The organism is Delftia sp. K82 (genome assembly GCF_002193035.1).
Taxonomy (GTDB): Bacteria; Pseudomonadota; Gammaproteobacteria; order Burkholderiales; family Burkholderiaceae_C; genus Comamonas; species Comamonas acidovorans.
On the sequence record NZ_MYFL01000004.1, the window covers coordinates 586,429 to 643,001 of the forward strand.

At 67.9% G+C, this 56,573-nt stretch carries 50 protein-coding genes (1 of these 50 running past the window's edge); 31 read left to right on the forward strand and 19 right to left on the reverse strand.

From position 1 onward, the window contains the following. Together KDK82_RS26105 and KDK82_RS26110 are read left to right on the forward strand one after the other, a co-directional pair. Window positions 1-1,364, forward strand: a 1,364-nt coding sequence (locus KDK82_RS26105; RefSeq protein WP_306417405.1) for a choice-of-anchor U domain-containing protein, incomplete at its 5' end; no start/stop codon positions are given. A 345-nt stretch (window positions 1,365-1,709) separates the two neighbouring features. Continuing rightward, window positions 1,710-4,328, forward strand: a complete 2,619-nt coding sequence (locus KDK82_RS26110; RefSeq protein ID WP_088166621.1) for a sulfite reductase flavoprotein subunit alpha — start codon at window positions 1,710-1,712, stop codon at window positions 4,326-4,328. A gap of 170 nt (window positions 4,329-4,498) precedes the next feature. Here the strand turns inward: KDK82_RS26110 and KDK82_RS26115 are convergent, their stop codons facing one another. The 5 genes from KDK82_RS26115 to KDK82_RS26135 all read right to left on the reverse strand — a co-directional run bounded on the left by KDK82_RS26115 (window position 4,499) and on the right by KDK82_RS26135 (window position 9,696). After that, entirely contained in the window at window positions 4,499-5,659 is a 1,161-nt protein-coding gene (locus KDK82_RS26115) for a peroxidase-related enzyme (protein WP_088166622.1), read from the reverse strand. Between the two features lie 7 nt (window positions 5,660-5,666). Beyond that, complete coding sequence (locus KDK82_RS26120) at window positions 5,667-7,148, reverse strand: SidA/IucD/PvdA family monooxygenase (protein WP_063327671.1); 1,482 nt, start codon at window positions 7,146-7,148, stop codon at window positions 5,667-5,669. Window positions 7,149-7,213: 65 nt separating this feature from the next. After that, window positions 7,214-8,221 (reverse strand): tripartite tricarboxylate transporter substrate binding protein, encoded by a 1,008-nt coding sequence (locus KDK82_RS26125; protein ID WP_088166623.1) that lies wholly within the window; start codon window positions 8,219-8,221, stop codon window positions 7,214-7,216. A 162-nt stretch (window positions 8,222-8,383) separates the two neighbouring features. Next, window positions 8,384-8,773 (reverse strand): YXWGXW repeat-containing protein, encoded by a 390-nt coding sequence (locus tag KDK82_RS26130; RefSeq protein ID WP_012202466.1) that lies wholly within the window; start codon window positions 8,771-8,773, stop codon window positions 8,384-8,386. A gap of 182 nt (window positions 8,774-8,955) precedes the next feature. Then, the gene (locus KDK82_RS26135; protein ID WP_012202467.1) at window positions 8,956-9,696 is read right to left on the reverse strand and encodes a helix-turn-helix transcriptional regulator; all 741 of its coding nucleotides are present in this window, start codon (window positions 9,694-9,696) and stop codon (window positions 8,956-8,958) included. A gap of 114 nt (window positions 9,697-9,810) precedes the next feature. Between KDK82_RS26135 and KDK82_RS26140 the strand changes: the two genes are divergently transcribed. Next, window positions 9,811-10,635 carry a hypothetical protein gene (locus KDK82_RS26140; RefSeq protein WP_088166624.1) on the forward strand — a complete coding sequence of 275 codons (825 nt, stop codon included), beginning with the start codon at window positions 9,811-9,813 and terminating at the stop codon, window positions 10,633-10,635. An 11-nt stretch (window positions 10,636-10,646) separates the two neighbouring features. Beyond that, complete coding sequence (locus KDK82_RS26145) at window positions 10,647-12,611, forward strand: MFS transporter (protein ID WP_088166625.1); 1,965 nt, start codon at window positions 10,647-10,649, stop codon at window positions 12,609-12,611. On the opposite strand, the gene KDK82_RS26150 is transcribed toward KDK82_RS26145, so the two are convergent. Continuing rightward, complete coding sequence (locus tag KDK82_RS26150) at window positions 12,608-13,792, reverse strand: trans-acting enoyl reductase family protein (protein WP_088166626.1); 1,185 nt, start codon at window positions 13,790-13,792, stop codon at window positions 12,608-12,610. The two genes, KDK82_RS26145 and KDK82_RS26150, sit on opposite strands and share 4 nt — an antisense overlap. A 310-nt stretch (window positions 13,793-14,102) precedes the next feature. Between KDK82_RS26150 and KDK82_RS26155 the strand changes: the two genes are divergently transcribed. The 7 genes from KDK82_RS26155 (at window position 14,103) to KDK82_RS26185 (ending at window position 20,663) form a co-directional block, all read left to right on the forward strand. Further along, a complete protein-coding gene (locus KDK82_RS26155; RefSeq protein WP_012202471.1) occupies window positions 14,103-14,576 on the forward strand; it encodes a YiaA/YiaB family inner membrane protein in 474 nt (157 codons plus the stop codon). Between the two features lie 37 nt (window positions 14,577-14,613). After that, window positions 14,614-15,084 (forward strand): hypothetical protein, encoded by a 471-nt coding sequence (locus KDK82_RS26160; protein ID WP_012202472.1) that lies wholly within the window; start codon window positions 14,614-14,616, stop codon window positions 15,082-15,084. An 8-nt stretch (window positions 15,085-15,092) separates the two neighbouring features. Next, complete coding sequence (locus KDK82_RS26165) at window positions 15,093-15,911, forward strand: DUF2145 domain-containing protein (RefSeq protein ID WP_179217982.1); 819 nt, start codon at window positions 15,093-15,095, stop codon at window positions 15,909-15,911. 67 nt (window positions 15,912-15,978) lie between these two features. Next, window positions 15,979-17,112 (forward strand): zinc ribbon domain-containing protein, encoded by a 1,134-nt coding sequence (locus KDK82_RS26170; RefSeq protein WP_088166628.1) that lies wholly within the window; start codon window positions 15,979-15,981, stop codon window positions 17,110-17,112. 157 nt (window positions 17,113-17,269) lie between these two features. Next, window positions 17,270-18,484: a GGDEF domain-containing protein gene (locus KDK82_RS26175; RefSeq protein ID WP_034399116.1), complete on the forward strand. Its 1,215-nt coding sequence runs from the start codon at window positions 17,270-17,272 to the stop codon at window positions 18,482-18,484. A 160-nt stretch (window positions 18,485-18,644) separates the two neighbouring features. After that, complete coding sequence (locus tag KDK82_RS26180; RefSeq protein WP_230590958.1) at window positions 18,645-19,772, forward strand: diguanylate cyclase; 1,128 nt, start codon at window positions 18,645-18,647, stop codon at window positions 19,770-19,772. Between the two features lie 120 nt (window positions 19,773-19,892). Continuing rightward, window positions 19,893-20,663 carry a hypothetical protein gene (locus KDK82_RS26185; protein WP_088166630.1) on the forward strand — a complete coding sequence of 257 codons (771 nt, stop codon included), beginning with the start codon at window positions 19,893-19,895 and terminating at the stop codon, window positions 20,661-20,663. A gap of 36 nt (window positions 20,664-20,699) precedes the next feature. Here KDK82_RS26185 and KDK82_RS26190 read toward each other — a convergent pair whose 3' ends face one another. Both KDK82_RS26190 and KDK82_RS26195 read right to left on the reverse strand, forming a co-directional pair. Then, a complete protein-coding gene (locus KDK82_RS26190; protein WP_088166631.1) occupies window positions 20,700-21,698 on the reverse strand; it encodes a tripartite tricarboxylate transporter substrate binding protein in 999 nt (332 codons plus the stop codon). Further along, entirely contained in the window at window positions 21,695-22,825 is a 1,131-nt protein-coding gene (locus KDK82_RS26195) for an aryl-sulfate sulfotransferase (RefSeq protein ID WP_088166632.1), read from the reverse strand. Before KDK82_RS26195 ends, KDK82_RS26190 begins: the two co-directional genes overlap by 4 nt. Window positions 22,826-22,936: 111 nt before the next feature. Here KDK82_RS26195 and KDK82_RS26200 point away from each other — a divergent pair, with 111 nt between their 5' ends. Then, a complete protein-coding gene (locus KDK82_RS26200) occupies window positions 22,937-23,887 on the forward strand; it encodes a LysR family transcriptional regulator (protein ID WP_012202480.1) in 951 nt (316 codons plus the stop codon). Window positions 23,888-23,932: 45 nt separating this feature from the next. Here the strand turns inward: KDK82_RS26200 and tgt are convergent, their stop codons facing one another. Further along, entirely contained in the window at window positions 23,933-25,105 is a 1,173-nt protein-coding gene (gene tgt, locus KDK82_RS26205; RefSeq protein WP_012202481.1) for a tRNA guanosine(34) transglycosylase Tgt, read from the reverse strand. Window positions 25,106-25,240: 135 nt separating this feature from the next. Here tgt and KDK82_RS26210 point away from each other — a divergent pair, with 135 nt between their 5' ends. After that, window positions 25,241-25,711 (forward strand): universal stress protein, encoded by a 471-nt coding sequence (locus tag KDK82_RS26210; protein WP_034397960.1) that lies wholly within the window; start codon window positions 25,241-25,243, stop codon window positions 25,709-25,711. Between the two features lie 23 nt (window positions 25,712-25,734). On the opposite strand, the gene KDK82_RS26215 is transcribed toward KDK82_RS26210, so the two are convergent. The 4 genes from KDK82_RS26215 to KDK82_RS26230 all read right to left on the reverse strand — a co-directional run bounded on the left by KDK82_RS26215 (window position 25,735) and on the right by KDK82_RS26230 (window position 30,250). After that, on the reverse strand, window positions 25,735-26,196 hold the full coding sequence (locus KDK82_RS26215; RefSeq protein WP_016454505.1) for a hypothetical protein: 462 nt from the start codon (window positions 26,194-26,196) through the stop codon (window positions 25,735-25,737). Window positions 26,197-26,364: 168 nt separating this feature from the next. Further along, the gene (locus KDK82_RS26220; RefSeq protein ID WP_012202484.1) at window positions 26,365-27,585 is read right to left on the reverse strand and encodes a phospholipase A; all 1,221 of its coding nucleotides are present in this window, start codon (window positions 27,583-27,585) and stop codon (window positions 26,365-26,367) included. An 89-nt stretch (window positions 27,586-27,674) separates the two neighbouring features. Next, window positions 27,675-28,163: a hypothetical protein gene (locus KDK82_RS26225; RefSeq protein ID WP_088166633.1), complete on the reverse strand. Its 489-nt coding sequence runs from the start codon at window positions 28,161-28,163 to the stop codon at window positions 27,675-27,677. A 17-nt stretch (window positions 28,164-28,180) separates the two neighbouring features. Then, on the reverse strand, window positions 28,181-30,250 hold the full coding sequence (locus KDK82_RS26230; protein ID WP_013800309.1) for an ATP-dependent helicase: 2,070 nt from the start codon (window positions 30,248-30,250) through the stop codon (window positions 28,181-28,183). A 281-nt stretch (window positions 30,251-30,531) separates the two neighbouring features. Here KDK82_RS26230 and KDK82_RS26235 point away from each other — a divergent pair, with 281 nt between their 5' ends. The 9 genes from KDK82_RS26235 to KDK82_RS26275 all read left to right on the forward strand — a co-directional run bounded on the left by KDK82_RS26235 (window position 30,532) and on the right by KDK82_RS26275 (window position 37,785). Then, on the forward strand, window positions 30,532-31,278 hold the full coding sequence (locus tag KDK82_RS26235; protein ID WP_088166634.1) for a hypothetical protein: 747 nt from the start codon (window positions 30,532-30,534) through the stop codon (window positions 31,276-31,278). Further along, window positions 31,275-31,838 (forward strand): ATP/GTP-binding protein, encoded by a 564-nt coding sequence (locus tag KDK82_RS26240; RefSeq protein ID WP_013800311.1) that lies wholly within the window; start codon window positions 31,275-31,277, stop codon window positions 31,836-31,838. The genes KDK82_RS26235 and KDK82_RS26240 overlap by 4 nt, the downstream gene beginning before the upstream one ends. Then, complete coding sequence (locus KDK82_RS26245) at window positions 31,835-32,236, forward strand: roadblock/LC7 domain-containing protein (protein WP_088166635.1); 402 nt, start codon at window positions 31,835-31,837, stop codon at window positions 32,234-32,236. Before KDK82_RS26240 ends, KDK82_RS26245 begins: the two co-directional genes overlap by 4 nt. Window positions 32,237-32,335: 99 nt before the next feature. Then, complete coding sequence (locus tag KDK82_RS26250; RefSeq protein WP_012202490.1) at window positions 32,336-32,695, forward strand: hypothetical protein; 360 nt, start codon at window positions 32,336-32,338, stop codon at window positions 32,693-32,695. Window positions 32,696-32,824: 129 nt separating this feature from the next. Continuing rightward, window positions 32,825-33,775: an AEC family transporter gene (locus KDK82_RS26255; protein ID WP_012202491.1), complete on the forward strand. Its 951-nt coding sequence runs from the start codon at window positions 32,825-32,827 to the stop codon at window positions 33,773-33,775. A 101-nt stretch (window positions 33,776-33,876) separates the two neighbouring features. Then, window positions 33,877-35,496 carry a glycosyltransferase family 39 protein gene (locus tag KDK82_RS26260; RefSeq protein WP_088166636.1) on the forward strand — a complete coding sequence of 540 codons (1,620 nt, stop codon included), beginning with the start codon at window positions 33,877-33,879 and terminating at the stop codon, window positions 35,494-35,496. Further along, window positions 35,493-36,497: a glycosyltransferase family 2 protein gene (locus tag KDK82_RS26265; protein WP_012202493.1), complete on the forward strand. Its 1,005-nt coding sequence runs from the start codon at window positions 35,493-35,495 to the stop codon at window positions 36,495-36,497. The genes KDK82_RS26260 and KDK82_RS26265 overlap by 4 nt, the downstream gene beginning before the upstream one ends. 2 nt (window positions 36,498-36,499) lie before the next feature. Then, on the forward strand, window positions 36,500-36,922 hold the full coding sequence (locus KDK82_RS26270; protein WP_088166637.1) for a GtrA family protein: 423 nt from the start codon (window positions 36,500-36,502) through the stop codon (window positions 36,920-36,922). After that, entirely contained in the window at window positions 36,919-37,785 is an 867-nt protein-coding gene (locus KDK82_RS26275; RefSeq protein ID WP_043824320.1) for a ChbG/HpnK family deacetylase, read from the forward strand. The genes KDK82_RS26270 and KDK82_RS26275 overlap by 4 nt, the downstream gene beginning before the upstream one ends. A gap of 183 nt (window positions 37,786-37,968) precedes the next feature. Here the strand turns inward: KDK82_RS26275 and KDK82_RS26280 are convergent, their stop codons facing one another. From KDK82_RS26280 to hemE, 3 genes are all read right to left on the reverse strand, one after another. Next, entirely contained in the window at window positions 37,969-39,105 is a 1,137-nt protein-coding gene (locus tag KDK82_RS26280; RefSeq protein ID WP_088166705.1) for an asparaginase, read from the reverse strand. Window positions 39,106-39,328: 223 nt separating this feature from the next. Then, window positions 39,329-41,551, reverse strand: coding sequence for a primosomal protein N' (gene priA, locus KDK82_RS26285; protein WP_088166638.1), 2,223 nt, complete (start codon window positions 41,549-41,551; stop codon window positions 39,329-39,331). 524 nt (window positions 41,552-42,075) lie between these two features. Continuing rightward, window positions 42,076-43,188 (reverse strand): uroporphyrinogen decarboxylase, encoded by a 1,113-nt coding sequence (hemE, locus tag KDK82_RS26290; RefSeq protein WP_088166639.1) that lies wholly within the window; start codon window positions 43,186-43,188, stop codon window positions 42,076-42,078. A 177-nt stretch (window positions 43,189-43,365) separates the two neighbouring features. Here hemE and KDK82_RS26295 point away from each other — a divergent pair, with 177 nt between their 5' ends. From KDK82_RS26295 to KDK82_RS26335, 9 genes are all read left to right on the forward strand, one after another. Further along, a complete protein-coding gene (locus tag KDK82_RS26295) occupies window positions 43,366-44,355 on the forward strand; it encodes a tripartite tricarboxylate transporter substrate-binding protein (protein ID WP_088166640.1) in 990 nt (329 codons plus the stop codon). Between the two features lie 254 nt (window positions 44,356-44,609). After that, a complete protein-coding gene (locus tag KDK82_RS26300; protein WP_046238612.1) occupies window positions 44,610-45,392 on the forward strand; it encodes an enoyl-CoA hydratase-related protein in 783 nt (260 codons plus the stop codon). 11 nt (window positions 45,393-45,403) lie between these two features. After that, window positions 45,404-45,871 (forward strand): hydroxyphenylacetyl-CoA thioesterase PaaI, encoded by a 468-nt coding sequence (gene paaI, locus KDK82_RS26305; RefSeq protein WP_034397981.1) that lies wholly within the window; start codon window positions 45,404-45,406, stop codon window positions 45,869-45,871. An 11-nt stretch (window positions 45,872-45,882) separates the two neighbouring features. Next, window positions 45,883-47,187, forward strand: a complete 1,305-nt coding sequence (paaK, locus tag KDK82_RS26310; RefSeq protein WP_088166641.1) for a phenylacetate--CoA ligase PaaK — start codon at window positions 45,883-45,885, stop codon at window positions 47,185-47,187. Window positions 47,188-47,204: 17 nt separating this feature from the next. Then, a complete protein-coding gene (locus KDK82_RS26315) occupies window positions 47,205-47,864 on the forward strand; it encodes a TetR/AcrR family transcriptional regulator (RefSeq protein WP_088166642.1) in 660 nt (219 codons plus the stop codon). A gap of 35 nt (window positions 47,865-47,899) precedes the next feature. Further along, on the forward strand, window positions 47,900-49,051 hold the full coding sequence (locus tag KDK82_RS26320; RefSeq protein WP_012202504.1) for an ABC transporter substrate-binding protein: 1,152 nt from the start codon (window positions 47,900-47,902) through the stop codon (window positions 49,049-49,051). An 83-nt stretch (window positions 49,052-49,134) separates the two neighbouring features. Continuing rightward, entirely contained in the window at window positions 49,135-50,163 is a 1,029-nt protein-coding gene (locus KDK82_RS26325) for a branched-chain amino acid ABC transporter permease (RefSeq protein WP_012202505.1), read from the forward strand. After that, window positions 50,160-52,052: an ATP-binding cassette domain-containing protein gene (locus tag KDK82_RS26330; RefSeq protein WP_088166643.1), complete on the forward strand. Its 1,893-nt coding sequence runs from the start codon at window positions 50,160-50,162 to the stop codon at window positions 52,050-52,052. The genes KDK82_RS26325 and KDK82_RS26330 overlap by 4 nt, the downstream gene beginning before the upstream one ends. Beyond that, on the forward strand, window positions 52,049-52,789 hold the full coding sequence (locus KDK82_RS26335) for an ABC transporter ATP-binding protein (protein WP_088166644.1): 741 nt from the start codon (window positions 52,049-52,051) through the stop codon (window positions 52,787-52,789). The genes KDK82_RS26330 and KDK82_RS26335 overlap by 4 nt, the downstream gene beginning before the upstream one ends. Before the next feature lie 18 nt (window positions 52,790-52,807). On the opposite strand, the gene KDK82_RS26340 is transcribed toward KDK82_RS26335, so the two are convergent. The 3 genes in view from KDK82_RS26340 to KDK82_RS26350 are tightly spaced (at most 2 nt apart) and all read right to left on the reverse strand, a layout consistent with a single transcriptional unit that may run on beyond the window. After that, complete coding sequence (locus tag KDK82_RS26340; RefSeq protein ID WP_088166645.1) at window positions 52,808-54,199, reverse strand: TolC family protein; 1,392 nt, start codon at window positions 54,197-54,199, stop codon at window positions 52,808-52,810. A 2-nt stretch (window positions 54,200-54,201) separates the two neighbouring features. Further along, a complete protein-coding gene (locus tag KDK82_RS26345; protein ID WP_088166646.1) occupies window positions 54,202-56,346 on the reverse strand; it encodes a peptidase domain-containing ABC transporter in 2,145 nt (714 codons plus the stop codon). Between the two features lie 2 nt (window positions 56,347-56,348). Further along, a protein-coding gene (locus KDK82_RS26350) for an HlyD family secretion protein (RefSeq protein WP_088166647.1) crosses the window boundary here: on the reverse strand, window positions 56,349-56,573 show its final stretch. The gene runs 1,044 nt beyond the window's last position; 225 of the gene's 1,269 nt are visible here — the last part of the coding sequence; the start codon falls outside the window, past its right edge; its stop codon occupies window positions 56,349-56,351.

Here is a 56,573-nt window from a genome sequence, read left to right on the forward strand (position 1 = left end):
CGACGGCGGTGGGTTCGAGCACGAACACGGCCTCCTACGATCCGTCGGGCGGCATCAGCCCGGTCAATCCGACGGCTGGTTGCACGACAGACTGCGCTTCCACGCCGGCGACTCCGGTCACGCCTGGCACGCCTGCGCTGTCTGTCACCAAGGCCAATCCCGGCAGCCTGGCTGTGGGCACGCCCTTCAACTACGCGTTCTCCGTGTCCAACGCTGCCAGTGCCTTCGGCCCCGCCACCAGCGTGACCATCAAGGACCTTGTGCCGGCAGGCATCAGCATCACGGGTGTGCCGACTGGTGCAAACGTGGCCAGCGCGACCTGCACGCCCAACACCTTCCCGTTTGCGGGTAACGGCAGCTCCGTGCTGACGTGTACGGTGAACTTCACTGCGGCAGTGGCGGCCGGTGGCAACACCAGCTTCAACCTGCCGGCTGTGCCGACGGCGGTGGGTTCGAGCACCAACACGGCTTCCTACGATCCGTCGGGCGGCATCAACCCTGTCAATCCGACGGCCGGTTGCACTGTGAACTGTGCATCGACACCAGCAACGCCGGTCACTCCCAGCACGCAGGTGCCGGTGGCTCCGACGCTGACGGTTTCGCCGACCACGGTGGGAGGCTATCCGCAGATATCCGGCACCGGCACGCCGGGCTACACGATCACGGTGAAGGATGGCTCGACGACACTGTGTACGGCAATCGTCGCGGCCGATCAGACGTGGAGCTGCACGCCAGGCGGCGGCTTGCCGACGCCGGGTCTGCACACGATCAGCGCGACCCAGACCAACCCCGGCAATGGCAACACCGGACCTGCCACAACGACTTCGCTCAACGTGCTCGGAACGACCTTCACGGGTCCGACAGCCACCGGGGCAGGCAATGCCACGGCGACCTTGAGCGGTGGTGGCGCGGGCTGCGGGTTCGATGTGTCGCAGTCGTCCTTCGTCGCGGCTGCGGCGGGTGCGCCGGGCCAGTTGAGCTTCCCGTACGGCAATGTGCACTTCGTGGCCCGCGGCTGTACGCCCAGCAGCTCGATCACGGTCAGCGTCACCTGGCCGGGGCCGGTGACCGGCATGGCGTACTGGAAGTTCGGTCCAGCGTCCGCAGGGGCGGCGGACTCCTGGTATCAGCCTCCGGGTGCGGTGGTGTCGGGCAATACGACCTCGGTGGTGGTCACCGATGGTGGCCAGGGTGATGACGATCGCGCAGCCAATGGCGTGATCGTGGATCCCAGCGGTCCGGCGCGTGTGGGTGCGGCACCGGATGCCACGCCGATCCCTGCGCTCGAACCTCGCATGCTCGCCATGGCCATGCTGCTGATGCTGGCTGCAGGCCTGTGGAATCTGCGCCGCAGACGCGGTTGACACACTGCTGAAGAGGAGCTGAACCATCGCCTGCCGAACCTGTTTCGGCAGGCGATTTCCATTGGGCGCAGGCACTGCATCCCGGCGGCTCAAGCCTGCCCGTAACCCCAGGCCGTCTTGCGGGCCTATCGCGCGTGCAACACGCCGTAAATGAGAACAATTTAGAATTTCTCGCTGATTGGCGCCTTCCGTCGACAAGTCCCGGCCAACGCCGCCCGGGGCCGATGCACAGGTGCTGCGCACTTTCATCTCTGCCCGCCTGCCTTCCATGCACCGTTCTGTCCTGATGTTCCGTTGCGCACCGCAATGGATTTCCGACCGACGCCGCCTGCTCGCCTGCTCCCCATGACTTTCAAGAAAATCTGGTTCCAGTTGCACTGGTTCGTCGGCATTACGGCCGGTACGGTGCTCATCGTCATCGGGCTGTCGGGCGCGGTGTTCTCGTTCCACGAGGAGATCCTGGGCTGGTTGAATCCCGGCACTGCCTCCGTGCCCGCACGCGATGCCGCGCCGCTGGCGCCGCCGCAGATTGCGCAGGCGCTGCGCGAGGCCGGCGAGCAGCGCGTGGTCCAGCGCATCACCGTCTTTGCCGAGCCCGGCCGCTCGGCCCAGGTGGCCTTCAAGCCGCCGGCCGGCCAGCGCCGGGGCCAGACGGTCTTTGTCGATCCCTACACGGGCGCGCAGCTGCCTGAGCAGCACGGCACGGAGTTTTTCGAATGGGTGGAGCGCCTGCACCGCTGGCTGCTGCTGTCGCGCGATGACGGCAAGCCCATCACGGGCACGCTGGCCGGCCTGTTGCTGATGCTGTCGCTGTCGGGGCTGTACCTGCGCTGGCCGCGCCGGCCGCTGTCATGGCGCACCTGGCTGACCTTCGACCCGGCGCTCAAGGGCCGCTCCTTTCTCTGGGGCCTGCACTCGGTGGCGGGCACCTGGGCCCTGGTGGCCTATGTGGTGTTCACCTGCACCGGCATGTATTGGGCCTTTGGCGTGGTGCGCAGCACGGTGGATGGCTGGGCCGGCGTGCCGCCGCGTGTGGCCGCTCCCGCGGCGCCGTCCTCGAAACCCGGTGGCGGCCGGCCTGAGCCGGCTGGCGTGCAGCAGCCCATCGACATCGCGCCCGGCTGGGCCGCCTTCGAGCGCATCGCCCATGGCTGGCAGTTCGCCCAACTGCGCCTGCCCGAGCGCGCGGGCCAGCCCCTGCAGATCAGCTGGCTGGATGCCGAGGCCGCCCATGAACGCGCGCGCAACCAGATGGCCCTGCTGCCCGACGGCGCCGTGCAGCGCGACGAGCGCTATGCCGACCTGCCCACGGGCCGCCGCGCCGTGGGCGCCATCTACCCGCTGCACATGGGCACCTATTTCGGCATGCCGGGGCGCATCTTCATGACGCTGGCCTCGCTGATCATGCCCCTGTTCGCCATCACGGGCTGGATGCTCTACCTGGACCGTCGGCGCAAGGCGCGCGCCCTGGCCAAGGAGCGCCAGGCGCTGATGACGGACCCGCCACCGTCCGCCCCTGCGGGCCAGGACACCGTGCTGGTCGCCTTCGCCAGCCAGGCCGGCCGCGCCGAGCGCCTGGCCGTGGCCACCGTGGCCGCGCTGCGCGGCGCAGGCATGGCGGCCAGCCTGCAATCCGTGGCGGCGCTGGATTCCGAGCAGCTGCGCCACCACCGGCGCGTGCTCTTCGTGGCCAGCACTTTCGGCGAAGGTGATCCGCCCGATGCCGCGCGCCGCTTTGCGCGCCTGCTGGGCGCGGCCTCGGGCTCGGCCCTGCCGCACCTGCAATACGGCCTGCTGGCGTTGGGCGACCGGCAGTACGCAGCCTTCTGCGGCTTTGGTCATGCGCTGGACCACCAGCTGCGCCGCCTGGGCGCGCAGCCCGTGTTTCCGCTGATCGAGATGGATGGCGAGCAACCTCAGGCCTGGAATGCCTGGCAGCAGGCGCTGGCTGGACATTTCGGGGCCATGCCGCCTGCATCGGATGCGCTGCCTGCGTCCGCTGCAGGCCCGCTGGCCGATGCCACGGCCTTTGCCGCATGGCCGCTGCAGGCGCGCAGCCTGTGCAATGCGGGCAGCCAGGGCGCCGGTCTCTACGTGCTGGAACTGTCGCCGCCCGAAGGTGTGGCTCCGCTGTGGCAGGCTGGTGCGCTGGCCGAGGTGCTGCCACGCCATGGCGCAGCCACCGTGCAGGCCTGGCTGGCCGCCCAGGAATGTGACGGTTCGGTCCCCGTGCAATGGCGCCAGCAGACCTGCACGCTGGGTGAGGCGCTGGCCGCCAGCGTGCTGCCGGCCCCGGGCGACATCGCCCCCGGCACCGCGCCCCAGGCCGTGGCCGATGCGCTGCGGCCCCTGCTGCCGCGCAGCTACTCGGTCGCCTCGCTGCCGCAGGACGGCCATGTGCGGCTGCTGGTGCGCCAGGCCCGCCATGACGGCGGCCTGGGCGTGGCGTCGGGTTGGCTGACGGCGCATGCGGCCCAGGGCACCTCCGTGGCCATGAGACTGGTGGAAAACCGCGCCTTCGAGCCGCGTGAAGAGGCAGGTGCCGAGCCCGATGCTCCGGCCATCTTCATCGGCAACGGCTCAGGCTATGCCGGCCTGCGCGGCCACCTGCTGGCGCGCATGCACGCAGGCCGCCACCGCAACTGGCTGCTGTTCGGCGAACGCCAGCGGGCCCATGACGGGTACTGCGAGGCCGAGGTCTCCGGCTGGCTGGCCGCGGGCAAGCTGCAGCGCGCCGACTTCATCTACTCCCGTGACCAGGCCCGGCGCCGCTACGTGCAGGACGCCCTGCGCGAAGCCGCCGAACCCCTGCGCGACTGGATCGCCGACGGCGCCGTGCTCTACGTCTGCGGCAGCGCCGACGGCATGGCCGCAGGCGTCGATGCCGCGCTGGCCGACATCCTGGGCGCTACCGCCGTCGAAGACCTGATCGTCGAAGGCCGTTACCGCAGGGATGTGTACTGAGGTGAAGCGCCGCGTCTTAATGCACAGCGCATGAAACTGGCGCGGCCCAAGTCAGGGACACCGAGGAAGGGCCTACGCCGGCCGCGCCGCCCCGCCCCGAGGGTGTCGTCCCCCTCCCTTGCGAAGCAAGTAGAGAGGCGCCGTGCCACGGGGGAAGGCGCGTAAGCGCCTCAGGGGGTGATGTACTTTTCCTGCCCGAGATTGAGCATCAACCGGTTCGCCCAGCCGAACAGCGCGGCCGAATGCAGCATGTCCAGGATTTCCTGGTCGGTGAGGCCGGCATCGCGCAGCGGCTGCAGCTGGGCTGCGCCAAAGCTGCCCGGCGCGCGCGTCAGCGCCAGCGAGGACTGGATGATGGCGCGTTCGCGCGCATTGGTGCCGGCCGTGTCCGGGTCGTCGAACATCTGGGCCATGACATCGTTGCGCTTGGCCAGCTGCTCGAAGCGCTGGGCGTGGACCGATGCGCAGTACACGCAGCCGTTGGAGCGCGAGACGGCCGTGGCCGCCACCTCGCGCTCGGCGCGCGACAGGCCGCCCGGTGCATACATGATGGCGTTGAAGGCCTGCGAGCGCTCCGACAGCACGCGCGGCTGGCGGGCCAGCAGCAGGTAGAAGTCCGAAGTGCGCGCCTTGGGGTGGCTCAGGTCCAGCACGGCCTGCTGCTCGGCCGTGGCTGTGGCGGGGTCGAGCACGGGCAGCCAGGACGTCCAGTCCAGCGTTTCGCTGGTGTAGCCGTTGCGGCGCAGCGGCTCGCCCGGTGGCGGCAGGTTGGCGGGGTGCACGAAGGGTGCGGAGGCGGCTTCGGCAGCCGGTGCGCTGGCCTGGCCGCCCAGCGCGTCCATGGCCTGCACGCCCGCGAACAGGCGCAATTGGTAGGCGATGAAACCCACCAGCTGGGCCACCAGCACGGTGTCGTCGATGGACAGGCCGGACTCGGGCATGGCCAGCAGGGCGGCGCGGTCGCTTTCGGCGGGGTGCAGGGCCAGGGTGCGCACAAAGTGCAGGGCCGCATCCAGGCGGGCGTTGCCGGTCTGGGCGCCGGGCTGGGCCAGCACGGTGCGCAGCGCGGGCGTCAGGGCATCGCCCAGGGATTCGGCACGCTGGCGGTATTCATCGGCCAGGGCCTGCACGCCGCTGACGCGGCATTGCTCGCTGGCCAGCACCAGGCGCTCGGCGCGCGACAGGCTGTCGGCCAGGCCGTCGCCCAGCAGCAGGTCCTCGCAGGCCTGGGTGGCAATGGCCACCTTGTCGCGCTGGTGGCGCGTGGCGAAAACGGGGGACTGGTCGGTCAGGCCGGCCAGGCGGTCGATGGTGTCGTTGACGGTGGTCATGGGTATCTCAGGTCTTGTCTGCCAGGGCCCGCACGCGGGCTTCGGGGTCGGCGGGCGTCCATTCGCTGCCGTCGAGCTCGGGCTCGGAATAGGACTGCAGCTGGGCGTAGTGGTGTTCCAGGTCCTCGCGGTAGAACAGCGAGGCCAGGCCCTGGGCCAGCTTGCGCGCGCCGTCGCTGATGGCGGGGATATCGCCCGACACCGTGCCGTGCGACAGCGCAGCCGGATAGCAAAAGCAGTGCACATGGTCCAGGCCGGGCAGGGCGCCGGGCGTCTTTTCCTGGAACTCGAACAGCGGGCCCAGGTCGGGCGAGTCCGACAGTTCCTGGTCCTCGGCACCCGCCTCGGGCACGAAGCGGTCGCTCCAGATGCGCACATGGGGCGCCAGGTCGGCGAACTCGGGGCGCTGGCGCCAGTCGATGGCAAAGCCGGTGGAGACGATCAGGAAGTCCAGCACGAACACGCCGCGCGGCGTGTCCACGCGCAGCCGGTCTCCGTCCTGCTCCACCTTCTGCACGGCGCAGCCCAGGTTGAAGTGGGCGTTGGCATGACGCGAGACGCGCAGCGTGCTGCCGTGCGGAGGTGGCACCTGCTGCACGTTGATGTAGTGGCGTATGCGCCATTTCCAGGCGTCGGGCAGCAGGAACTGGCCGTGCGTGAGGCCGGGCGTGCCCGAGCCCTTGGATTTGTTGATGCGTGGCAGGTCGCTGCGGCGCACCAGCAGGTCCACACTGGCGGCGCCGTTCTCCAGCGCGGTGGCCGCGCTGTCCATGGCCGACGAGCCCGCGCCCACCACGCCCACGTGCAGGCCGGCCAGGCGGCGGTAGTCGAGCACGTCGGAGGAGTGCGCCCAGCGGCTGCGGTCCACGCCCTGCATGAAGGCGGGGATCTGCGGGCCGCCCAGGCCGTCGCGGCCCGTGGCCAGCACCACGCGGCGCGCCAGCCAGGTGCGCGAGGCGCCATCGGCCGTCACATCGACCTCGACCGTGCCGTCGGCCTGCGGGCGGATGGCGGTGACCTGGTGGCCGTTGCGCACGTCGCAGCGCATCACGCGGCGGTACCAGCGCAGGTAGTCCATCCACTGCAGGCGCGGGATCTTGTCCAGCGCGGCCCAGGCTTCGCGGCCCCATTGGGCGATGAACCAGGCGCGGAAGGTCAGCGAGGGCAGGCCCAGCGCGGGGCCGGTCAGCTCCTTGGGCGAGCGCAGGGTTTCCATGCGCGCCGTCGTGGCCCAGGGGCCTTCGAAGTCCAGCGGGGCCTTGTCCAGCAAAACGGCCGCGATGCCCAGCTGGGACAGCGCGGCCGACAGGGCCAGGCCGGCCTGGCCGGCGCCGATGACCAGAACATCGTGCACGGGCTGGCCGTCGCGGGTGGAGGGAGGAATCCAGGCCTTGGCAGGCCAGCCCAGGGCGACGAGGTCGTCGCGCAGGCGTTCTTCAAGGGCAGCCAGGCCCGCAGGGGCCGGGGCTGCCGGTTCGGTCAGGGACATAGACTCACCAGGAACTCACGAGGAAAGGCGCGCCAGCGGGGCAGGGCCTGCGGGCGCGCGCGGCATCAATCGATGCTGATTTTCGCGTCTTTGACCACCTGCGCCCACTTCAGGCGGTCGTTGTGCACGGTTTTCTTGAACTGCTCGGGCGTCTCGATGCGGATGGCATTGCCCTGGGACTCGAAGCGCGCACGCACCTCGGGCAGCTCCAGCACCTCGCGCACGGCCTGGCTGAGCTTGGCCACGATGGCCGGGTCCGTGCCCTTGGGTGCGAAGATGCCGAACCAGATCGAGCTGTCGAAGCCCTTGGTGCCCGTCAGGCCGCTGGAGGCGATGGTGGGCACTTCCTTGATGACTTCCACGGGCTTGGCCGTGGTCACGCCCAGCAGGCGCACCTTGCCGCTCTTGTAGTGGGGCAGCACGGTCTGGACCTGGTTCATGATGCAGCAGGTCTCGCCGCGCAGCACCGAGGTGATGGCCTCGGGGCCGCCCTTGTAGGGCACGTGGACCATGTTCAGGCCCAGGCGCGCATTGAACTCGGCAAAGGCCATGTGCGTGCCCGCGCCGTTGCCCGTGGAGGCGTAGTTGTACTTGCCGGGGTTGGCCTTGATCTCGTCCACGAACTCCTTGAGGTTCTTGACGTTGATCACGCTGGGATTGATGGTCAGCACGTTGGACACATCGATCAGCGGCGCCACCGGCACGAAGTCGGTTTCCACATCGAAGGGCAGCTTCTTGTACAGCGCGGCATTGCTGCCGTGCGTGGCGGCCGTGCCGAAGGCCAGCGTGTAGCCGTCCGGCTTGGCGCGCGCCACGATCTCGCTGGCGATGTTGCCGGCCGCTCCCGACTTGTAGTCAATGATCAGGGGCTGGCCCAGGCGCTGGGACAGCGGCTCCTGCACGCCGCGCGCGATCACGTCCACGCCCGAGCCTGCCGGGAAGCCCAGGATCATGGTCACGGGCTGGTGCGGCCACGAAGCCGCCGAATCGGCTGCCACCGCTGCGGTGGAGCCGAAGACGGCCAGGGCCGCGGCGGCGGCGGGAATCCAGGAGCGGAAAAACGAGGGGCGCATGGTGTGCAGGGAAATCCGGTGAATCAATTCCCATATTTTCCTGAGAACTTAATGAGCCACTTTTATATGCATATGTTGGTATGAAGCCAGTGTGGGCATGGCCGCAGCGCTCAGCAAAAAGCCCGCCGATGGGGCGGGCTTCATGCCGGGCGCAAGCGCCCATCAATGGCGGTAGGGGTTGTTGGGGCGGCGGTCATGGCGGTCCGGCACGCCGTCGCGGTCACGGTCCCAGCGGCCGGGTGCGTAGCCCCAGCGGCCACCGTGCTGCGACCACACGGGCTGGCGGTACACATAGCCGGGACGCGCCTTGACCCAGTGGCCGGCTACCCAGGCATGGCGGTGGCCCTGCGGGCGCCAGTAGCCGGGTGCCCAGACGTAGCCGCGGCGCGGTGCAGGAACCGCCTCGTAGCGCATGGGAGGCGGCGCGCCGAACTGGACCGAGATGGCGGCGCCCGGCGCCGCATAGGTCACGTTGGCCTGGGCCTGCGCGGTGCCGGCCCATCCGGCCAGGGCCAGGGTGGCGGCAATCAGCGGTGTGCGAAGGGAAATCATGGCGGCTCCTTGTCCTTGGTTCATCGGGCTGGAGTCCTGGTGAAAGGAATCCATGACTGCATGGTGCAGGTCCATCGTCAATCCCGGGTTGCCGCGCCGCGAAGTCTTGCAATCTTGTGTATCGCCTTGGTGAAGCCTTGTTGCCAGGCGCTGCAGCGCGGGCTGCCGTCCTGCAGCCGCCGTCAGACAGTGCCTCTTCGAAGCGCCGTGAACGCCGTGAATTCCCAGCTGCGCATGGCCAGCACCAGGGTGTAGCCCTCGCGCTGGCCCGGCGGCAGGCGCTGGTCCTGCAGGTGCTGCTGGGAAAAGTCATGGGCCAGCCGCTGTATGCGTTCCACGAAGCTGGGCGCCAGATGGCGGCCGATGGAGCCGTGCACCATCAGCATGCCCTCACCGGGCTGGTCGAAGCCGCCGCCGAAGTAGTCGAGCACGGCGTTCTCGCGGAAGTACTCCATCACCGGCCCGCGTGCGCGCCAGCGGAAGGTCTTGGCCAGGCGCAGCCGGTAGCGGTTGCCGGGGCGCAGTTCGATGATGCCGATGCGGTCCAGCTGGGCCAGGTAGCGGATGCCTTCGGCCTCGGTCATGCGGTAGGTGGCCACGATCTGCTCCAGCGTCCACTGGCTGAGCACGCAGATGGCCATCAGCAGCAGCTTGCGGTCGGCGACCACGGCGTTCTCCTGCTCGGGCGTCATCTCCTGCAGCAGCGGTTGGCTGTCGGCCACGCGGCGCGCCAGGTCGGCGAAATCCAGGCTCAGCGCGCGGCAGATGGCATCGATGCGCGACAGCGGCATGTCGCCCTTGGCCAGCATGCGCTTGACGCTGGACTCGGCCATGCCCAGTGCGCGCGCCAGGTCGGCATAGGTCATCTGGGCGGCCTTGAGTTCCTTCTTGAGGGCGATGACGAGGTCGGCAGTGGTGCTCATGGGTAGCGATTATCGATACCCGAGGTGCTGGTTTGCGCGGCGGGTGTAGAAAAACGATGCTGGAAGGGTCGATGGCTCGCCACACTCCGCCTCACTTTTCACGAGGAGCAACACATGCCATCCGTATCGATTTCACCTGCCGCCGCCCTGCGCGCGCTGTACTGGGGCGCTGCCCTGCTGCTGCTGGCCGCCTGGCTTGGCCCCGCCGTGCCGCAGCCGCAGGACTTTCACGCGTTTGCCGACCAGCGTGCCTGGGGGGCGCTGCCCCATGCGCTGGATGTGCTCAGCAACCTGGGCTTTGCCTGGGCCGCCGTGACGGGGGCGCGCCTGCTGCTGGACCGGCGTAGCCAAGCGCTGGCGCCGGCCCTGCGCTGGCTGGCCGCGCTGTTCTTCACGGGGCTGGCGTGTTCGGCCATAGGCTCGTCCGTCTACCACTGGGCACCCCACGATGCCACCCTGGCCGGCGACCGGCTGGGCATGTCCATGGCCTTTGCCGGCATGCTGGGGCTGGCACTGCAATCGCGCATTGCCGACCGCGTGGCCGTGCGCGCCGCAGTGGCCATGCTGGTCGCCGCCGTGGCCTCGGTGCTGGTCTGGCTGCATGGCGGCAACCTGCTGCCCTGGGCGCTGGTGCAGGGCGGCGGCATGCTGGCGGTGCTGGGCCTGGCCTGCGTGGCGCTGCGCCATGGCGCGCTGGCGCTGCGCCTGGGCGTGGTGATCGCCTGGTATGGCGCGGCCAAGCTGCTGGAGTGGGGCGATGCGGCCGTCTTCGAGGCCACGGCCGGGCTGGTGTCCGGCCACAGCCTCAAGCATGTGGTGGCGGCGGCCGCCGCCCTGCCCGTGATCGCCGCGCTGCGTGCGGCCGGCACGGCGCGCATGACCAGTACGGGCACAATGTGCGCCGATGCGTGCGGCCACGGCGGCGCCACCAACCGTTGAGGGAAGACAAGATGTTCCAGCAAGAGACCGGCAGCCCGTCTGCCCCCACCGCAACGGCCGGCGCCGTGCCATCGGCCGCGCACGAGCACCCCAACCAGTTCGCCCTGCTGGGCCAGCGGCGCTTTGCGCCGTTCTTCTGGACGCAGTTCTCGGGGGCGGCCAACGACAACCTGTTCAAGTTCGCGCTCACCGTGATGGTGACTTACCAGCTCAGCGTCTCCTGGCTGCCTTCGGCCATGGCGGGGCTGGTGATCGGGGCGCTGTTCATCCTGCCGTTCCTGCTGTTCTCGGCCACCTCGGGCCAGCTGACGGACAAGTGGGACAAGACCCGCATGTTCCGCCTGGTCAAGAACCTGGAAATCGCCATCATGGCGCTGGCCGCCTGGGGCTTCATCCAGGCCAATGTGCCGCTGCTGCTGGGCTGCGTCTTCCTGATGGGCCTGCACTCCACGCTGTTCGGCCCCGTGAAATTCGCCTACCTGCCCCAGGTGCTCAGCGAGCGCGAACTGACGGGCGGCAACGGCATGGTGGAGATGGGTACCTTCGTGGCCATCTTGCTGGGCAACGTGGCAGGCGGCCTGCTGGTGGCCGTGCCCGAGGTGGGCCATATGCAGGTGGCCGTGGCCTGCCTGGCGCTGGCGGTGATCGGGCGGATCTTTGCGCAGTTCATCCCCAATGCGCCGGCCACCGACCCGCACCTGGTCATCAACTGGAACCCCTTTACCGAAACCTGGCGCAACCTGCAGCTGGCCCGCGAGCAGCCCGCCGTGTTCCGCTCGCTGCTGGGCATCAGCTGGATGTGGTTCTTCGGCGCCGTGTTCCTGGCCCAGTTCCCCAGCTTTGCCAAGGAGGTGCTGCATGGCGACGAGCATGTGGCCTCGCTGCTGCTGGTGGTGTTTTCCGTAGGCATTGGCACGGGCTCGCTGCTGTGCGAGGTGTTCAGCCGCCGCCATGTGGAGATCGGCCTGGTGCCGCTGGGCGCCATCGGCATGAGCGTGTTCGCCGTGGACCTGTTCTTTGCCTCGCGCGCGCTGCCGGCTTCCGAGCTGATGGGCGTGGGCGCCTTTTTTGCCCAGCCCGCGCACTGGCGTGTGATGGCCGACCTGGGCATGCTGGCCCTGTCGGCCGGCATCTACAGCGTGCCCATGTACGCGCTGATCCAGATGCGCAGCCAGCCCACGCACCGCGCGCGCATCATCGCGGCCAACAACATCCTCAACGCGCTGTTCATGATCGCCTCCAGCGTGCTGGCCGGCGCGCTGCTGGCGGCGGGCTTCAGCATTCCCCAGGTGTTCCTGATCACGGGCATTGCCAATGCCGTGGTGGCGGCCTACATCTTCTTGCTGGTGCCCGAGTACCTGCTGCGCTTCGTGGCCTGGGTGGTCTCGCGCTTCGTGTACCGCTTCAAGGTGCAGGGCGACGAGCACATTCCGGCCACCGGCGCGGCCATCCTGGCCTGCAACCATGTGAGCTTTGTCGATGCCGTGCTGCTCATGGCCGCCAGCCCCCGGCCCATCTACTTCCTGATGGACCACCGCATCTTCCGCGTGCCCGTGCTGGGCTGGCTGTTCCGCCTGGCCAAGGCCATTCCCGTCGCGCCCCAGAAGGAAAATCCCGCCACCTACGAGGCAGCCTTCGAGCGCGCCGCCCAGGTGCTGCGCGAGGGTGATCTGCTGGCCATCTTCCCCGAGGGCGGCATCACGCGCGACGGGCAGCTGCAGGAGTTCCGTGGCGGCATCATGAAGATCGTCGAGCGCGCCCAGGCCGATGGCCTGCAGGTGCCCGTGGTCCCCATGGCGCTGACCAATCTCTGGGGCTCGTACTTCAGCCGCATCGAGCAGGGCGGCGCCATGGTCCGGCCCTTCCGCCGTGGCCTGTTCAACCGCGTGGGCCTGAACGTGGGCCAGCCCATGGCCCAGGCCGAGGTGCAGCCCGCGCTGCTGCGCGAGCGCGTGCTGCGGCTGCTGGCGGCCTAAGAGGGGTTCTGTTCCTCCACCGTGAAGCTCAGGCCGGCATTGGCCTTGAGCCTGGCGATGAGCGCGTTGCCCATGGCGGGCGCCGTGGTCCAGATGCCGCCAGGCGTGTCCGGAGCGTCCTGCAGCAGGCAGACGGCTGCCTCGGTGATCATCTTGGACGTGGAGCCGTAGCCCGGATCGCGGTCGCCCTTGACGCCCACGCGCAGGCTGTGGCCGGCCGTGTCGGTGCCGATGAACAGCACGTCGTAGAAGCCCGATTCACGCTCTTCGCGCGATGGCCCCTCGCCAGGCTTGGGGCCGTCGTCCGCGCCCAGCGACTTGTCTGCCGCCACGGCGTTGGCCAGGGCCTCGCCCTTCTCGCCCGCGCCTGTGACCATCATCTCGTCGTAGACAAAGTCGGCGCCATAGGCATGGCCCAGCAGAAAGTTGGAGCGGTGCACGTTGCGCGTGTTGATGGCCGCCATCACGAAGGGCGCCACCCACAGGCCCAGCACCTCGTCCACCATGGGCTTGCTGCCTGAAGGCTGGCGCGGGCCCTCGAAGCCCGGCGTGAGCGAGAACGGATTGCGCAGCAGCTCCAGCACGCCCGGCTGGGCGGCGGCCGCCGCCATGGTGGCCTTGAGGCTGGCCGCCGTGCCGCCCGAGAACGTGCCCTTCATCTTGCGCACCCGGCCCCGCACGCGCTGGGCGGGCTGACCGAAGCGGGCCTGCATCTCTCGCTGCAGCATGAATACGCCCAGGTCGAAGGGAATGGAATCGAAGCCGCAGGAGAACACGATGCGCGCGCCGCTGGCCCGGGCTGCGGCCTCGTGGGCATCGATCATCTGGCGCATCCACGCTGGCTCGCCGCACAGGTCCACATAGTCCACGCCGGCGCTGGCGCAGGCGGCCACGAGTTCGTTGCCGTAGAGCTGGTAGGGGCCCACCGTGGTCAGGACCAGGCGGGTCTGCTCCATCAGCGCCTGCAGGCTTGCGGGATTGCCGGTGTCGGTCACCACCAGCGGGGTATCGGCGGGCGCGCCCAGCTCGTCGCGCACGGCCGCGAGCTTGGCGGCATTGCGCCCGCCCATGGCCCAGCGCAGGCCGCTGCCTGCGGGGTAGCGCCTGAGCAGGTACTCCACCACCAGCCGGCCCGTGAAGCCGGTGGCGCCGTGGACGACGAGGTCAAAGGGTTTGGTCATGGGAGATCTCCATCAATCAGCGTGGCGAACGTGCGATTGCCCGCTGCACTGCAGCCGGGGTGGGCGCATTGTCTGTGGCGCGTCGCAGGGCTCCTGTCGCCCAGGTGCCGTGCCCGATGTCCTGTGTGCTGGTGTCACATGCGGGAACTTTTTGGGGTGTAAACAACAGTCAAAAACTTGAAAAGTACCGTTTGAAGATACTCGATGGCCTGTGTCTGGCCACTGTTACGGTTGAATGCAGACACGCAAGTTACGTCTGGGCACCATGCGTCCCGTGTTCAACCAATGCCCTTGAGGGGCACCTCGGCAAATGTCCTCTTCTCCCATCGTCGTTCAGCGTGATACCCGGGCCTGGCAACTGCAGGTGTGGGTGTCGTTCGGCATTGCGGTCTCGCTGTGCGCCATCGGCCTGGCATGGCTGCCCGGCGAGCAGCTGGAGCAGGCCTTCATGGTGATGGGCTATGTGTTCTGCCTCTCGGCCGCCTTCGTGCTGGCCAAGTTCGTGCGGGACAACGAGGGCGGCCGCAGCGGCGCAGGCGACACGCCCATGTGGAAGCTGGTGGTCTGGGGCGGCTTTGCCGTGTCCATGGCGCTGACTGGCTGGGGGCTGGTGAGCATGGACATCAACGTGACCTACAAGGCCTTCCTGGGCGTGAGCTGGCTCTATCTCATCACCACCGCCTTCACGCTGGCCAAGATGCTGCGTGACCGCCACGAGGCCGACCTGGCGCAGGCCCGCATGCATGGCCGCCGCGAGGCCGCGCAACCGGCCGACGCCGAGTGATGTCCACCCCTTCCCCGCATTTCCAGGAGTCCAAGCAATGATGGTCAACCAATCCGTTTTCGCGCGCCTGCCGCGTGCCCTGCTGACCGCTGGTGCGCTGTGCGCAGCCCTGGCCATGGCGCCTGCCCATGCGCAAAGCGAGGCCTCGGTGGCGCTGTCCATGCTGCCCGTGGCCTCCGTGGTGGGTACGGCTTCGGTGGCTTCGACGGCCGCTGGCGCCGTGGTGGCCTTGCCGGCCGCGCTGTCGGTGGGCGGCGCGGTGCTGACCGTGAAGGCGGTGCAGGCCTCGGCCACGGGCACGGTCTATCTGCTCGAGCGTGCCTCCGACGGCGCCCAGGCCAGCGTGGAAGTGGTGGGGCGGGGCGCCTCCGCTTCGGCCTATGCCGTGGGCACCGTGCTGACCTGCAGCGTGATCGGCGCAGGCGTTGTCATCTCGGCGGCCGGCAAGGTGCTGGCCTTCATTCCCAACGAGATGGGCAAGGCCCTGCTGCACAACGAACGCCTGTGATGTCTGCCATGAAACCGCCTCTTTCCCCTTCCCCTGTGGCCCGTGCCGCCTGCCTGGGCCTGCTGCTGGCCGCCGCGCTGGGCACGGCCCATGCGGGCCGCAGCTGCGAGGACAAGCCCCTCACCCCCCAATCCCTGCAAAAGGGCCTGGAACTGGCCCAGCGCACATCCCAGGCGCTGGATGCCGAATATGCGAAGAACGGCACCCGCGTCGTGCTGCTGGCGCGCGTGGGCCAGGACCTGAGCAAGTACGACCTGCACTATTCCCACTATGGCTGGGCCTACAGGACCCCCGAAGGCCCCTGGCGCGTGGCGCACAAGCTCAACGAATGCGGCACGGCCGGCGGCCATGTCTACCGCCAGGGCCTGGGCGAGTTCTTTCTGGACGACCTGTGGCGCTACGAGGCCGGCGTTCAGGTGCCCACGCCCGCCGTGCAGCAGGCGCTGTGGACCTTTCTGACCCAGCCCCAGACCGTGCTGCGCCTGCAGCACGAGCCCTACAGCATGGTCAGCTATGCCTGGGGCCAGCGCTACCAGCAGTCCAACCAGTGGGCCACCGAAACCCTGGCCGCCGCCATGGAGCCGGCCACGGTGCAGCGGCGCGAGCAGGCCCAGGCCTGGCTGCAGTTCAAGGGCTACGAGCCCGGCGTGCTGGTGATTCGCGCGCTGTCGCGGCTGGGCGGGCGCGTGACGGCTGCCAACATCGCCTTCGACGACCATCCCAACGACAAGCGCTATGCCAGTCGCATAGAAACCGTGACCGTGGAATCGGTGACGCAGTGGCTGCAGCGCAGCCAGTTGGCGGGTCCGGTGCGCGTGCTGCCCTGAGCCGGACCGGCTCTTCCTCCGCCTGCGGTCTTCCTTGGCCGCAGGACACTGAAACAGGAGTTTCCCCATGAGCAAGGCACTGCGTCTGCCCGAAAAATGGTTCCGCCGAGGCCTGTGGCTGGTGGCGGTGGTGTTCGCCTCGTTCCTCATCGGCCTGGGCGGCCTGGTGGTGGGGGATCTGCCCCAGGTCGAGTCGCCGCGCACGGTGGATGACTTCATCGCGCCCGCTGCGGCCGAGCCCGTCAAGGCCGAGATCAAGGCCGCCGATGCCGATCACGACAAGGCGGAGACGGCGCTGCAGAACGCGCGCCTCAAGTACCAGGCCACGCAGGCGCGCTACCGCTCTGCGCGCGAGACCTTCGACAACTGGGTGGCCACGCGCCGCGCCACGGCCCGGCCCGAACAGGACAGCGAGCTGCTGTCGCGCACCCAGGCGCTGGATGCCATCAAGCAGGAAGAGAACGCCGCACGTGCCTCCGTGGAGCGGCTGCAGGACGCCAGCCTGCAGGCACGCCAGCGCCTGGACGCGGCCAACCGCCAGTGGGACGGTCTGCGCGACGGTGCCATGGAGGCCTGGCGCAAGGAGATGCGCGCCATAGAGCTGCGCGTCTTCCTCTACCGCCTGGCGCTGACCCTGCCCCTGCTGCTGGTGGCCGGCTGGCTGTTCGCCAAACAACGCAAGAGCACCTGGTGGCCCTTTGTCTGGGGCTTCATCTTCTTTGCGCTGTTCGCCTTCTTCGTCGAACTCGTGCCCTACCTGCCCGACTACGGCGGCTACGTGCGCTATGTGGTCGGCATCGTGGTGACGGTGCTGCTGGGGCGTGCGGCCATTCTGGGCCTGAACCGCTACCTGGAGCGGCAAAAGCAGCAGGAGTCACTGCCCGAGACGCAGCGGCGTCAGGAACTGGGCTACGACGTGGCCCTGGCCCGCCTGGCCAAGGGCGTATGCCCAGGCTGCGAGCGCCCCGTGGACCTGAAGGATGGCACCATCGATTTCTGCCCCCACTGCGGCATAGGCCTGTTCGACCGCTGCGGCAGCTGCAATACCCGCAAGAGCGCCTTTGTGCACTATTGCCACAGCTGCGGCACCCAGGCCGATGGCAACCGCAGGAAGCCGGGAGCCGTGTTGCCTTCCACGTCTGCTGCGCCTGCCGTGGCTCCCGTGCCTCCCGTGCAGGAGGCCGGGCCGGCACCGGGCTGAGTCTGGCTGAGCCCGCCTGACCCCCGCCTGAAGTGGCCCTGGCGGCGGCTGTGGCGGTGTCGGCCGGAGCCGGCAAGACCCTTGAAGCTGCGCGGGGTTGTGGTACACCATGGCTTGCGCGCTCGGCCGGGGCGCAGATGTCTTCAGCGAGGATGCCATGTCACGCCAGCTGCCGTATCCCCCACAACACACGCCGGCGCAGCCCGCCCACCCACCGGCCGGCGCGTCCGCCCATCTTCTTCCCCTGGCGGCCTGGGCCGTGGGGGCTGCCCTGCTGGCCGGCCATGTGCTGGCCGGCCCTTCTTCATGGAAAGCCTGGGCGGCCTACGCCGCGCTCTCGGCCCTGGCCGGCATGGCCTGGGTCTGGCGCTGCCATGCTGCCGGCCTGCCGCTGACCCGGACGCTGCGCGGCCACGGCTGGATACAGGCCACGATGGCCTTGCTGCTGGCGGCCTGGCAGCCCTCGCTGGCCTGGGCCTCTGCCCTGCTGTGGCTGGCCGCCATCGCCTGGCTGCCCTGGGATGGCGAGCGCGAGCAGGCGCTGCACTTGCCCGCAGGCCAGATCGTGCTGCTGTGCGCCATGCTGGCCATGCTCTGCGCCGTGGTGGTGGCCAGGCCCATGCCGCAGATGGCACCGGGCTCGGTCGCCGTGCGCATTCTGTGGCTGGCCAGCGTGCTGCTGCCGCTGGCCGTGCATGCGCTGGCCCTGTGGCAGGCACTGAGCCGCATGCAGCGCCAGTACACCGAGGAACTGGCGCAGCTGTCCAGCTACTGCGGCCAACTGGCCGACGATGTGCAGCAGCTGCAGACCCGCGTGGGCTCGCTGCAATTGCCCACGGGGCGCGACACGCTGACCGGCGTGGCCAATTACTCGCGATTGATGGATGCCGTCGATGGCCTGCGCGAACGCCATGCGCGCAAGCCTGAACCGTTTTGCGTGGTGCTGCTGGAGCTGGACCCCTGGGTGGAGCGTGCGGGCGTGCACCCGCCGCACAAGGGACCATCGCTGCAGGAGCGGGTGCTGCTCATGCTCAGCGGCCTGCTGGTCACCCACCTGCGCACGGTGGACGGCATAGGCCGCTACCGCGATGACACCTTCATGCTGGTGATGCCGGATACCGCCTCCGTCCAGGCCGTCTGGGCGCTGCAGCGCGTGCGCGAGGGCGTGCGCCAGCAGCACTGGAGCGAAAAGCCCATCCCCGACCCCGACAAGGACCCGCTGACCCTGACCCTGGCCGTGGCGGAGTTCCAGGCGGGCGAAACCTCGGAGCGGCTGGTGCAGCGTGCCGAAGCGGCCCTCGCGCATGGCCGCGCCTGCGGGCGCAACCAGATCGTGGTGGCCGAGGACGTGCGGCCGCCACGTACCTCCTAGGCGAGAAGGATGCAATCCCCGGGATTTCCCGGATGCGGTCACAATGGGCGCCCATGAGGGCCGCCGGCCCGCCGCGCTTCATCGCATGCCCGTGCTTTCCTCCATTTCTCGGAATTTCCCGGACCGTCTCCTGTGGGGGCCGAAGCCGGCGTCGCCGTTGGTGGACGAGGCGCTGCACCTGGAGCGCTGGAAGCGCCGCACCTGGCAACTGCACATCTCCGTGCTGGTCAGCCATATCTATGCGCTGCTGCTGTTTCTGGGCCATGCCTGGGCCGGCTATGCGCCCTGGGCCGTGGTGCTGGGCTATGGCCTGTGGGTGGCGGCGGGCATGGGCTTCATCACCTGGGCCTATGCCAGCGACTGGTGCCACAGGCTGCGCGATCCGGGCATGTTCCTCACGCACCAGCTGGTGTCCATCATCGGCGTGCTGGGCATGGTCATGGCCGCCCCTGCGCTGGCGTTCCAGTCCATGGTGATGCTGATCGCCTTCAGCGCCGACGGTTTCCTGGCGCGCAGCCGTACCAGCTTTTGGCTGACCTGGATAGGCACGCTCATCGCCGTGGCGGCCATCATTCTCTGGAGGGGGCCGCTGATGCGCATGACCACGGACACGGCTGCAGGCCAGTTGCTGGCCTTCGGCGTGGTGCTCGGTGCCGTGGTGCGCTGCAGCGTGCAGGCCACCTTCTTTCGCAGCATGCAGTACCGGCTGGGCATCGCCAATGACAAGCTGGCCACGGCGCTGGCGCAGATCGAGGCCCTGCTGCGCCATGACGACCTGACCGGCGTCAGCAACCGCCGGGGCGTGATCGAGCGGCTGCACGAGGTGCGCACCGCCGCCCACGACCGCGGCACGGTGCTGTGCGTGGCGCTGCTGGACATAGACCACTTCAAGCGCATCAACGACAGCTTTGGCCATGAGGGCGGCGACCGCGTGCTGCGCGCCTTCGGAACGCTGCTGAAGTCGCAGCTGCGCAGTGCCGATGGCGTGGGCCGCTATGGCGGTGAGGAATTCCTGCTGGTGCTGCCCGACACCGACCTGGCCCAGGCCAGCGAATTGCTGGAGCGCCTGCGCCTGCGCATTGCCGAAGCCCCGTGGACGCAGACCCTGGGCGAGGGCGCCCGCGTCACCTGCACGCTGGGCGCCGCGCAGTACCGCGCGGGCGAGTCGGTGGAGGCGACCATTGCACGTGCCGATGCGGCGCTTTACCGTGGCAAGGCCCAGGGCCGCAACTGCACCGTGCTGGAGCCGCAGCAGGCCCGGCCGGCCCCCAGCGCAACGCCTGCCTGACTGCTTGTGGCGTGTGGCTTGTGAGTGCAGCTCACGACGAGTGCCAGAAAACATCGTTATTCATTCGCACGGATCGTCCATAGCATCGGCACCCTGCCCAGGACGGGCTGGGATGCGCATATGAATCAATGGATCGCTGAAACCGCCGGCAACATCGCCGGGAACATGGCCGTAGACATTGCGGGCTGGGAAGGGCATCTGTCGTCCAGGCCCCGCCAGCTGCAGGCCGGGCCGCTCAGTGCCGAACTGGCCGATGGCTGCCTGCGCAGCGTCCGCTACGGCAGCCTGGAGATCCTGCGCTCCGTGGCCTTTGCGGTGCGTGATGAACAAGGAGACCGCTGCGTGCATGGCAGCGGCGAACTGAGCCTGCGCGAGAAAGACGACCGCTTCGAGGTCCTCTACGAAACCGCGGTGGACTGTGGTGCCCTGCGCCTGGCATGGCGCGTGCGCATCGCGGGGTCGGCGCGCGGGCTGGGCTTCACGGCTTGGGCGCGCGCCCTGGATGGCATGGAGGGAGGCCTGCAGCGCGGCCTGCGCGGTGGATGCGCGGGGCTGGAGATCGTCTATCCGCGCAATGCGCTGGCGGGCCGGTCAGTGCATGTGGAGCATGCCGATGGCAGTGCCCAACGCACTGTGCTGCCCGAGCCCGATGCGCTGCTGCGCGTGTCGCAGCTGTCCGCCATCACCCATGAGCCTGCGCCCGGCCTGCAGGTGGGCTGCCGGCTGGAGGGCGCGGAGTTCGAGATGGTGGGCCAGTGCTGTGGCGGCAAATCCTTCTTCAGGCTGCAGCCACGCGCGCAGTCCCCTTCGCATTCCTACCTGTTGACCCGGGGCCGGGCCCTGGTGCAGGTGGCCAGCTTCTCGTTTGCCGCGCCCGGCGCCATGCAGTAGGGCCTGGCCGGCCGCACCGAGGCTACCGCGGCTGCATCAGCCCGCTCCGTGGATGCGGGCGGCCTGCACCGTGGCCTCCAGCAGCTTTCTCTCCCTCTCCAGGTGGGCAATGAACTGGGCTTGCTCCATGGCCATGGGCTTGAAGCCGGCGTCGGCGAGCTTGCGCACCAGATCCGGCTCGGCCAGCACGGCTGCGGTCTCGCGGGCCAGGCGCTCGGCAATGCGGGCATCGGTGCGGGCCGGCAGCAGCAGGCCCTGCCAGGCCTCGACATCAAAGGACTGCCAGACCGGCGTTTCCTGCAGGCTGGGTGTCTGCGGCAAGGTGGCGGCCCGCTGTCGGGAAGTCACGCCCAGGCCGCGCAGCTTGCCTTCGCGCACGAAGGACTGGACCAGGGCCACGGGCAGCACGGCCAGGTCGATCTGCCCGCCCGCCAGCTCGGTCAGCGCCTGCGGGCCTGATTTGTAGGGCACATGCGTCCATGACAGGCCGGCCTGTTGCTGGAGCATTTCTGCGGTCAGGTGCAGGCTGGTGCCCACGCCATCGGTGCCCACGGTCAGCCGGCCCGGCTGCTGGCGCGACAACTGCACCAGTTCGGCCGCCGTGGTGGCCGGCAGGTCGGGGCGGCCTGCCAGCACGAAGGCCGAAGAGGCCACGGGCGCCACGGGCAGCAGTTCCCTGAGGCCGTCATACCGGAAGCGCTCTGGCGACACCAGCGGCGCAATGAGCACGCAGCTGGCCACGCCGAACAGCGCGGTATGCCCGTCCGGCCTGGCCTTGATCACCCGCTGGGTGGCGATGGTGCCCGAGGCGCCCACGGTGTTTTCTATGACCACGGGCTGGCGCAGCCGCTCCGCCAGGCGCGGCATGACCAGGCGCGCGGCCACGTCCACGCTGCCGCCCGGCGAAAAGGGCACGACCACGGTCAGCGGCTGGCTGGGCCAGGCGTCGGCTCCAGCCGTGGACGCACGGGCTGCCGGTGACAGCCAGGGCGCGCCCAGCATCCAGGCCGCCAGTTGCCTGCGGTTGAGGCTCATGACAGCCTCCCGGCGGCGCCCAGCCAGGGCAGCTGGTCCGCCTGGTAGCGCCAGGTCTGGAACACGCTGTTGAGCCGTCCGGGGCCGGTGCGGCGCGCTGCGGCATCGGGGTACTCGGCGAACCAGGGCAGGATGTATTCCCAGACCACCTCCCCCGCAGGCGTGACCTCGAAGAGCCGGCCCGTGGCCGATTCGGTGATGTGGGTGTTGCCGTTCCACAGGCGCTGGGCATTGCCCATGAAGGCGGTGTAGAAGGCGTTGACCATCTCGTCCTGGTAGCTCCAGACCACGCGGTGGTCGGCAGGATCGATCTCCACCACACGCGAGAAGGCCACATGTGCGCCTTCGCGGAAGTTGCCGTTGTCGAAGGCCAGGATGTGGCCGTTGTCCAGCGCCACGGGCGCATGCTGGTGCGAGACCACGGAGGGCGGAATGTGCAGCGTCACCGCGCCGCTGGCCTTGTCCACGGCGATGATGCCGGAGGTGGTGCGCAGGCTCATGAGCACGCTGCCGTCGGCCCTCACGCCCAGCCCGTTGACCAGCGGCCAGTGATAGCGGCCAAAGCCCGGGTGGATGGGGAAGTCCTCGGGCGCCAGATGCTCCCAGGCCTTCCATTCCCAGACCAGGCGGCCGCTGCGGTCCACTTCGCGGATCACGTCGCCGTACATCACCTCGCCGGACCCATGCGCGGTGCCGCCGGGCACGCGCTCGGCAAAGCCCGCAGGCACGGGTGCGCAGGCGGCATAGAGCAGATGGCCGTTGGGCAGCCACTGCGCGTCATGGTGGTGGTCCGGGTCCTCGTGGCGCCAGACGATCTCGCCCTGCGGCGTGACCTCGTAGAAATCGCCGCCATGCCACATGGACCACGGCGCATAGCGATCGGGCGAGCGGGGGTGGTTGCCGTTGTAGCCGAGGTTGCCGTTGGGCAGGATCACGGCGTGCCGGCCCGCGCGCACGGGCAGCTTCCATTCGTGGGCCACGCGGCCTTCGATGTCCACCAGGTAGACATGGCCGTCGGCCGTCTGCGGCGCGATCAGGGTGTAGCCGCCGGCCGAGAGGGCGGGGTCGTGGGCGATGAGTCCGACGCCGCGGCGGCGCTGGGTGACTTGGTCTACGGTGCTTGCCATGGGCTGCTTTCAAAGGGGGCCGGGAATGAGCGCCACTCTAGGCAGTCGCAAGCGTCAGGAATAGCTGTTTGTTTTGGATGAGGTGTCAGATAAAAATTTACACTCCGCGCCATGCCCGCAATCTCCCAGGCCTTTCGCTGTTTTGACGAGGTGGCGCGCCGTGGCTCGGTGCGCAAGGCCGCCGTCACGCTGCACCTGACGGCGGCCGCCGTGAACCAGCAAATCCTCAATCTGGAGGCCCAGGTCGGCGTGCCGCTGTTCGACCGCCTGCCGCGCGGCATGCAGCTGACAACGGCCGGGGAGCTGATGCTGGCGGCCGTGCGGCGCAGCCAGCGTGACTTCGACAACGCGCTGGCCCAGGTGGAGGACCTGCGCGCCCTGCGCCGGGGCCATGTGCGCGTGGGCGTGTCCCATGCCACGGCCGAGTACCTGCTGCCCCTGGTGATCGCCAGCCTGCATGGGCGCTATCCGGGCATTACCTTCAGCGTGCGCTCGGGCACGGGCGAGGAATTGCTGCGCGGCGTGGCGCAGGGAGAGATCGATGTGGCCTATTGCCTGCGCCGCCCGCCGCCGCCCGGCGTGCAGGAGGTGCGCGCCTGGCCCCAGCCGCTGGGCGCGGTGATGGCCCCCGGCCATCCGCTGGCCACCGAGCCGCGCCTGCTGCGCCTGCGCGATTGCGTGGACTATCCGCTGATCCTGATGGCGCCGGGCATGGAGTTGCGCAGCATGCTGGAGCAGATGGACAGCGCGGCCCTGCACCAGCAGCGGCCGCTGGTGGAGACCAGCTCCGTGCCCATGGTGCGGCGCCTGGTGGCCGGCAGCACGGCCCTGGGATTCCTGGTGCCCGACAACGTGGCCGAGGATGTGGCGGCCGGCCGCCTGCTCTGGCGGCCCCTGCACGACGCAGGGGCGCAGTTGCCCGGCTGCCTGTACCAGCGCATCGGCTACACCAAGGCAGCCGCCATGCGGCTGTTTCTGGACGAACTGGAGCGCGTGGCCGACGAGATGCGCGCGGGCTTCGAGACCGGCGTGTCCTGGTCGCTCAAGGACCTGGCTACCTGAGCGACCCTGGCCACCTGAGTGACCTGAACGATCGGCTGCGGGGCGTCAGACGCCCCGGGCGCGCTCGGCCTTGAAGCGTGCGCGCATTTCAGTGAAGTTGCCCGCCTCCAGCGCATTGCGCACTTCCTGCATCAGGTTCAGGTAGTAGTGCAGGTTGTGGATGGTGGTGAGCATGGGGCCCAGCATCTCGCCGCAGCGGTCCAGGTGGTGCAGATAGGCGCGCGAGAAGCCGTCGCGTCCGCCTTGCTCCCAGCTCACGCCGCTGGTGCCTGCGCAGGCATGGCAGGTGCAGCTGGGGTCCAGCGGCTGGTGGTCGGTCTTGTGGCGTGCGTTGCGGATCTTCAGGTCGCCATAGCGCGTGAAGATGGTGCCGTTGCGCGCATTGCGCGTGGGCATGACGCAGTCGAACATGTCCACGCCGTCGGCCACGCCCTGCACCAGATCCTCGGGCGTGCCCACGCCCATCAGGTAGCGCGGCTTGTGGGCCGGCAGGCGGTGGGGCGTGTGGGCCATGATGGCCAGCATCTCGTCCTTGGGCTCGCCCACCGAGACGCCGCCCACGGCGTAGCCGGGGAAGTCCATCTCGACCAGGGCCTGCAGCGATTCCTCGCGCAGGTTCTCGTACATGCCGCCCTGCACGATGCCGAACAGCGCATTGGGGTTGCCCAGGCGCTGGAACTCGTCGCTGGAGCGCTTGGCCCAGCGGCGGCTCATCTCCATGCTCTTGCGTGCCTCGGCCTCGGTGGTCTTGTGGCCGTTGGTCTCGTAGGGCGTGCATTCGTCCAGCTGCATGACGATGTCCGAGTTCAGCACGGTCTGGATCTGCATGCTGACTTCGGGCGACATGAACAGCTTGTCGCCGTTGACCGGGCTGGCGAAGTGCACGCCTTCCTCGGTGATCTTGCGCATGGCGCCCAGGCTCCAGACCTGGAATCCGCCCGAGTCGGTGAGGATGGGCTTGTCCCACTTCTCGAAGCCGTGCAGGCCGCCGAAGCTCTGCATGATGTCCAGCCCCGGGCGCATCCACAGGTGGAAGGTGTTGCCCAGGATGATCTGCGCGCCCATCTCCTGCAGGCTGCGCGGCATCACGCCCTTGACGGTGCCATAGGTGCCCACGGGCATGAAGATGGGTGTCTGCACCACGCCGTGGTTGAGCGTGAGCTGGCCGCGGCGCGCGTGGCTGGAGGGATCGGTCTTGAGCAGGTCGAATTGCAGCATAGCCCTCCATTGTCCCAGATGGCCGCATGTGCGTGTCGGACGCGCCGGGACTGCCCCCGGAGCCCGTCTGGCTTAGCCGGCCCGCGTCTACACTGGGGTGGTTGCGATTCGCCAGCTACAAAAAAGGAGGTCCGCATGCTGAAGATCATGATTGCCGTCGATGGGTCCGAGCCCTCGCTGGATGCCGTGCACCACGCCATCTCCCTGGTGCGCCAGGGCCTGCAGGCGCATTTCGTGCTGGCCCATGTGCAGCAGGAAGCCTCGCTGTTCGAGCTGGCCACGCAGGACTCGGACATGATCGCCGCCGCCAGCGTGGACGCCGGCATGCACCTCGTGGCGCCGGCCGTGGCCCTGGTGCGGGCCGCCGGCATTTCCTACGAGGTGGAGATCGGCCTGGGCGAGCCCGCCGCCGCGCTGGCCGACATTGCCGAGAGCACGGGCTGCGAGCAGATCATCATCGGCGCACTGGGCCAGGGCGGCCTGCGGCGCGTGCTGATCGGCTCGGTCTCGCGCGAGGTGGCACGCAACAGCCGGCTGCCCGTGACGATCGTCAAGCATGCCGAGCCGCACGATGAAGAAGGGGAAGAGGACCTGGGTCCCGAGTGAGGGGGTCGGGCGCGCGCGGGCTTTCAGGCGGCCCGCCGTTGCTGGCCCTGATGGGACTGGTGCCGGCCTGCATGGGCGCCGTAAGCTCCGTAGGCGCCGTGGGCACCATGAGCGTGCGCATGCGCGTGGGGTTGCAGCTTGCCGTGCGGCAGACTGGCCAGGCGCTGGAACATGCGGCGGCAGTAGCCGCGTATGCCCAGGCATTTGTTGATCTCATCCACCGGCAGGGGCCCGGAGACCACGACGATGCTGTCGGCCTGGTCCCAGTCGCCGGCCGCGCGCAGCCGCCTGCGCGTGCACAGCGCCCAGGCATGGATGCGCGTGGGCGAGCCATGCTCATGGACCTGGCCCGTGACCAGGTCGAAGGCAATGGCCACCAGCTCGGTCCTGAGCCGGCAGCGGCGCTCGCCCGTGATGGCACTGGGCGTCTCGCGCATGTCGTACAGGCAGTAACTGCCGGCCTTGAGCTGGTATTGCAAATCCATGGCGGACCTCCGCGGTTCGTTCTGGGGCGGGTTTCCGGGCCTGCCTGAAAAGGCCCGGGGCATCGGCGCATTCTGACGCATGGCCCCGGCCGCTGGCAATGCAGCCAGCGGGGCGGGGCTTCCCCGCGAAGGGCAAGCGGCAAAGCGTGCCCGGCGAGGGCCTGTCTTCTAGAAGTCCAGAAGACTGAAGCCCACGCTGAGCACGGTGCGCTTGTAGTTGTAATCGATCAGGCTGTCACCGTATCCGCTGAAAAGCTGGACATGCAGGCGCAAATTGCTCTTGCCACCGTTCCATCCTTCGCCTAGGGTGCGCAGCCATTCGACGCGGCCGGAGCCGCGGCCCTGGCCCAGCGAGCCGCGCGCAGTGAAGCCCAGATAGTTCTGCGCATTGACGTTCCAGCCCAATTTCACCTCGCCCCGGCCTATGTAGTCCTGGATGCGCGGGTTGTCGTCGTGCTCGGCGCTTTCGCGGATGCGCTGCCAGGCCTTGGCGTGCAGCTGCCAGCGGTTGTCCAGCTCGAAGCCGGTCATCAGATACCAGCGGTTCCAGCTGCGCGACAGCGGATCGCTCTGGCCGTTGGACTGGTGCACCAGGCCCACGCCGCTGTAGCGCCAGCGCCAGCCGAAGGGCAGCCGGGCATCGGTGGGGTAGACGTAGAAGATCTCGGGCTCGTGGTCCGTGTTGCGGAAGGGCCGCGAGATGGCGGGGCTGAACAGCTGCCAGTACGACTGCTGGGTGTAGCCGACCCACAGCGAGTCCTTGCCCGCCGAGGTGCTGCTGGTCAGCAGGCCCTGGGCGACCTTGGTGCGCACGGATAGCTGCACGCGCATTTCCTCGGTCTTGTAGGGCTGCGACTGCGCAGGGTCCTTGCCGGGCGTGGTGGGCTGCCGGTTGACATGGTCGGCCGTCACCACGGACACGGACATGGGCCGGTAGCCGCGGAAGCTGAAGGTGCCGCAGTCGCTGCCCGGTTCCAGCTCGAAGTAGCGCGACAGCTCGCTGTAGCGCGGGTCGCGGCAGCCGCCGTTGGTGGGGGTGGTGGGCAGCGCCAGGCCCTGGCCGCTGTCGGCCGTCACCACGGGGGCGGGCGTGGGCAGGGCGCCAGGATCGGCTGCGGCGCTGGCGGCCGGAGCACTCCAGCCGGTGGCCGGCGGCGCGGTCAGCGGCTGCTGCTGCTGGGCCCAGGTGTCGAAGCAGGCCAGGCGAGACTGGTTGTCCGTGGTGGCGGCGCACTGGCGCCAGGCGTCCTCGGACAGGGGGCGGGGCGCGGTCTGCGCCTGGGCGCCGAGCCAGGGCGTGGCGCCCAGTCCCATGGCCAGGGCCCACTGCAGGGGTGTCGGCGTGCGGCTTGGGCGCTTGCGGCGATCCAGGTGTGTAGGAGTCGTCATGGCTTGGGTCCGGTGATGGAAGGAGCGAAGAGTAAGGGGTAATTGAGTGAAGAGGGAGCAGGGGGCTCGTGTGCAGGCTCGGGGGCCGGTCACGGCGCGAGCTTGCGCAGCACGAAGGGCCGGGGCGCCGCATCGTCGCCTTCGATGAAGTTGCCGCGGATCTCGCGGGCGCAGCTGCCTTCGACGACATCGCCCAGCCAGGTGGCGGTGATGCGCTTGCCGTCGGCGCTTTCTTCCAGCGTGATGTGGTCATCGGCCACGTCGCCGACCATGGGGCGGGTGTCTGCGCCGCGCGCAATCGTGCCCTTGACGTTGCCCTTCCACTGGGGGTGCGGCCCCAGCTGCAGGCGCACGGGCTGGGCCTGGCCTTCGACGGTTCCCGTCCATTCGCCCTGCAGCTGGCTGTCCTTCATCTCCTCGTCGCCGGGGCATGGGGCGTGTGGCAGGGCGGTGGCAGCGCGGGCGGCCTTGGGCGTGGCCTGGAGGGTGGGCCGGGTGGTGGTCTGCAGGTCCGTGCTGGAGCAGGCGGTGGTCACGGCCACCAGCGCCAGGCTGAGAACGGGGCGGTAAAAACGCATGCGGTGTCTTTCTGGAATCAGGAGTCGGCGGGCGTGGACTGCTGTGCCTTGAGGGCGAACTCGGCGCGCAGCTGGCGCAGCTTCTCGCGCGGGTCCTCGCGCGAGGTGGCGGCGTCCAGGCCCATTTCCTTGATGAAGCGGCTGGGCAGGGTGGAGACCATCTCGCGCCCCTTCTTGCGGCGCTTGGTCCAGCTCACGGCCAGCGAGCGCCGGGCGCGCGTGATGCCCACGTACATGAGGCGGCGCTCTTCCTGCAGGCGCTGTGCGGTTTCGTCGCTGACCTTCTGCTGGCGGCCGTTGTCGTCGTCGAGCTTGAAGGGCAGCATGCCCTCGGTCACGCCCACCAGCATCACATGCGGCCATTCCAGGCCCTTGGAGGCGTGCAGGGTGGACAGGATGACCATGTCCTGCTCCTTCTCGCGCTCGCTGATGGTGGACAGCAGGGCGATGTTGCGCGCCACTTCCAGCAGGCTCTTGACCTCGGTGTGCGTGGTCGTGCCCGCCGCGTCCTCGATCTGGCCGCCGGCGCGCTGGGACATCCAGTCGCAGAACTCCAGCACGTTGCTCCAGCGCGCGGCGGCGACCGATTCGCTGTCCTCGCTGTCGTAGAGGTACTGCTCGTAGCCGATCTCCTTGAGCCAGTCGAGCATGAAGCCGCGCGACTGCTCGGCGCCCAGCGTGTGGCGGGCGCGGTATTCGAGGTCGTTGATGTAGCGGCCGAACTCCAGCAGGCTGTCATGCGCCTTCTTGGGCAGGGCCGCTTCCAGCATGTGCGCGAACAGGGCGCCGAACATGCTGAGCTTGTGCTGCGAGGAAAACTCGCCCAGCTTGCCCAGCGTGGTGTGGCCTATGCCGCGCCTGGGCGTGCCGATGGCGCGCAGGAAGGCGGGGTCGTCGTCGTTGTTGATCCACAGCCGGAACCAGGCGCACAGGTCCTTGATCTCGGCGCGGTCGAAGAAGCTGGTGCCGCCCGAGACCTTGTAGGGAATGCTGGCCTTGCGCAAGGCCTTCTCGAAGGGCTTGGCCTGGTGGTTGGCACGGTAGAGGATGGCGAAATCCTTCCAGTCCGGCGGCGGGTTGCTGGCCGCTCGCAGGCTCTGGATACGGGCGACGGCGCGCTCGGCCTCGTGCTCCTCGGTGTCGCAGTCCACGATGCGCACGGGCTCGCCCTCGCCCAGCTCCGAGAACAGCGTCTTCGGATAGAGCTTGGGGTTGGGCTGGATGACGTTGTTGGCCGCGCGCAGGATGGCCGAGGTGGAGCGGTAGTTCTGCTCCAGCTTGATCACCTTGAGCTGCGGGAACTCCACCGGCAGTTTCTTGAGGTTGTCCAGCGTGGCGCCGCGCCAGCCGTAGATGCTCTGGTCGTCGTCGCCCACGGCGGTGAAGTGGGCGCGGCTGCCCACCAGCATCTTGAGCAGCTCGTACTGCGTGGCGTTGGTGTCCTGGTATTCGTCCACCAGCACATGGCCCAGCAGGCGCTGCCATTTCTCGCGCACCTCGATGTGGTTCTTGAGCAGGCGCATGGGCATGCCGATCAGGTCGTCGAAATCCACGCTCTGGTAGGCGGTCAGGCGCTCTTCGTAGCGCTGCATGATCAGCGCCGTGCTGCGCTCGTTGTCGTCCTGGGCCATGGCCAGGGCCTTGCGGCTGTCCCAGCCGGCATTCTTCCAGTTGCTGATGGTCCACTGCCACTGGCGCGCCGTGGCCAGGTCGGTGGTGCCGCCCGAGCAGTCCTTGAGGATGCCCGTCACGTCGTCGGCGTCCAGGATGCTGAACTGGGGCTTGAGGCCCAGCACATGGCCGTCCTCGCGCACCATGCGCACGCCCAGGGCGTGGAAGGTGCACACCAGCACGTCCTTGGCCTGGCGGCCGATGAGGCCGGCCGCGCGCTCGCGCATTTCGGCTGCGGCCTTGTTGGTGAAGGTGATGGCCGCGATGCGGCGCGGCGCCATGCCCATCTCGATCAGGCGCCCGATCTTGTGCGTGATCACGCGTGTCTTGCCCGAGCCCGCGCCGGCCAGGACCAGGCAGGGGCCTTCGGTGTAGTGGACGGCCTGGAGCTGGGCCAGATTGAGTCCTGCGGACATGGGTGCGTTGCGCGGGGAAAGGCGTGAAAGTGAGGGAAGCGGGAGCATACCGCTTCGGGGATCGTGGCCATCAGGCCAGGTGTAAGCACCCTTGGAATTCGGCGACAAATCTCGCGGCCACTCTGGTCCGCACTGTGGCGGCGTTGGTCTAAATAGAAAAGTTCACATTAAATCAAGTGAGTAATGTGTAAAAACTATCCAAAATATCAGTCTTCGCCGATGTTCTGTCACGGGCGAATCTGGTTTGTCCATTTCAGTTCCTATCCGGTGAGGTGTCAAAGATGGCTCGCACTACAGACGAGATCGGCCTGGCTGCCGAGCTGTGGTCTCCTCTGCTCAAGCAGCGTTTTGAGGCATTGTTCGCCGTGGCGTCCCGCAAGTCGCTGCGCGGCTGGCGGCAGGTGCCCCTGGTCAGCGCCCAGGTGCTGGTCGTGGATGGCAACATGCCCGCGCCCGAGGCTGCAGGGTGGATGCCCTGCGTGGTCTACGTGGGTGGAGTGCCCCAGGGACAGCACCTGGAGCGCACGCAGCAGCGCCTGGCAACCTATCTGGACATGAATTTCACGCTGTCCGACCTGATCGACATGCTGGACCGGGCGGCCGTCTTCCTCATGGATTGGACGGTGCGCCAGCAGGTGGCGACGTCGCATACGCTGGCGCGGGCGCTGGACGATCTGCAGCAGCAGGGCGTGGACTGCCGCTACCGCTTCCAGCTCAAGGCCTGGGTGGCGCTGCCCGCGCCGTGGAACAACTCCGAATGCCTGCGTGCCCTGGCCATGCTGTGCCGTGGCCCCATGGAGGTGGCCCTGTTGTGCGAGCACAGCGGCATGCAGGCCCGCGCCGTGGCCGAACTGCTGCGCCATCCCCGGCTGCGCAGCCTGCTGGAGTGCAGCCTGCGGCCCGCACGCGAAAACGATCTCCCGCCGCTGCGCCGCAGCCGCGCACAGGCGCCCGACGCGGTGGCCGGCCTGCCGCGCCAGTGGGTGCAGAAGCTGGCCGGATGGATCCGGCGCGGAGGAGTGGCATGAGCCTGTGGATGAACGCGCAGCCTGCTGCCGGGTTGGTACGGGTGAGCCTGGTGGGCCCCATGGGCATAGGCAAGACCACGGCCCTGCGCAGCCTGTGCGGCGCGTTGATGGCGGCGGCGGATGTGCCCAATCTGGACCGGGCCTCCCATTCCAAGGAGTTCACCACGGTGGGTGCCGAGTTCGGCGAGATCGACCTGGGCGGTGGAGAGCGGCTGCAGCTGGTGGGCAGCCCGGGGCAGGAACGCTTCGACTTCGTGCGCCGCTGGGTGCTCAATGCCTCGGTGGGCGTGCTGCTGATGGTGGATGTCTGCGACGCCCGCGCACCGGACTACGCAGCACAGTGCCTGGCCGAGATCGCCTCCCTGGAATCCGGGCCCCTGGTGGTGGTGGTCAGTTGCCGTGATGCCAGCGAGCAACAGCAGGAAGCATTCAGCAGCGCCTTGGCGGACAGAGGTCACGGTATAGTGCCTGTCATCCAGGCGGACCCCCGTGACCGGCAGCAGTTGCTGGATGCGCTGGGGGTGCTCGTTTCCTTGCTTTCCTTGCAAAGTCAGGTATGAAGACACCAACGCTTCCCCGGATTCCTCCCTCTCTGATCGAAGCTGGCAGCGATGTGCTCCACCGCGTGGTGGCGCCCCTGGAGGGCGTGCACATCGCCTTGCTGTGCACGCCTGACGGCTTCGAGATCACCTCCCTGCGGGTCAGGAGCGAACTGCCGACGGAGCGCCTTTCGGCCATGGCGGGCTCGCTCATGGCCATGGCCAGGGCCGTGGCCACCGAGATAGGCCACAAGTCCTGCCGGCGGCTGACCTTCGAGACCGAGCTGGGCACCGTCCTCTTTCAGGCCGTGGCCGGCAACCAGCCGGCCATCCTGTGCATGGTGGTCGATCAAAGCGCCCAGCTGGGCCGCGCGCTGTGGGCGGCGGGCGAAGTGGCCTCCGAACTGTCCCGTTCCTGATCCGCGGCATCCGCTGCAGAAGTTTGGTTTTCTCCCCCCCGAGGAGCGGGCGCGGTGGTCCATCGCACAGCCTGCCCTTGCTATTTGAAAAGGTGGCATATGGCTTCGATACATGATTCTCTGAACGGCCTGCTGGGCATCGATGGCGCCCTGTGCGCGGCCCTGGTGGACAGCACCAGCGGCATGCTCATGGGCAGCGTGGGCTCCGGCCTCGACATGGAGCTGGCCGCTGCCGGCAACACGGAGGTGGTGCGCGCCAAGCTCAAGACCATGCGCATGCTCAAGCTCGATGACGCCATCGACGACATCCTGATCACCCTGACGCACCAGTACCACATCATCCGGCCCGTGGCCGCCCATGAAGGCGTGTTCTTCTACCTGGTGCTGGACAAGAGCCGCTCCAATCTGGCGCTGGCCCGCCGCAAGGTGCAGGACGTCGAGAAGGACCTGGCGCTGTAAGCGCACGCGCTTGTTGCGCTCACGCCCCGACCTGCCGGATGCGGATTCCGGCAGGTTTTTTTTCGCCCGGCGTCCGCGCGGTGACACGGGCGCGCGGCAGCGGCACCGGCTTGCTGCCAGAATCGCCGCGTGCTGTCCGTCCTGCTGATCACCTTCCCCTTCTTCGCGCTTGTGGCCTGCGGCTTTGCGGCCACCTGGCGTGGCGTGCTGCCGCAGGCGGCGATACCGGGGCTCAATGCCTTCGTGCTGTATTTCGCGCTGCCCTGCATGCTGTTCCGCTTTGGCGCGCAGACGCCGATTGCCCAGCTGCTGGATGTGGGCGTCTCCGTGGTCTACCTGCTGTGCGCGCTGCTGATGGTGGGCGCCACCGTGGCGCTGACCGTGCGGCGCGTGGGCTGGAACGATGCGGCCTTTGGCGCGCTGGTGGCGGCCTTTCCCAACACCGGCTTCATGGGTGTGCCCATGCTGGTGGCGCTGCTGGGCGAGCGTGCCGCAGGCCCGGTCATCGTCACCATGGCCATCGACATGGTGGTGACCACCTCGCTGTGCATTGCGCTGTCGCGCCTGGGGCTGCCGGGCGGGCATGGCGTGTCCGTGGCGCTGCGCAGGGCGTTTGCCGGCATGGCCGCCAATCCCATGCCCTGGGCCATCGTGCTGGGTGGCGTGGCCTCGGCGGCAGGCTGGACGCTGCCGGGCCCCATCGACCGCACCGTGGCCATGCTGGCGGGCGCGGCCTCGCCCGTGGCGCTGTTCACCATTGGCGCCGTGCTGGCGCGCTCGCAGATGAACAGCCACGAGCGCGTGGCTGCGCGCGACTACGTGCCCATTGCGCTGGCCAAGCTGCTCGTCCACCCGCTGCTGGTCTGGGCCGTGGCCCGCGCGGCCATGGCGCTGGGCCTGCCGCTCGGTGAAGAGGCCTTTGTGGCGCTGGTGCTGCTGGCTGCGCTGCCCAGCGCCAGCAATGTTTCGCTGCTGACCGAGCGCTTCGGGGCGCACGGCGGGCGCGTGGCCCGCATCATCCTGGTGTCCACGGTGCTGGCCTTCCTGAGCTTCTCGGGCGCCGTGGCGCTGATGACCTGAGCAGGGCCCGGGCACACCTGAGCGGCAGGCCCGGGGCGCACGGGCATGCTGGTGCTCACTACAATCCCGCCCATGTTTTTTCACCTCCTCGACGGGATCGCATGAAATCCTCCCCCTCTGCTCCGGCAGGCGTTCCCCCGGGCGCGGCCCTGCTCTGGATGGTGACGCTGGCCTGCCTGCTCTGGGCCCTGGTGTCCTGGCTGGCCAATGGCAATCTGGACGGCTACCACGACATGCTGGAGAACTATGCCTGGGCCCAGCCGCTGCAGCTGGGCACGCACAAGCATCCGCCGTTCTTCGCCTGGGTGGTCGGCCTGTGGTTCATGGTGTTCCCGCAGAACGACGGCTTCTATCGCCTGCTGTCCTATGCCAATGTGGGCGTGGGCATCTGGGGCGTCTACGTGCTGGGCAGGCGCCTGGGGCTGGCGCGCCTGGCGCCGCTGGGCGCGGCCCTGTTGCTGTGGTGCTTTCCGTATACGACGCTGGCCGGCAAGTTCAACGCCAACAGCCAGCTGCTGTCCCTGTGGCCCTGGGCGGCGGCCCTGCTGCTGGCCAGCTGGCAGGAAAAGGGGGCGCGCGGCGTGGCCTTCAGCGTGGCGCTGGGCGTGGTCTCGGCCGCCTGCATGCTCAGCAAGTACTACAGCGGCGTGTTCCTGGCCGGTTTCCTGCTGCCCATCTTCCTGGTGCGTGAAGGGCGCCAGTGGCTGCTCACACCCCGGCCCTACGTTGCGCTGTCAGCCTTTGGCCTGGCGCTGGCGCCGCATGTGGCCTGGATTGCCCACCACCAGTGGGTGACGCTGGGCTATGCCATGGACCAGGGCGGCGGGCAGGTGGTGTGGGGCTATGTGCTGCGCTTTGCGCTGGCGCCCATCTTCTACTGGCTGCCGGCCTGGCTGGCCGTGTGCCTGGTGTATGGCTTCATGCAGGCCCGCCAGCAAGGCGGCGGCTGGCTGCGCTGGAGTGCGCGTTTCCTGCGCCGCAGCTGGTGCTGGCAGGGGCGCGGCGACACGCTGTTCTGGCTGGCCCTCATGCCCTGGCTTGCGACGCTGGGCTTTGGCGCCACCGGCGTGGTGGAGCTGTCCACGCCCTGGGCCATTCCCATCGGCTATGCCTTCGTGCTGCTGTGGCTGCGCAACCTGGACGCCGAGGCGCCCGCCGTGACGCAGGCCGCCCTGGCCGCGCTGCGCCGCGCCTGGTGGCCGAGCATGGCCGTGGTGCTGGTGATCGGGCTGGCCGTGGGCTGGGGCAATGCGCGCAAGAGCGGCTCCGACTACTACCGCCCTGCGGCCGATGCGGCGCAGGCCATCGTGCTGTCCTGGAACCAGCGCCACCCGCAGCAGCCGCTGCAGTGGGTGGGCGGCGACTGGGCGGAAAACGCCATGCTGTCTTTCTATGCCCAGCCGCATCTGCGCACCATTCCCGGCCTGCCCGACAGCGAATATGCGCGCGTGCTGGCGCTGCCGGACTGGCGCCAGCAGCCCGGGCTGCTGCTGTGCCCGCGCGGCCCGGTGGCCAGCGAGCCCGGCCCGACCGCGAAATCGCGCGACTGCGAGCAGCAGGCGCAGGCCTGGCTGGCGAAGCTGGGCCTGCCGCAGGAGGCGCGTGTGCTCACGGTGCAACGCTCGGGCTGGCGTTTTCCTCGGCCCAGTCCCTATGCCTATGCGGTTTTTGACGTGTTGCCGCGCGCGGGCAGCCAGCCCGCTGACAATGCTGGCCTATGACCGAATTGCATGCTGACATTGCTCCGGCCGCTCCCAAGGGGATGCTGCCGCGCCCCCCGCTGCGGCTGAGCTGCGTGGTGCCAGCCCACAATGAAGAGGGCAACCTGGAGGCGTTCCTGCGCGCCCTGGACGCGACGGTGCGCACGCTGACGCCCGACTACGAGCTGATCGTCGTCAACGACGGCAGCCGTGACGCCACGCACGAGATCGCGCTGCGCATGGCCCAGGAACTGCCCGTGCGCTATCTGGCGCTGTCGCGCAACTTCGGCAAGGAGGCGGCGCTGTCGGCCGGCATAGACCATGCGCGCGGCAACGCCGTGGTGCTGATCGACGCCGACTTCCAGCATCCGCTGGAGATGCTGCCCCAGATGTGCGAGCTGTGGCAGTCCGGCTACGACATGGTCTATGGCGTGATCGCCGACCGGGGCGCTGAAAGCGGCGCCAAGCGCGTGGGCACCAACCTGTTCTACCGGCTCATGAATGCCGGCAACCTGGTGAAGATCCCGCCCAATGCCGGCGACTTCCGCTGGCTGGACCGCTGCGTGGCCGACGCGCTCAAGGCCCTGCCGGAGAGCCACCGCTTCATGAAGGGCCTGTACGCCTGGGTGGGCTTCAAGGCCGCGGCGCTGCCGTTCGTGCCGGCCGACCGCACGGCCGGTGCGTCCAGCTTCAATTTCCGGCGCCTGGGCTCGCTGGCCCTGCTGGGTCTGACCTCGTTCACCACCTTGCCGCTGCGCGTGTGGAGCGTGGTGGGCGGGATCATCTCGCTGGCGGCCCTGCTCTACGGCCTGTGGATCACCATGGAGACGCTGATCTTCGGCAACCCGCTGGACGGCTGGCCCACGCTGGCGGCCAGCATCATGCTGTTCTCGGGCGTGCAACTGATGTCCATCGGCATCCTGGGCGAGTACATCGGCCGGATCTATGACGAGGTCAAGCGCCGTCCCACCTACCTGCTGGCGCGCGACGAAGACCGCAGCCCGCTGGCGCCACGGGACTAGCCATGCACGACGTGATCGCACAGCTGCGCCGCCTGCCGCAGGCGCTGCAGTTCGTGCTGGTAGGGGGCTGCGCGGCCGCCACGCACCTGGCCGTGGTCGCCCTGCTGGTGCAACGGGTGGGAATGGCGCCGCTGCATGCCAACGTGCTGGCCTTTCTCGTGGCCTTCGTGGTCAGCTACAACGGCCATGCGCTGTTCACCTTCGTGCAGGCCGGGGCGCGAGGCTGGGCAGTGGCCGGCAAGTACTTCGCCGTGGCCTGTGCCTCCTTCGTGGCCAACGAGCTGCTGTACTGGGTGGCCCTGCACTGGCTGCACTGGCACTACTTCTGGAGCCTGGCCCTGGTGCTGGTGCTGGTGGCGGTGGGCACCTTCGTCTTCGCCAAGTTCTGGGCCTTTGCGGCCCCCGGCCGCAAGGAATCCTCATGAACACCGTACCTGCCAGAAACAACGGGGAGAAGGCCTCGGCCAGAACCGTCGTCCTGTGCGCCGACGACTATGCGCTGCACCCCCTGGTCGATGAAGCCGTGGAGCAGCTCACGCTGCAGGGCCGGCTGTCGGCCACCAGCTGCATGACCACCTCGCCGCACTGGAGGCAGGCCGCCAGGCGCCTGCCCGCGCTGCGCCCGCGCCTGTCGCTGGGCCTGCACTTCAACCTGACCGAAGGCCACGGCCTGCAGCCCGCCGCCGGCATCGGTGCCGTGATCGCGCGCGCCTATGCCGGCGCACTCGGCGGCGCCGCCATGCGCGACGCCTGGCGCCGCCAGCTCGACGCCTTCGAGGACGCGCTGGGCATGGCCCCCGACTTCATCGACGGCCATCAGCACGTGCACCAGCTACCCGGCGTGCGCGCCGCGCTGGTGCAGGAATTGCGCCAGCGCTATGGCGACAACGCCGACGACCTGCCCTGGGTCCGCTCCACCACCCCGGCCGGCCAGCTCTGGCGCGACCCCAAGGCCGCCATCATCGCCCTGCTGGGCGGCTGGACCACCACCCGCCGCCTGCGCCGCCAGGGCGTGCCGCTCAACCACGGCTTCGGCGGCGTCTACGCCTTCGACCAGCCTACGCCCGAAGGCTATGGCCGCCACATGGCCCAATGGCTGGCCCAGCTGCAGCCAGGCAGCCTCATGATGTGCCATCCCGCCACCGCCCCCGTCCAGGGCGACGCCATAGGCGCCCAGCGCGCCGTCGAATACGCCTACCTGCGCTCCGACGCCTTCGCCCAGGCCCTGGAACAAGCGCACTGCCACATCGCCCAAGGCCCCCTGACCCCGCTGTTCACATCAAACTAAGAAGTGGCAATAGAAAAAGCCCGGCCAAAAATGACCGGGCTTTCAGGGCGCAACGCAAAAAACCGACGCACCCCAAGGCGAGAGACACCGAGGAAGGGCCGCCCCGCACCGAGGGTGTCGTCCCCCTCCCCCGCGAAGCGGGTAGAGAGGGGGAAGGCGCGCCAGCGCCTCAGGGGGTGCCTATCAATATTCCCAGAAGATGCGCTGCAACTGCTTCGTGTCCTGCGTCTTGGTCAGGGCCACGGCGGCCAGCAGGCGCGCCTTCTGCGGGTTCAGGTCATGGGCGACGACCCAGTCGTACTTGTCATCGGGCTGCTCGGCATTGCGCAGCACGAAGCCGGCCGGCACGCGCGAGCTGCGCACCACGATCACGCCCTTTTGGCGCAGTTCATTGAGCTTGGGCACGATGCGGTCGGCCACCGAGCCATTGCCCGTGCCTGCATGCACGATGGCCTTGACGCCGGCCTTGCCCAGCGCGTCGATGGCCGTGGCGGGCACGTTTCCGTAGCCATAGACGATGTCCACGGCGGGCAGGTCGGTGATCTGCTCGATGTTGAACTCGCTGCCCCTGGTGTGGCGCTTGACGGGGGCGCGGAACCAGTAGGTCTTGCCCTCGACCACCATGCCCAGCGGGCCCCACTGGCTGGCGAAGGCATTGGTCTTGATGTTGGTCAGCTTGGCAACATCGCGTGCGGAGTCGATGTTGTCGTTCATGCTGACCAGCACGCCCTTGCCCGCCGAGTCCTTGGACGCGGCCGTGGCCACGGCGCCCAGCAGGTTCAGCGCGCCGTCGGCCGAGATGGCCGTGCCGGGGCGCATGGAGCCGACCATGACGATGGGCTTGTCGGTGGGCACCACCAGGTTCAGGAAGTAGCCGGTTTCCTCCAGCGTGTCCGTGCCGTGGGTGACGACGATGCCGTCCACGCCGGGCTGCTTGGCCAGCTCGTTGACGCGGCGGGCCAGCGTCAGCAGTTCCTTGTTGGTGAAGCTCTCGGAGGCGATCTGGAAGACCTGCTCGCCGGACACGTTGGCGATGTTGCTCAGCTCGGGCAGGCCGGCCAGCAGCTTGTCCACGGGCACCTTGGCGGCCGTGTAGGTGGCGCTGTTGACGGCGCTGGCGCCCGCGCCGGCAATGGTGCCGCCCGTGGCCAGGACGACCACGTTGGGCTTGCCGGCCTGTGCGGTGGGAGCGGGTGCAGGGGCGGTCGCCGTGGCGGGCGCTGCGGCTGTGGGGGCCTGGCTGGCGCCGGGCTGGGACGCGCAGCCTGCCAGCGCAAGCGCGACGGCCATCAAGGTCATACGGAAGGGGGTGAACGGCATGTATCGCTCCTGGAAAGGCATTGAATGATCCAGCCTTGTGGGCTGAATGCGGCACGATGCAATAAACATGCCCCGCCTGCATCAGCGCAAATCCCGATGGGAGCCGCGCAGCGAATGCGCTAAAAGCGCTTCCGAAAAAGGAGCGGTGAACGCTTTACGGGATTGCGCCCAAGGCCTGAAAGGCTTGAGGTTTTCTGGGGCCGTTCCAGAGGCCGTGCCACGCTCAGATGGCCAGCGGGTCCACGTCCACCAGCCAGCGCACGAGGGCGCGGTGCCCGGGCTGTGCCCTGATCCAGTGCAGGTGCGCCTGCCAGGCCCAGAGAAAGCGCAGCAGGGCGGGCCGCTGGGCCGACTCGATCAGCATCTGCGCACGCTCCACATTGGCCACGCGCTGCACGGACATGGGAATGGGCGGGTAGAGAAAGACATCGTCCACATGGGGCAGGCCGGCCTGGCGGGCGGCCTCGGCCGCAGCGGCCAGGAAGGCCTGGGCGGCTTCCTGGGTGCGCGCATCGGCCCGCACGATGGCCTGGAAGGCGAAGGGCGGCATGCCCGCATCGCGCCGCTCGCGCAACTGGCGCGCGGCGAAGGCCGGGTAGTCGTGCGAGCGCAGCGCGGTGTAGACGGGGTGGGACGGGTCGTGCGTCTGTATCCACATCTCCGGGTGGCTGCCCTGGGCGGCCACGTAGTGCGCGTCGCGTCCTGCGCGGCCGGCGGCCTGCATCAGCAGGCTGAACAGGCGCTCGGGCGCTCGGTAGTCGCTGGAGAAAAGAGCGCTGTCGGGCTGCACGGCGGCCACCAGGGTGATGCGCCGGAAGTCATGGCCCTTGGCCACCATCTGGGTGCCCACCAGCACGTCGATGTCGCCCGCATGCACCTGGGCCAGTTGCTCCTCCAGCGCACCCTTGGCGCGCGTGGTGTCGGCGTCGATGCGCGCCACGCGGGCGGGCTCTCGGTCGGGGCGCTGCACATTGCGCAGCAGGCGGGCCAGTTCTTCCTCCAGCTGCTCCGTGCCCTTGCCCAGCGGCAGGATGTCGGGATTGCCGCAGCCGGGGCAGGCCATGGGCACGCGCTGGGTGTAGCCGCAGTGGTGGCAGCGCAGCGTGCGGTCGGCCTTGTGGAAGACCTGGTGGGCGCTGCAGTGCGGGCAGTCGCTTTTCCAGCCGCAGTCGGCGCAGAACAGCACGGGCGCGAAGCCGCGGCGGTTGAGCAGCACCAGGCTTTGCTCGCCGCGCTGCACGCGCTCGGTGATGGCATCGATCAGCGGCGGCGAGAACACGGCCTTGCGCGGCTGCTGGCCCATGTCCACCAGGCGCACGCGCGGCAGGGCGGCCGCGCCGATGCGGCTGGGCATGTGCAGGCGCAGGTAGCGGCCGCCCTGCGGCTCGTCGGCATTGGGCGGGCGGCTGGCGTGCCAGCTCTCCAGCGACGGCGTGGCACTGCCCAGGATGACCTTGGCGCCGGTATCGCGCGCGCGCCAGATGGCCAGGTCGCGCGCCGAGTAGCGCGCGCCTTCCTGCTGCTTGTAGCTGGCGTCGTGCTCCTCGTCCACCACGATCAGCGACAGGCCCGGCAGGCTGGCGAAGACCGACATGCGCGTGCCCAGCACGATGCGCGCCACGCCGGTGTGCGCGGCCAGCCAGCTCTTGAGCCGCTGGGGGTTGGTCATTGCGCTGTGCATGCTGACCACGCAGTCGGCGCCGTACTGCGGCGCGAAGCGCTCCGTGAAGCGCTGCTCCAGCTGGGGCGTGAGGTTGATCTCGGGCACCATCACCAGCACCTGGGCGCCGGGGTCGGCATCCAGCGCGGCCTGGGTGGCTCTCAGATAGACCTCGGTCTTGCCGCTGCCCGTGCTGCCGAAGAGCAGAAAGGGGCCGGGATGGGCGGCGATCTGCGTGAAGACGTCGGCCTGCTCGGCGCTGAGGACGATGGGGGGAATGTCTGCGGCGGCCGGGGCCGGTGCGAGCGCTGATGCAGGTGCTGATGCAGGCGCAGTGCCAGGCGCCTGTTCCGCCTGTTGCGCCTGTTCCTCTTTTGCAGCCTTGGCCGCTCTCTTCGCCGCGGCCTTGGTCGGCCTGAGCCGGCGCGCCAGTTGCTCGGCCGTCATCTCGCGCAGTTGCGGGGGCAGGGCCGTCACGGCGATTTCGCCCACGCTGCGCTGGTAGTAGTAGGCGGCGAAGGCCACCAGCCGGCGCCAGGCGGCCGGCAGCGGCGCAATGCCCTGCAGCACGGCGGCGATGGGGCGCAGCTCCACGCCTTCGGGCATGGCGGCGGGGCGGGGCGGGGCGTCCCAGACCACGCCCAGCAGGTCCCGGCGACCCAGGGGCACACGCACCAGGGTGCCCGCCTCCAGGGGCTGGTCGCAGGTGTAGCTCAGCAGTTCGCCCACGGCGCTGTGCGCCGGCGTCTGGACGGCGACATGGACGGTGTGGGCGGGGAGGGACATGCGAATGCGGGGAAAGCGGGGCCTGAAAACGCGGGCGCCGCACGGCAGGGCCTGCGGCAACCAAGCCGCCAAGCATAAGCCTTTGGCGCTGCCCGGAGCCTGGGTGCGGCGTTCTACACCAGACACCCCGGCCGGTGACTGCGGGTTTCTGGGTATATCGTCAATTTCTGTGGATAACTTTGTGGGGATTATTCGGATCTATGGGCATGCACCTGCTTATCCGGCCTTGCCAATCGGTGCATGCTGAAAATGTTGCTATCAAAAAAATTATTCAAAAACAATGGCTTATATCGATATGTCGCCGGCGTGCAGGCGCGGATGACAACTGCAACTCCTAGGGCCTCGCTCGGATTTTTCTGTGCATAAGATGGTCTGTGGCCATCTTGTGCAGCAAGCGGCTGTCGGGTACCCGGCTTGTGGACAGCGGGGCCTTGCCGGGCCGTTGGCGGCCCCGGCAGGGGCCGGCGCTGCGCTGGCGTCCGGCCCTGGGGTTCGGGAGAAGCGGGGGCGGGGAGGCGGCTCGCTCAGCGCTGGCGCAGGGCGCGCGAATGGCTGTGCACGGTCTCCACCAGGGCCGCCACATGCTCGGGCGGCGTGAACTGGCTGATGCCGTGGCCCAGGTTGAAGATGTGCGTGGGGCCCGTGGTGGTCCTGTCGGTGTGCGGAGCGCCGAAGCTGTCGAGCACGGCGCGTGCCTGCTCGGCCACGCGCTCGGGCGGTGCGAACAGCACATTGGGGTCGATGTTGCCCTGCAGCGCCTTGCCGGGTCCGCCCACCTCGCCGCCGACGATGGCGCGGGCGCGGGCCAGGTTGGCCGTCCAGTCCAGGCCCAGCACCTCGCAGTCCAGGTCCTTCATGTCGGGCAGCCAGATGCCGCCGCCCTTGGTGAAGACGATGCGCGGCACGTCCTGCCCATCGACGCCCGTGCGCTTGAGTCCGGCCAGCACGCGCTTGGTATAGGCCAGGCTGAATTCCTGGAAGGTGCCGTCGGCCAGCACACCGCCCCAGCTGTCGAACACCATCACGGCCTGGGCGCCCGCATCGATCTGGGCGTTGAGGTAGGCGGCCACGCTGTCGGCGTTGACGGACAGGATGCGGTGCATCAGGTCGGGGCGCGCATACATCAGGCTCTTGACCAGGCGGTAGTCGTCGCTGCCCTTGCCCTCGACCATGTAGCAGGCCAGGGTCCAGGGGCTGCCCGAGAAACCGATCAGCGGCACGCGGCCATCGAGCGCGCGGCGGATGCTGGTCACGGCGTCGAACACATAGCGCAGCTTGTCCATGTCGGGCACGGCCAGCTCGGCCACGGCGGCCTCGTCGCGCACCACCTTGGCAAAGCGCGGGCCTTCGCCTTCGGCAAAGGACAGGCCCAGGCCCATGGCGTCGGGCACGGTCAGGATGTCGGAGAACAGGATGGCCGCGTCCAGCGGGAAGCGCTCCAGTGGCTGCAGCGTGACCTCGGTGGCGTAGTCCACGTTGGTGGCCAGACCCATGAAGCTGCCGGCCCGGGCGCGCGTGGCCTTGTATTCGGGGAGATAGCGGCCCGCCTGGCGCATCAGCCACAGCGGCGTGTAGTCGGTGGCCTGGCGCCGGCAGGCGCGCAGGAAGGTGTCGTTGGTCAGGGGGGCGAAGCTCATGGTGGGCGATTGTCGCCGAGTCGGCTTCGCCAGGCTGTCGCGATGCCCGAGCAGCGCAGGGCGTCTTGCCTCGGGTTAACCCTGGTCAATATCGGCGGCAACGGGCTTTTTGAGGCCGCTACATTGTGCGGCGTGCGTTCCGCACGGGAATCCGTCCATGCAAGGAGAGAGTTTGCGATGCAGCGAAGAACCCTGACCCAGATCCTGGCCCTGGCCCCGGCTGTTTCGGCCGCCAGCTGGCTGGCTGGAAGTGCCACGGCGGCCGAGCCGCTGTTTCCGGGCAAGGCGCCGCTGCGCATCGTCGTCGGCTACCCGCCCGGCGGCGCCACCGACCGCGTGGCGCGCATCGTGGCCGACAAGCTGCAGGCGCGCGTGGGCTCGCCCGTGGTGGTGGAGAACAAGCCCGGCGCGGGCGGCCGCCTGTCGGCCCAGTATGTGAAGAACGCGCCGGCCTCCCAGCCCGCGCTGCTGCTGGCCAACCCGGCCGTGATGCTGGTGGCGCCCCTGGTGTTCCCCGACTCGGGCTACGACCCCGACAAGGACTTCCGCCCGGTCAGCGAGGTCAATCGCTATGAATTCGGCGTGGCCGTGGCCAGTGCCGTGCCCGTCAGGCAGCTGTCGCACCTGCTGGCCTGGCTGTGTGCCAATCCGCAGCAGGCCAACGTGGGCGTGCCGGCCACGGGCAGCCTGCCGCACTTCTTCTCGCTGATGCTGGGCGAGGCCGCCAAGGTCCGGACCGAAACCGTGGGCTACAAGGGCTCGGCCCCGCTGCTGACCGACCTGGTGGGCGGCCAGGTGCCGCTGGCCATCGACACCTTCGACGTGCTGCTGCCCCAGCACGAGGCCGGCAAGATCCGCGTGCTGGCCGTGTCGGGCGAGCGCCGCAGCACCATGGCGCCGGACATTCCCACGCTCAAGGAATCGGGCCTGAACCTGTCGGGCATGGGCTGGAACACCTTGTTCGCGCCGCAGAGCATGGCGCCCGACATTGCCGAGCGCCTGTCGCGCATGGTGCAGGAGATCATGAAGGAGCCCGACACGCGCCAGAAATTCGAGGCCAGCCGGCTGATCCCGGTCTCCAGCAGCAGCGCGCAGACGGCCGAGATGCTCAAGGCCTACCGCGCGCAGTGGACGCCGGTGGTGCAGCGCTCGGGTTTCAAGCCCTGAACCTTCAAGAAAAATGGCCCGTGCGGGCCTTTTTTCATCGCCGGGCCGCCCCAAGATGAAAAACGCCCCCTCGGGGGGCAGCGGACCTTGCGCAGCAAGGGCAGCGTGGGGGCCTTTTTTCATGGGGCCTAGGGGTTTCCTCGGTGCCTGGGCGCTTGTCGTGGAAAGGGTCTGGCGACTAACATTTACCGACCATTCGGTAAATTATGTTTGATCTGCCGCATAAAGACGGCAGACAGGCCACGGAGACTTCCATGCCCCCATCGCTGGTTCTGGTTGAGCAGCAAGACGCCGTCCGCACCCTGGTGCTGAACCGCCCCGACGCGCTCAACAGCTTCAACGCGCAACTGCACGAGCAGCTGCTTTCGGCCCTGGAGCAGGCCGCCGGCGATGCCTCGGTGCGCTGCGTGGTGCTCACGGGCGCGGGGCGCGGCTTTTGCGCGGGCCAGGACCTGTCCGACCCCGAGGCGGCGCCCGACCAGAACCTGGGCGACCTGATCGAGCGCCGCTACCAGCCGCTGTGCCTGCGGCTCAAGTCCATGCCCGTGCCCGTGGTGGCCGCCGTCAACGGCGTGGCCGCAGGCGCGGGCGCCAATATCGCGCTGGCCTGCGACCTGGTGCTGGCCGCGCGCTCGGCCAGCTTCATCCAGGCCTTTGCCAAGATCGGCCTGGTGCCCGACTGCGGCGGCACCTGGCTGCTGCCGCGCCTGGTGGGCCGTGCGCGCGCCCTGGGGCTGGCCCTGCTGGGCGACAAGCTGCCTGCGGCCGAGGCCGAACGCATCGGCCTGATCTGGCGCTGCGTGGAAGATGCCGATTTGCGCAGCGAAGCCCAGGCCCTGGCCCAGCGCCTGGCCGCCATGCCCGTGCGGGCCCTGGCGCGCACGCGGGAGGCCATGGACTCGGCCCAACTGCTGGACTACGAGCATGCGCTCACGCGCGAGGCGCGCCAGCAGGGCCAGCTGGGTGCGGCCCACGACTACCAGGAGGGCGTGGCCGCCTTCCTGGGCAAGCGGGCTGCCGTGTTCTCGGACCGTTGAGGAGCGGCGCCATGCAAGACACCCACACCCCGGACGAAGCCGCACAGCGCCTGGCCGAACAGGTGCGCGACGGCATGCTGGCGCGCGACCGCGCCGCGCAAGGCCTGGGCCTGCGCATCACGGACATCGCACCCGGCGCGGCGCGCATGGAGATGGCCGTGCGCGACGACATGCTCAACGGCTTCGACATCTGCCACGGCGGCTTCATCACGGCGCTGGCCGACACGGCCTTTGCCTATGCCTGCAATGCGCGCAACGAGATGACGGTGGCCTCGGGCCTGAGCGTGGACTTTGTCGCGCCCGGCCGGCCCGGCGACGTGCTCACGGCCCAGGCCCGCGAAGTCTCGCGCGCAGGCCGCACCGGCGTCTATGACGTGCAGGTTACCAACCAGCGCCAGGAAGTGATCGCGCTGTTCCGTGGCCGCTCGCACAGCTTCAAGGGCCGGCCCACTGTGCCCGGCCTGACAGAGCCCGCCTGAAGAGGTCCGCCATGTCCCTGCAGCGCCCCGCCCCCGGCGAACTCGACCCCATCGAAACCGCCAGCCGCGACGAGATCGCCTCGCTGCAGCTGCTGCGCCTGCGCTGGTCGCTGCAGCATGCCTACGACCATGTGCCGCATTACCGCCGCGCGTTCGACGAGAAGGGCGTGCATCCGTCCGACCTGCGCACGCTGTCCGACCTGGCCCGCTTTCCCTTCACCACCAAGAAGGACCTGCGCGAGAACTACCCGTTCGGCATGTTTGCCGTGCCGCGCCAGAAGGTGGCGCGCGTGCATGCCTCCTCGGGCACCACGGGCAAGCCCACCGTGGTGGGCTACACGTTGAATGACATCGACAACTGGGCGAACCTGGTGGCGCGCTCCATCCGCGCAGCGGGCGGGCGGCCCGGCGACATGGTGCATGTGGCCTATGGCTACGGCCTGTTCACGGGCGGGCTGGGTGCGCACTACGGAGCCGAGCGCGCGGGCTGCACGGTGGTGCCCATGTCGGGCGGGCAGACCGAAAAGCAGGTGCAGCTGATCCAGGATTTCCGGCCCGACATCATCATGGTCACGCCCAGCTACATGCAGGTGATCGTGGAGGAGATGCAGCGCCAGGGGATGGACCCGCGCGAGAGTTCGCTCAAGATCGGCATCTTCGGCGCCGAGCCCTGGACCGAGGCCATGCGCCGCGAGATCGAGGGGAAGGCGGGGCTGGATGCCGTGGACATCTACGGCCTTTCCGAAGTCATGGGCCCGGGCGTGGCCAGCGAATGCGTGGAGAGCAAGGACGGGCCGGTGATCTGGGAAGACCATTTCTACCCCGAGATCATCGACCCCGACACGGGCGAGGTGCTGCCCGACGGCAGCGAGGGCGAGCTGGTCTTCACGTCGCTGTCCAAGGAGGCCATGCCCATCGTGCGCTACCGCACGCGGGACTTGACGCGGCTGCTGGCGCCGACCTCGCGCAGCTTCCGGCGCATGGGCAAGATCGTGGGGCGCAGCGACGACATGATGATCATCCGCGGCGTGAACCTGTTTCCCACGCAGATCGAGGAGATCGTTCTGCAGAACGCCCAGCTGTCGGGCCAGTACCAGCTGGTGGTCACGCGCGACGGCAACCTGGACCGGCTGGCCGTGCGCTGCGAGATGCAGCCGGGCACGCAGGGCGACACCGAGGCGCTGGCACTGTGGGTGCAGCAGCGCATCAAGACCCTGGTCGGCGTGAGCGCCGAGGTCGAGGTGCTGCGGCCCGATTCCATAGAGCGCACCCTGGTGGGCAAGGCCCGCCGCGTGATCGACCACCGCAGCCGCTGAGCGCGCACAGGAGTCCCATGGCCCGAGGCCGATCTTCCGGATACGACGACCAGCGCGAACTGATCCTGGGCCATGCCGCCGCGCTGTTCGCGCGCAGCGGCTACCCCGGCACTTCGATGAACGAGGTGGCCCAGGCCTGCGGCCTGTCCAAGCCCACCATCTACCACTACTTCCGCGACAAGTACGCGCTGCTGGTGGACATCACCGATGGCCACATGACGCGGCTGCAGTCCCTGGTGGACGAGGTGCAGTCCATGGGCCTGCCGCCCGAGCCGCGGCTGCGCATGCTGATCGAGCGCTTCGTGCAGGAATACGCCCATGCCCGCCATGCCCACCGCGTGCTGACCGAGGACGTGCGCTTCCTGCAGGATGACGACCGCCAGCGCGTGCTGGGCAAGGAGCGCGCCGTGGTCGAAACCTTTGCCCAGGCGGTGGCCCAGCTGCGGCCGGACGCCGATGGCGCGGGCCTGCCCAAGGCGCTGGCCATGCTGCTGTTCGGGATGATGAACTGGATGTTCACCTGGCTGCGGCCCGACGGCTCGCTGGACCACGAGGCCATGGCCCCCGTGGTGGCCGACCTGTTCCTCGGAGGCCTGCCGGCCGTGCAGACCCCAGGCAAACCCGGGCATCAAACCGCTGGCAAAAAAATAGTTACCACGGTAAATTGTGACGCCTGAAGGTGCCACGCCCCATCCAACACAAGGAGACAGACATGAAGCGTTTGACGAAACTGGGCCTGCTGGCCGCGACCCTGGCCACGGTCTGGGGCTCGGCCCTGGCCGACATCAATGTGGGCGTGGTGGTCTCGGCCACCGGACCGGCGGCCTCCCTGGGCATTCCCGAGAAGAACACCGTGGCACTGATGCCGCGCACGGTGGCGGGCCAGAAGGTCAACTACATCATCCTGGACGACGCCTCCGACACCACGGCGGCCGTGGCCAACACGCGCAAGCTGATCAGTGAGAGCAAGGTCGATGTCATCCTGGGCTCCAGCATCACGCCCAACTCGCTGGCCATGGTGGACGTGGTCTCCGAGGCCAAGACGCCCATGATCACGCTGGCCGCCTCGGCCAAGATCGTCGAGCCCGTGGATGCCAAGAAGTTCTGGGTCTTCAAGACGCCCCAGCACGACGCCATGATGGCCGCCGCCATCGGCGAGCACATGGCCAAGGCCGGCATCAAGACCGTGGGCTACATCGGCTTCAACGACGCCTATGGCGAAAGCTGGCTGCAGGAGTTCCGCAAGGTGGCCGAGGCCAAGGGCCTCAAGCTCACCGCCACCGAGGCGTATTCGCGCAGCGACACCTCGGTCACGGGCCAGACGCTCAAGCTCATGTCCGCCAAGCCCGATGCGGTGCTGATCGCAGGCTCGGGCACGCCGGCCGCGCTGCCGCAGAAATCGCTCAAGGAGCGCGGCTACCAGGGCAAGATCTACCAGACCCACGGCGTGGCCAATGCCGACTTCCTGCGCGTTGGCGGCAAGGATGTGGAAGGCACGCTGCTGCCCGCCGGCCCCGTGCTGGTGGCTCACCAGCTGCCCGACAGCAATCCGGTCAAGAAGTCTGCCGTCTCCTATGTGGAAGCCTACGAGGCCGCCAACGGCAAGGGCACGGCATCCACCTTTGGCGCGCATTCCTGGGATGCGGGCCGCGTGCTCGAAGCGGCGATTCCCGCCGCGCTCAAGAAGGCCCAGCCCGGCACGGCCGAGTTCCGCGCCGCCCTGCGCGATGCGCTGGAGCAGACCAAGGACGTGGCCGGCGCCCACGGCATCTTCAACATGACGCCCACCGACCACCTGGGCCTGGACCAGCGCGCGGCCGTCATGGTCAAGATCGAGAACGGTACCTGGAAGTACCAGCCCTGAACCTGCGGGCCTGAGGCCGCAGCGGCTGCCGCACTGGGCGGCGGCCGCTGTGGCGCTCGGCCGCGCCTGCTCGAAAGTCGATCATGGATCTGCAAATCGCCCTGCTGCTGGGGCAGGACGGCATCGTCAACGGCGCCGTCTACGGCCTGATGGCGCTGGCCCTGGTGCTGGTGTTCTCGGTCACCCGCATCATCTTCATTCCGCAGGGCGAGTTCGTCGCCTTCGGCGCGCTCACCCTGGCCATGATGCAGGCCGGCCGCGTGCCCACCACGCTGTGGCTGCTGCTGGCCTTGGCCGCCGCCGTGCTGGTGGTGGACCTGCTGCGCTGGCGCGCGGGCAGCCAGGTGAGCTGGCCCGCCACCTTCCTGTGGTGCCTGGCGCTGCCGGCCATTGCCGTGGCCCTGGCCTGGGGGCTGCGCCCGTCCTCGCTGATGCTGCAGGCGCTGGCCACCCTGGTGCTGATCACGCCCATGGGGCCGCTGCTGTACCGCCTGGCCTACCGGCCGCTGGCCCATGCCTCGGTGCTGATGCTGCTTATCGTCTCGGTGGCCATGCACGGCGTGCTGGTCGGCCTGGGGCTGCTGTTCTTCGGGGCCGAAGGCTCGCGCACCCCCGCGTTTTCCGAGGCGCAGCTGCGCCTGGGCGACATCACGATCTCGGGCCAGTCCCTGGTGGTGGTGGGCGTGACCCTGGTGCTGGTGGCCCTGCTGTTCGTGTTCTTCGAGCGCTCCATGATCGGCAAGGCGCTGCGCGCCACGGCCATCAACCGCGTGGGCGCACGCCTCATGGGCATTCCCACGGCCATGGCCGGCGACGTGAGCTTTGCGCTGGCCGCGCTGATCGGCGCCATCTCGGGCCTGCTGATCGCGCCGCTGACCACGGTGTACTACGACACCGGCTTTCTGATCGGCCTCAAGGGCTTCGTGGCCGCCATCGTGGGCGGGCTGGCCAGCTACCCGCTGGCCCTGGCCGGCGCGCTGCTGGTCGGGCTGCTGGAGGCCTTCTCGTCGTTCTGGGCCAGTGCCTACAAGGAGGTGCTGGTGTTCACGCTGATCATCCCGGTGCTGTGGTGGCGATCGCGCAATAGCCACCATGTGGAGGAAGAAGAATGAGCGCCCCCGTTTCCTCGCAGGCCGCAGCGCCTGCCAAGGCCGCCTCGGGCGGCATCAGCACGCGCGTGCTCACGGTGGCCGCCATTGCGCTGCTGGCCGCGTCCTGGGGCTTCCTGCCTGATTTCACCGTCGTCATCCTCAGCTACATCGGCCTGTTCGCCCTGGTGGCCGCAGGCCTGGTGATGCTGACCGGCGTGGGCGGCATGACCTCGTTCGGCCAGGCGGCCTTCGTGGGCATCGGCGCCTATGCCACGGCCTGGGTCTGCACGGCGCCGGCCTCGGTGGCCGCGCTGGGCGGGCTGGTGGGCGCGGCGGGCCTGCCCTGGGTGGGCCTGGCGCTGGGCCTGCTCATCACCTTCGTCGTGGCCTGGCTGCTGGGCGCGGTCACGGTCAAGCTGCAGGGCCACTACCTGCCGCTGTGCACCATCGCCTGGGGGCTGAGCCTGTACTACCTGTTCGGGAACATGGAATTCCTGGGCGGGCAGACCGGCATCACGGGCATTGCGCCGCTGGTGATCGGTGGCGTCTCGCTGGCCTCGCCGCGCGCCATGGGCGTGGTGATCTGGGCCGTGCTGCTGGTGGCGCTGTGGCTGCTGCACAACCTGCTGGACTCGCGCGAGGGTCGGGCCATCCGCGCGCTGCGCGGCGGCCGCGTCATGGCCGAGTCCATGGGCATCGACACGGCGCACTACCGCGTCAAGCTCTTCGTGTTGGCGGCCCTGCTGGCCACGCTCTCGGGCTGGCTCTACGCCCACATGCAGCGCTTCGTGAGCCCGGCGCCCTTCAACCTGAACGTGGGCATCGAGTACCTGTTCATGGCCGTGGTCGGCGGCGCCGGCCACCTGTGGGGCGCGGTGCTGGGCGCCACGCTGATCACCCTGGTCAAGCAAAAGCTGCAGGACATATTGCCGGCCCTGCTGGGCACCAGCGGCAACTTCGAGGTCATCGTCTTCGGCCTGCTGATGGTGCTGGTGCTGCAGCGCTTTGCAGAAGGCCTGTGGCCCACGCTGCAGGCGCTCACGGCACGCTGGGTGCGCCGGCCCGTGTCCGATCTGAAGCTGGCGGACGCGGCGCCGCTGGCGCAGCGCGCGCTGCCTGCGGCGGGCCAGGTGCTGCTGGCGGCCGAGCATGTGACCAAGCGCTTCGGCGGCCTGGTGGCCAACAACGATGTGGCCATGACGCTCAAGGCCGGCGAGGTGCATGCGCTGATCGGTCCCAACGGCGCGGGCAAGAGCACTTTCTTCAACATGATCTCGGGCGTGGACTCGCCCACCGAGGGCCAGGTGCGCTTCATGGACCAGGCCATGAACGATGCGCCCTCGCGCCGCTTTGCCGCCCTGGGCCTGGGCCGCACCTTCCAGCATGTGCGCCTGCTGGGCCAGCGCAGCGTGCTGGAGAACGTGGCCGTGGGCGCGCACCGGCGCGCGCACCGGGGCTGGCTGGCCTCCATGCTGCGCCTGGACCGGGCCGAGGAGGCCTCGGTACTGGCCGAGGCGCGCCGCCAGATCGAGCGCTGCGGCCTGGGCGCCTTCGCCGACGTGCCGGCCGCCTCGCTGGCCCTGGGCCAGCAGCGCATCGTGGAGATCGCACGCGCCCTGGCCGGACAGCCCGCGGCCCTGCTGCTGGACGAGCCGGCCGCCGGCCTGCGCCACCTGGAAAAACAGGCCCTGGCTGACCTGCTGCGCCAGCTGCGCGCCGAGGGGCTGGGCATTCTCGTCGTGGAGCACGACATGGAGTTCGTCATGAATCTTGCGGACCGCATCACGGTGCTGGAGTTCGGCACCGTGATCGCCGAAGGCACGCCGGCCCAGATCCAGGTCAACCAGCGCGTGCTGGATGCCTACCTGGGCGGCGGCGACGACGACGAGGCAACCGGAGAGACGGCATGAGCGACACCCTTTTGCAGCTCAAGGGCCTGAGCGTGTCCTACGGTCCCGTGGAGGCCGTGCACCAGGTGGATCTGGATGTGCGCAGTGGCGAGATCGTCACCGTCATCGGCCCCAACGGCGCGGGCAAGACCACGCTGCTGTCGGCCGCCATGGGCCTGCTGCCCTCGCGCGGCGAGATCCATCTGGACGGCAAGCGCATCGCACGCCCCGGCGTCGAGGTCATGGTGGCCAACGGCGTGGCCCTGGTGCCCGAAAAGCGCGAGCTGTTCGGCGAGATGTCGGTGGAAGACAACCTGCTGCTGGGCGGCTTCTCGCGCTGGCGCCGGGGCCTGCGCGACCAGACGCAGCGCATGGACGAGGTCTTCGCCATCTTTCCGCGCCTGAGGGAGCGGCGCCCGCAGATGGCCTCCACCCTGTCGGGCGGCGAGCGCCAGATGCTGGCCATCGGCCGCGCGCTGATGGCACGCCCGCGCCTGCTGCTGCTGGACGAGCCCTCGCTGGGCCTGGCACCGCTGATCGTGCGCGAGGTGCTGCAGGTCGTGGCCGGCCTGCGCGACCACGGCGTCTCGGTGCTGCTGGTCGAGCAGAACGCGCGCGCCGCCCTCAAGGTGGCCGACCGTGCCTACGTGCTGGAGATGGGCGCCGTGGCCCTCAGCGGCGCGGCCAGGGAGCTGCTGCACGACCGGCGCATCATCGATACCTATCTGGGTATGGGGCGTAGTGCGGAGGTGGCCTGAGTTAAAGGGGTCTCGCCTCTAGTCAAGGTCCCAGAACCCTAAACGCCCCAATTGAGCTGCCAGTGACAAGCGCAATGCCCGCCAGTTTGCCATCGCACTGATATGTTGTTCCTGCGCTTTGGCATAGGTCTCCATGGCGTTCAGAACTTCGGTCATGCTGCCTACACCAGACTGATAACGGCCTTGCACGATGTCCATAGCCTGCTTGGATTGATTGACAAGGTCTGAGGTGTGTACAAGGTTTTCTGCTTCCGTGCGGAGACCGTTGTGTTGAGTCCAGACATCCACTGACAATCGCAAGCGCGCAACCTCTGCCTCTTCAGCATAAGTGGCTGCCTGAGCCTTAGCCGCCCGGATCTGATAAGTCTGCTCGAATCCGGAAAACAATGGAATGCTCAGTTGCAGACCTATATTCATATCCTTGCGCCGACTGCCGCGACCATGCACGGAGGAATCCGTGACCCCAAAACTGCTGGTCAGTGCAATCTTTGGCCTAGCCATCGCGCTGGCTTCTTGTATTGCAGCTTGGGCGGCTTTTGTGCGAGCTTCGGCCGCAACAAGGCGGGGATGCTGCTGGCCCGCAAGGCGGATGAGTTCGTCGACCTCAATAATGAAGTCCAATGAAGGCAAAGCTTCGCCATGCTCATCTAGGCGTACGAGAGTATGCGCAGGCAGACCCATGCGAAGCGCCATAGTGCCCAAAGAACTGGACAGCGCGCCTCTTTCCTGGGATACATGCAAACTGGCCTGAGTGTAGGCCGTCTTGGCTCGCAAGCGATCGGACAGGGCTGCCGCACCGGCTTTGTACTTCTCTGCTGCGGCAATATAAGTGTCTTTGGCCAAATCCATTACCTGCTGAGCAGCAGCAAGCCGCTGGTTGCTTGCCTGCGCCGCAAAATACAGCTGAGCGGCACCTAGAAATGCGTTCTGGATGGCCGCGTTCTGATCGGCGTTAGCTGCTGACAGCAATTGATGAGCAGAATCCAGTGCCGCGTCCCGGCGTCCAAAATCGAATAGAACCCAACTCAGGCTGAAGTTGCCCGTACTGTTGTTGCTGTGTATCGCTTCCGCATAGCCATCGTAGCTGCGGTTTGCTGAGCGGCTCAGCCGTGCATCCAGACGCGGTAAATATTCGGACTTGCGCAAACCTAGTTGGGCTGCTCGCATTCGGGCTGTTGACCAAGCTTGCCGAATGGCCGGGTCCTGGCACAGGATTCGTGTGATTGCTTCATGCACGGTCAGCTGTTCCGGCAATTTGCCGATAGGGCAGATGCCCACTCTTGCTGCTGAGACCATTGGTGGAGACATTGCGAGGCCTTCCGTGGAGAACGCATCATATGAAGACATGGCGTACACAGAATTGAGCAGCACTACACCGGCAACGAAGACAAGAAGGCGCAGCTGGTGCACAGTCACTCCCCCTGCTGGTGCCTGCGCTGTATTGCTCGTACTCGCACATCGTTGATCACCCTGCCATGGCCCAATTCGATGACTCTGTCTGCACAGGCAATTGTCTCTGGACGGTGGGCAATCACGATCCGAGTGATATCGAGTGCTTGGATCGCGGCGTTGACCTGCCGTTCGGCTGCCACGTCGAGATGGCTGGTTGCCTCATCGAGGAACAGAATTCGGGGCTTCTTGTACAGCGCGCGCGCCAGCAGTATTCGCTGTTTTTGTCCGCCGGAAAGCACTGTGCCCATGTCTCCAACCAAGGTGTTGTAGCCCATGGGCATGTGTTCGATGTCGCCATGGATTCCTGCGGTGCGCGCGCACTGTCGCATCCATTGCGCGTCTGGTTGAGGATCGAAGAAGCAGATATTCTCTGCAAGGCTTCCCGCAAAAAGCGCGTCGTCTTGCATCACGCAACCGGATAGGCTCCGAAGCACAGATAGGTTCTGTCCGTCGAGCTCATGGCCAGCGATGCGAATGCTCCCTCTTGCCGCTGGCAGCATACCCAACAGCACCTTGAACAACGTACTTTTGCCACAGCCTGATGGACCAATGATTGCCACGGCTTCGCCTGCAGCGATGCTGAAGTTAACGTCATCCAGGATCCAGGGTTCTTGGTCCCCATAGCGATAACCCACAGCTCGAACTTCAATATCTGCCCGATTGTTGCGTTCCTCGGTGACGAGTGCGCAAGCCTCTTCTTCGGGGGGGTGAAGAACAATATCGGCCAGCCTCTCGCTATGTAGCTGCAACATGCGCAGCTCGAAGAGTTGATCAATCAGGCTGCCGACTCGACTGCCGAACTGAGACTTGTAGGAATAGAAGGCCATCAACATGCCTACGCTGAATTGTCCATCCATCACCATGGTTGCGCCTAGCCAAACGACCAGCAGGTTCTCGGCACCAAATAGCAATGCGTTGGCTTGCCCATAAAAAAGTTGTAGCTTCTGAGACTTCAGGCCCGCGTTGATCTGCTCCACGAAGAGGCCCAGCCATATCGACCTTCGCATATCAAGCTTCTGAAATAGCTTCAATGCCTGAATACCTCGCACTGATTCGAGGAAGTGGCTTTGCTGGCGGGCCCCATGAACGATCTGTTCCTCGGTGGCGTTTCGCAGCGGGTAGTACCACGCCCAGCGAATCAGTCCATAGAGCACTATGGTGCAGAAGACCACGGCCGCCAACCGGGGGCTGTATATAAGCATCAACACCAAGGTGGAAAGTGCCATCATTCCATCAAGAATGATCGAGAAAAAGCTTGCGGTCAGGGTTTGCTGTATCTGATCGACGGATCCAAATCGTGAGACTACATCACCAAGGTGGCGCTTCTCGAAGAACTGACTGGGCAGGTGCAGCATATGGCTGAACACGTTGCTCCGCCATTGCAGGCTGAATAGCGTGCCCAGGTATATAAGTGCCCAGGCCCGGGCGGTGCTAATAAAAACCTGTATCAGCAAGACAATCGAAAAACCCAGAATCAGGGTGGCCAGCAGATGTCGATCGTCACCGACAATCGCATTGTCTATGGTCCATTGAAGCAGGAACGGACTGATGAGCGCGATCATCTGCAGTGCCACGCCCATCACTAACACTTGCAGCAGTGAGCGGCGTAATCCGCTGATTTCCCCTATCAAACTAAGTAGCTTGACCTTTGGCTTTTCTTTCTTTTGCTCGAAATCTTTATTCGGCCAAAGTTCCAGAGCAACTCCAGTGAATTTATGCGACAACTCTTCGAGGCTGACTTGGCGAGCTCCGATTGAAGGATCGTGTATTACCGCGCCTCGGGCGCTAACGGATTTCAACACCACAAAATGATCGATATTCCAATGCAGTACACAAGGCACGATCAGTTTTGAAAGCTCATTCAGTTCCAAGCGCACAGCCCGGGTGCCCAAGCGAAAGCGATGCGCAGCCTGAACCACGTGGGCAAGGCTCATTCCCTTAAGTGAAATGCTGACCCGCTGGCGCATTTCCCTTAAATTTACGTTGTGTCCATGATAGCTTGTGATCATTGCCAGACAAGTCAGACCGCACTCAGCGGCTTCTGTCTGCAAGATAATCGGCAAGTGCTTTCCGAAGCGCAGTGCTAGCGTATCTAAAGAAATCATGGTTATTTTGGGAATTTTCCTGAAATGCTGTAAATCGGCTCCAGAATCCACTCGTAGAGACGGCGAGACTCTTGAAGAATATCTGCTTCAAGCAGCATGCCGCTCTGAAGTTCTTGCGCCTTCCCATACGCGGTGACGGCTTGACTATCAAGTTCTACTCGTAGCCGATACAGTGGCTCCGCTACTTCGCCAGAACCTGGGAGCAGGTTGACAGTACTGGAAAAATC

Coding starts and splice junctions, on each gene's coding strand:
- KDK82_RS26110 (WP_088166621.1), top strand. CDS start 1,710: ATGACTTTCAAGAAAATCTGGTTCCAGTTGCACTGGTTCGTCGGCATT.
- KDK82_RS26115 (WP_088166622.1), bottom strand. CDS start 5,659: ATGACCACCGTCAACGACACCATCGACCGCCTGGCCGGCCTGACCGAC.
- KDK82_RS26120 (WP_063327671.1), bottom strand. CDS start 7,148: ATGTCCCTGACCGAACCGGCAGCCCCGGCCCCTGCGGGCCTGGCTGCC.
- KDK82_RS26125 (WP_088166623.1), bottom strand. CDS start 8,221: ATGCGCCCCTCGTTTTTCCGCTCCTGGATTCCCGCCGCCGCCGCGGCC.
- KDK82_RS26130 (WP_012202466.1), bottom strand. CDS start 8,773: ATGATTTCCCTTCGCACACCGCTGATTGCCGCCACCCTGGCCCTGGCC.
- KDK82_RS26135 (WP_012202467.1), bottom strand. CDS start 9,696: ATGAGCACCACTGCCGACCTCGTCATCGCCCTCAAGAAGGAACTCAAG.
- KDK82_RS26140 (WP_088166624.1), top strand. CDS start 9,811: ATGCCATCCGTATCGATTTCACCTGCCGCCGCCCTGCGCGCGCTGTAC.
- KDK82_RS26145 (WP_088166625.1), top strand. CDS start 10,647: ATGTTCCAGCAAGAGACCGGCAGCCCGTCTGCCCCCACCGCAACGGCC.
- KDK82_RS26150 (WP_088166626.1), bottom strand. CDS start 13,792: ATGACCAAACCCTTTGACCTCGTCGTCCACGGCGCCACCGGCTTCACG.
- KDK82_RS26155 (WP_012202471.1), top strand. CDS start 14,103: ATGTCCTCTTCTCCCATCGTCGTTCAGCGTGATACCCGGGCCTGGCAA.
- KDK82_RS26160 (WP_012202472.1), top strand. CDS start 14,614: ATGATGGTCAACCAATCCGTTTTCGCGCGCCTGCCGCGTGCCCTGCTG.
- KDK82_RS26165 (WP_179217982.1), top strand. CDS start 15,093: ATGAAACCGCCTCTTTCCCCTTCCCCTGTGGCCCGTGCCGCCTGCCTG.
- KDK82_RS26170 (WP_088166628.1), top strand. CDS start 15,979: ATGAGCAAGGCACTGCGTCTGCCCGAAAAATGGTTCCGCCGAGGCCTG.
- KDK82_RS26175 (WP_034399116.1), top strand. CDS start 17,270: ATGTCACGCCAGCTGCCGTATCCCCCACAACACACGCCGGCGCAGCCC.
- KDK82_RS26185 (WP_088166630.1), top strand. CDS start 19,893: ATGAATCAATGGATCGCTGAAACCGCCGGCAACATCGCCGGGAACATG.
- KDK82_RS26190 (WP_088166631.1), bottom strand. CDS start 21,698: ATGAGCCTCAACCGCAGGCAACTGGCGGCCTGGATGCTGGGCGCGCCC.
- KDK82_RS26195 (WP_088166632.1), bottom strand. CDS start 22,825: ATGGCAAGCACCGTAGACCAAGTCACCCAGCGCCGCCGCGGCGTCGGA.
- KDK82_RS26200 (WP_012202480.1), top strand. CDS start 22,937: ATGCCCGCAATCTCCCAGGCCTTTCGCTGTTTTGACGAGGTGGCGCGC.
- tgt (WP_012202481.1), bottom strand. CDS start 25,105: ATGCTGCAATTCGACCTGCTCAAGACCGATCCCTCCAGCCACGCGCGC.
- KDK82_RS26210 (WP_034397960.1), top strand. CDS start 25,241: ATGCTGAAGATCATGATTGCCGTCGATGGGTCCGAGCCCTCGCTGGAT.
- KDK82_RS26215 (WP_016454505.1), bottom strand. CDS start 26,196: ATGGATTTGCAATACCAGCTCAAGGCCGGCAGTTACTGCCTGTACGAC.
- KDK82_RS26220 (WP_012202484.1), bottom strand. CDS start 27,585: ATGACGACTCCTACACACCTGGATCGCCGCAAGCGCCCAAGCCGCACG.
- KDK82_RS26225 (WP_088166633.1), bottom strand. CDS start 28,163: ATGCGTTTTTACCGCCCCGTTCTCAGCCTGGCGCTGGTGGCCGTGACC.
- KDK82_RS26230 (WP_013800309.1), bottom strand. CDS start 30,250: ATGTCCGCAGGACTCAATCTGGCCCAGCTCCAGGCCGTCCACTACACC.
- KDK82_RS26235 (WP_088166634.1), top strand. CDS start 30,532: ATGGCTCGCACTACAGACGAGATCGGCCTGGCTGCCGAGCTGTGGTCT.
- KDK82_RS26240 (WP_013800311.1), top strand. CDS start 31,275: ATGAGCCTGTGGATGAACGCGCAGCCTGCTGCCGGGTTGGTACGGGTG.
- KDK82_RS26245 (WP_088166635.1), top strand. CDS start 31,835: ATGAAGACACCAACGCTTCCCCGGATTCCTCCCTCTCTGATCGAAGCT.
- KDK82_RS26250 (WP_012202490.1), top strand. CDS start 32,336: ATGGCTTCGATACATGATTCTCTGAACGGCCTGCTGGGCATCGATGGC.
- KDK82_RS26260 (WP_088166636.1), top strand. CDS start 33,877: ATGAAATCCTCCCCCTCTGCTCCGGCAGGCGTTCCCCCGGGCGCGGCC.
- KDK82_RS26265 (WP_012202493.1), top strand. CDS start 35,493: ATGACCGAATTGCATGCTGACATTGCTCCGGCCGCTCCCAAGGGGATG.
- KDK82_RS26270 (WP_088166637.1), top strand. CDS start 36,500: ATGCACGACGTGATCGCACAGCTGCGCCGCCTGCCGCAGGCGCTGCAG.
- KDK82_RS26275 (WP_043824320.1), top strand. CDS start 36,919: ATGAACACCGTACCTGCCAGAAACAACGGGGAGAAGGCCTCGGCCAGA.
- KDK82_RS26280 (WP_088166705.1), bottom strand. CDS start 39,105: ATGCCGTTCACCCCCTTCCGTATGACCTTGATGGCCGTCGCGCTTGCG.
- priA (WP_088166638.1), bottom strand. CDS start 41,551: ATGTCCCTCCCCGCCCACACCGTCCATGTCGCCGTCCAGACGCCGGCG.
- hemE (WP_088166639.1), bottom strand. CDS start 43,188: ATGAGCTTCGCCCCCCTGACCAACGACACCTTCCTGCGCGCCTGCCGG.
- KDK82_RS26295 (WP_088166640.1), top strand. CDS start 43,366: ATGCAGCGAAGAACCCTGACCCAGATCCTGGCCCTGGCCCCGGCTGTT.
- KDK82_RS26300 (WP_046238612.1), top strand. CDS start 44,610: ATGCCCCCATCGCTGGTTCTGGTTGAGCAGCAAGACGCCGTCCGCACC.
- paaI (WP_034397981.1), top strand. CDS start 45,404: ATGCAAGACACCCACACCCCGGACGAAGCCGCACAGCGCCTGGCCGAA.
- paaK (WP_088166641.1), top strand. CDS start 45,883: ATGTCCCTGCAGCGCCCCGCCCCCGGCGAACTCGACCCCATCGAAACC.
- KDK82_RS26315 (WP_088166642.1), top strand. CDS start 47,205: ATGGCCCGAGGCCGATCTTCCGGATACGACGACCAGCGCGAACTGATC.
- KDK82_RS26320 (WP_012202504.1), top strand. CDS start 47,900: ATGAAGCGTTTGACGAAACTGGGCCTGCTGGCCGCGACCCTGGCCACG.
- KDK82_RS26325 (WP_012202505.1), top strand. CDS start 49,135: ATGGATCTGCAAATCGCCCTGCTGCTGGGGCAGGACGGCATCGTCAAC.
- KDK82_RS26330 (WP_088166643.1), top strand. CDS start 50,160: ATGAGCGCCCCCGTTTCCTCGCAGGCCGCAGCGCCTGCCAAGGCCGCC.
- KDK82_RS26335 (WP_088166644.1), top strand. CDS start 52,049: ATGAGCGACACCCTTTTGCAGCTCAAGGGCCTGAGCGTGTCCTACGGT.
- KDK82_RS26345 (WP_088166646.1), bottom strand. CDS start 56,346: ATGATTTCTTTAGATACGCTAGCACTGCGCTTCGGAAAGCACTTGCCG.